Origin of the sequence: Kocuria sp. UCD-OTCP, assembly GCF_000349605.1 — a bacterium.
Classification (GTDB): Bacteria; Actinomycetota; Actinomycetes; order Actinomycetales; family Micrococcaceae; genus Kocuria; species Kocuria rosea.
Genome location: NZ_KB714683.1, coordinates 56,669 through 112,738 on the forward strand (window position 1 = coordinate 56,669; position 56,070 = coordinate 112,738).

Below are 56,070 nucleotides of genomic sequence, written 5' to 3' on the forward strand. Positions count from 1 at the left end.
GCGGGCGTGCCCACGGCCACGATCCGTCCCGCGGCCATCGCCACGAGCCGGTCGGCCACGCGCGCGGCCAGGTTCAGCTCGTGCAGGACGGCGACGACGGTGGCCCGGCCGGCACCCGGCCCGTCCGGGTGCTCCAGCCCCCGGAGCATGTCCAGCAGGTCCACCTGGTGCGCCAGGTCGAGGTAGGAGGTGGGCTCGTCGAGGAGCATCGTGCGGGCGCGCTGGGCCAGGGTCAGGGCGATCCAGACCCGCTGGCGCTGCCCGCCGGAGAGCTCCTCCACGGGGCGCGCGGCCAGGGCCGTGAGCTCGGTGAGCTCCATCGCCCGGGCCACGGCCGCGTCGTCGTCGGGGGAGGGGGCGCCCCACCACCGGCGGTGCGGGTGCCGTCCGCGCTCCACGAGCTCGGCGACGGTCAGGCCCTCCGGGACCACGGGCGACTGCGGCAGGAGGCTGACCGAGCGGGCGTACTGGCGGGCGTGCCACTCGCGCACGCCGCGGCCGTCCGCCTCGAGCGTGCCGGCGAGCGGGCGCAGCTGCCGGGACAGGCCCTTGAGCAGCGTGGTCTTGCCGCAGCCGTTGGCGCCGATGAGCACGGTGGTGGCCCCGTGCGGGATGTCGAGGTCCACCTCCCGCACCACGGTGCGGTCCTGGTAGCCCAGGGACAGGCCGCGCATCCGGAACGCGGGGACGCCGGCCCCGGGGTCCGCCACGGGCTCCTCCACGGGGCGCAGGCCGGGGCGCACGTCGTCGCGCAGCTCGGGGCTCATGCCAGGGCTCCTCTCCGCTGCCGCACGAGCAGCCACAGCATCACGGGGGCGCCCACGGCGCCCGTGACCACACCGGCCGGCAGCTGCACCTGCGCCACCAGGCCCGCGCCGACGGCGTCGGCAACCACCACGACCACGGCGCCCACGAGGGCGCACGCCACGATCGAGGTCCGCCCGCGGGTCAGGGCGGTGGCCACCGGGGTGGACATGAGCGCCACGAAGGCGAGCGGGCCGGTCGCGGCCGTGGCCACGGCGGCCAGCAGCACGCCCAGGCCCAGGGCGAGGGCCCGGCTGCGCGCCGGGCGCGCCCCGAGCCCGGCCGCCAGCTCCGGGCCGAGCTCGGCGGGCTCGAGCGCGCGGTGCACGGCCACGGCCGCGGGCACGGCCAGCAGCAGGCACGCCCCGAGGACCGTGATCCGGTCCCACGTGGCGGCGTTGAGGGAGCCCGCGGTCCAGAGGGCGGCGTCCTGGGCGGAGTTCAGGGACAGCCGTGCCAGCAGGGCCGCGGTGAGGGCCTGGGCGAGCGCGGCCACGCCGATGCCGGCGAGCAGGAAGCGCTCGCCCACGATCCCCCCGGTGCGCAGCCGCACCGAGGCGGTGGCGATGAGGGCCGCGGCGAGCAGCGCCCCGGCCAGGGCGGTCCAGGACACGGCCGTGCCCCGCAGACCCCACAGCGCGGTGCCGGCCACGGCTCCCGCCGCGGCGCCGTAGGTGATGCCCAGGATGTCGGGGCTGGCCAGGGGGTTGCGGAGCACCCGGCGGAACAGGGCGCCGGAGCAGCCGAGGGCGGTCCCGGCGAGCGCGCCCAGCACGGCGCGCGGCAGCTTCTCCTGCAGCACGATGAAGCTCGCCCCGGGGATCTGCTCCCCGGCGAGGATCGCGAAGAAGTCGGGGACCGTCACGGTGTAGCGCCCGAGCAGCACGCGCACGGCCAGGGCCGCGAGCAGCGCCAGGGCCAGCAGGGCGACCGCCCGGCGGGTGCGGCGGGTCCGGTCGCGGCGGACGCCCCGGACGAGCTCGGCGGCGCCGGGATCCGCGGGGGCGGCGGGCGCGGGGGCGAGCACGGTGCCGGTCACAGCGTCACGCTCCGGCCCCGGCGCAGCAGCGCCAGCAGCACGGGCACGCCCAGCACCACGGTGGTGACGCCCACGTGGATCTCCTGGGGCGGGGTCAGCACCCGGCCCAGGACGTCGGCCGAGAGGAGCAGCACGGGGCCCAGGACCACGCTGAACAGGACGATCCAGCGGTAGTCGCCGCCGAGGAGACGGCGCACGGCGTGGGGCACGAGCAGGCCCACGAAGGCGATGGGGCCCGCGAGCGCCGTGGCCGAGCCGGAGAGCAGGACCACGCCCACGAAGACGAGGACGCGCTGCACGCCCAGGTCCACGCCCAGTCCGTGGGCGAGCTCGTCGCCCAGGGCCATGGCGTTGAGCCCCGAGGAGCCGCCGAGCACGAGGAGCACGCCGAGCAGCACGAGCGGCGCCACGGCGGCGAGATCGGTGGTCTCGGCGCGGGCGACCGAGCCGATGCTCCAGAACCGGAAGCGGTCCAGGACCGCGGGCAGCATCAGCACCACGGAGGAGGTCAGCGCGGTGAAGCCGGCGTTCACGGCCGCGCCGGAGAGGACCAGGCCCGCGGGGGTCGGGGCGCCGCCGCCGAGCCGGGAGGAGCCGAAGACGAGCACCGCGGCCACGGCCGAGCCGGCGAGGGCCAGAGCGGTGAGCTGCCACGTGGCCACGAGGCCGAGCCAGCCGATGCCGAGAACCACCGCGCACGCGGCGCCGGCGGTCAGCCCCAGGAGCCCGGGGTCGCCCAGCGGGTTGCGGCTGACCCCCTGCATGCCGGCGCCGGCCACGGCCAGGGCCGCCCCCGCGAGCACCGCGGTCAGGGTGCGGGGGATCCTGCTCTGCACCACGGCGGCGTCGATGCCCAGGCCGGCGGAGACCTGCGCCCAGCCGCCCTCCAGGAGCGCGGCGGGCAGGCCGGTGAGCACGGCGACCACGGTGGCCGGGTCCACCGAGCGGGCCCCCCAGAACAGGGAGGCCGCGGCGGCGAGGGCCAGCAGCAGCACGGCCGCGGACAGGGCGAGACCCCGGCGCCGCTGCGCGGTGCCGGGGACCTGCCGGGTGGCCCGGGCGGGGGAGACCGTGCTCGAGCTGCTCACCGGGACCGCGGTCTCACCGGCCGCCGGCGGACGCGGCGGCCTCGGCGATGTCCGGCAGCACGTTCTCGAGCGCCCACGGGATGCTCAGCGGGGAGGCGGCCGAGACCGAGAGCACCTCCTGCTGGTCGCTCTGGAGCACCAGGGCGTCGTTCTCGACCGCGGGGACGCGGCTGAGCAGGGGGTCGTTCTCGATGGCCTCCCGCACGCTGTCGTCCTCGGCCCAGCTGACGAAGACGTCGGAGGTCAGCTCGTCGGCGCGCTCCGGGGACCAGGTGATGAAGAACTCGTCCTCCTTGCCCTCGGCGGCCTCCGCGACCGCCTCGGACTGGACCATGCCGAGGGACTCGAGGAACTTGGGGCGGTTGTCCACCGCGGTGTAGGCGAAGATCTGGTCGGCCGCGGACGGGTCGAGCGTGCCGTACACGAAGGACGTGCCCTCGAGCTCCGGGTGCTCGGCGGCGGCGTCCTCGATCTGCTGCTCGACGTCCGCCACGACCTCGGCGGCCCGCTCCTCCCGGCCCAGGGCCTGGCCGATGAGCTCGGTGGAGTCCTGCCAGGACGTCCCGTAGGCCACGGCGTCCTCGGGGAAGCCGACCACGGGCGCGATCTCGGAGAGCTTGTCGTAGTCCTCCTGCGTCAGCCCGGAGTAGGCGCCCAGGATGACGTCCGGCTGGAGCGCGGCGATCGCCTCGAAGTTGATGCCGTCCGTCTCGGCGTAGGTCTCCGGGGCCTCGGCGCCGGACTCCTCGAGCGCGGCGTCGAACCAGTCCGTGGAGCCGTTCTCGTTGGCGCCGAAGTCCAGGGCGGGCACCCCGACCGGGACCACGCCGAGGGCGGTGGCGACGTCGTGGTTGACCCAGGACACCGTGGCCACGCGCTCGGGGGCCTCCTCGATCGTGGTCTCGCCGAAGGCGTGCTCCACGGTGCGCGGGAACTCGCCGGTGGCGCCCTCCGCAGAGGCGGACCCGCTCCCGGACTCCCCGCCCGCCGGTCCGGTGGAGCACCCGGTCAGGACCAGGGCCCCCGCGGCCAGCAGGGCGGACGGGGCGAGGACGCGGCGGCGCGCGGCGGACGGGGCGGGGAACAGCGGGCGCGGAGCGCGGGGGAGCAGAGAGGCCACGGCCACCCTTTCGGACGTCGACGGCGGAACCGTCGGTGGGACGCGAGGTGAGGCAAGGGTTGCCTAACCCGGAAGACAGGGATCACCCTAGGGCGTGATCCGGCGAATACGCAACACGAGCATGATGTAATCGCTCCGCCGATGTGGTTAGGTATGCCTTGCCTAACTCCACGAGGGGCCCGAGCGGCCCCGTCCACCCCCTGCGAGGAGCCCATGCACGACTTCCTGCTGACCCACGACACCCCGGCGCAGTACGCCCGCGCCCTGCACGAGACCGTCGACGTGCTCGCCGTCCACCTCGCCGGCGCCCGGAGCCCCCGCTCCGCCGCCACGCCCGAGGAGCTCGAGGAGCTGGTCGCCGCGGTGGACCTCGAGCGGCCCCTCGGGGACCTCGGCGCCGTGGTCGAGGAGACCCGGCGGCTCTACCTCGACCACGCCGTGCACTTCCACGCCCCGGGCTACATGGCCCACCTCAACTGTCCCGTGGCCATCCCGGCGGTGGCCGCCGAGGCGTTCACCGCCGCGGTGAACACGGCGGTCGAGACCTGGGACCAGAGCACCACCGCCACCCTGGTCGAGCAGCGGATCGTGGACTGGACCGCCGCGCGGATCGGCTTCCCCGCCGCGGGCGAGCCGGACGGCGTGTTCACCACCGGCGGCACCCAGTCCAACCTCCAGGCGCTGTTCACGGCCCGGGAGGAGCGCCTGTCCCGGGCGCACCCGGCGTCCCGCGGGGAGCGGCTCGGGCGGCTGCGGATCGTGGCGGGGGAGCACGCCCACTTCAGCATCGCGAAGGCGGCGCACCTGCTGGGCCTGTCCGCGGACGCGGTCGTGCCCGTGCCCGCCGCGCGGGGCGGAGCCCTGGACCCGGTCGCCCTCGAGCGCGTCCTGCACGAGGTCGCCGCGTCCGGCGCGGAGGTCGCCGCGGTCGTGGCCACGGCCGGCACCACGGACCTCGGGGCGATCGACCCCCTGGCCGACGTCGCCCGGGCGTGCTCCGCCCACGGCGTCTGGCTGCACGTCGACGCCGCCTACGGCGGCGGCCTGCTCGTCTCGCCCGCCCACCGCCACCGGCTGGACGGGATCGAACGGGCGGACTCCGTCACCGTGGACTTCCACAAGTCCTGGTTCCAGCCGGTCGCCGCCTCCGCCCTGCTGCTGCGGGAGGGGCGGAGCCTGCGCTTCTCCACGTGGAGCGCCGAGTACCTGAACCCCCGGCACGCGGTGCGGCCCAACCTCGTGGACAAGTCCCTGCAGACCACCCGCCGCTTCGACGCCCTGAAGCTGTGGATGACCCTGCGCACCGTCGGCGCCGAGGGGATCGGCCGCGCCCTCGACCGGGTGCTGGAGCTCGCCCAGGAGGCGGGCCGGATCGTGGACGAGACCCCCGACCTGGAGCTGGTGGCCGAGCCCGTGCTCTCGACCGTCCTGTTCCGGCACCTGTCCCCGGACGCCGACGACGCCGCCGCGGACCGGCTCGTGGAGACCGTGCGGAGCGCGCTGTTCGACTCCGGCCGCGCCGCGGTCGCCTCGACCGTCCTCGACGGCCGCCGGTGCCTGAAGCTCACGCTCCTCAATCCGGCGACGACCACCGAGGACGTCCGGGGCGTGCTGGACCTCGTCCGGGCCGCCGCCCGCGGTGCCGCGCCCCGCCCGCTCGAGGCCGCCGCGGGAGCCCGCTGATGGCCCCCGCGACCGGGCACGTCCACGACCTGCTGGGCATCGGGATCGGGCCCTTCAACCTGGGCCTGGCCTGCCTCGCCGCACCGCTGGAGGACCTCGACGCGGTGTTCCTCGACGCGAAGGACGCCTTCGACTGGCACCCCGGGCTGATGCTCGAGGACGCCACGATCCAGGTCCCGTTCCTCGCCGACCTCGTCACCCTGGCCGACCCCACCTCCCCCTACTCCTTCCTCCACTACCTCAAGCGGACCGGACGGCTGTACCCGTTCTACATCCGGGAGGACTTCAACCCGCTGCGCGCCGAGTACAGCGCCTACTGCCGCTGGGCGAGCGAGCAGCTCGACAGCCTGCGCTGGGGCCGGGAGGTCGTCGGCGTCGAGCGCGACCCCGCCGACGACGCCTACGTGGTCACGGCCCGGACGGCCGCCGGGACGGAGCAGCGGCGGGCCCGCCGGCTGGTCCTCGGCGTCGGCACGGTGCCCGCGGTGCCCGCGGGCGTGGACCCCGCCGCCGGCACCGTCCTGCACACCAGCGACTACCTGCCCCGGCGCGAGGAGCTGCTCGGACGGGGGAGCGTCACCGTGCTCGGCAGCGGCCAGTCCGCCGCCGAGGTCTACCGCGACCTGCTCGAGCGCTCCGGCGCCGACGGCCCGCGGGTGGACTGGATCACCCGCTCCCCGCGGTTCTTCCCCATGGAGTACACGAAGCTCACCCTCGAGCTGACCTCCCCCGAGTACGTGGACCACTTCCACGGCCTCGACGCGGACCGGCGGGACCGGCTCAACCGCGAGCACGCCAGCCTCTACAAGGGGATCAGCGCGGAGCTGGTGAACGACATCCACGAGCTGCTCTACCGCCGCTCGGTGCACGGGCACCCCGCCGGCCTGCTGACCACGAGCACCACTCTCACGGGGGTCGAGCAGGACGGCCGCGACCTGGTCCTCGCCCTGCACGACGACGAGCTCGAGCGCGGCTGGCGGCACCCCACCGGCGCCCTGGTGCTGGCCACCGGATACCGTGCCGAGGTCCCCGCCTTCCTCGCCCCGGTCCTCGACGACATCGCGTGGGACCCCGCCGGCCGCTACGACGTCTCCCGCGACTACGCGGTCGACCACGAGCGCTCCCGGATCTGGGTGCAGAACGCCGAGGTGCACACCCACGGCCTGACCTCCCCCGACCTCGGCATGGGCGCCTACCGCAACAGCGTCATCCTCCGGGCCGTCACGGGCCGGGAGGTCTACCCGGTCGAGCCCGCCATCGCCTTCCAGACCTTCGGCGTCCCCCGCGGCGCCGCCCAGGACATCCCCCAGGAGACCGCATGACCGCCCGCCCCGCGCCCGCCCGTCTCGCCACCCCCGGCGGCGTCCTGACCCTCGAGCCGCTCGTCCCGGACGCGACCACCGTCGAGCTCCTGCACGCCTGGCTCACCCACTCCCGGTCCCGGTTCTGGGACCTGCTCGACGCCGACCCCGAGCGCGTCCGGTGCACCTTCGCAGCCGTCGCCGAGGACCCGCACTGCGACGCGTGGCTGGCCCGCCTCGACGGGGTCCCGCTCGGGCTCGTCGAGACCTACGACCCCGGCGCGGTGCTCCTCCCCGGCCACTACGCGCACCGGCCCGGCGACGTGGGGATGCACCTGCTCCTCGCCCCCGCACGGACCCCCGTGCCGGGCACGAGCGCCGCCCTCATGGCCGCCACGCTGCGCTGGCTCTTCGAGGCGCGCGGGGCCCGGCGCGTCGTCGTCGAGCCCGACGTCCGCAACACCGCCGTCCACCGGCTCAACGCCCGCGCCGGCTTCGAGGTCCACGGCCCGCTCGAGCTGCCCGGCAAGACCGCGCTGCTCAGCACGTGCACCCCCGAGGGGTTCGCGGCCTCCGAGCTGGGCCCCGCGGCCGCCGTGGTCCCCGCCGTGGTCCCCGTCGCGGTCCCCGGGGAGGAGGCCGACGACGGGCCCGCCCACCTCGGCCTGCACCCGATGCGGATCGCCCACCGCCACCTGTGCTGCAAGGCCCTGGCCGAGTTCGCCCACGAACGGCTGATCGCCCCCGAGCCCGTGGGGGAGGGGCTCTACGAGGTCCGCACCGGCGGGGACCGGGTCCGCTACCGGTTCCGCGCCCGGCGCACCGCCCTGGAGCACTGGGTGCTGGACGAGGGCTCGCTGCGCCGCTCCGTGGACGGCGCGGACGCCGAGCCGGACGCCCAGGCGCTGGTCACGGAGCTGGCCCCCGCGCTCTGCATCCCCCCGCACCTGCTGGCGACCTACCTCGAGGAGATCGCCGGGACCCTCGCCTCGGCCGCGTACAAGCTGGTGCACCGGACCCGGCCCTCGACCGCGCTCGCGGAGGCGGGCTTCCAGGACGTCGAGGCCGCGATGACCGAGGGGCACCCGGGCTTCGTGGCCAACAACGGCCGGATCGGGATGGGCGTCACCGAGCACGACCGCTTCGCCCCCGAGGCCGCCCGTCCGGTGCGCCTCGTGTGGCTCGCCGTCCGCCGGGAGCTCAGCCGCCTCGACACCGGGCGCGGCCGCACCGAGGAGCAGCTGTGGGCCGGCGAGCTGGACCCGGCCGTGCGGTCCCGCTTCCGGGCCCGGCTGACCGGTCTGGGCCTGGACCCGGAGGACTACCGTCCCCTGCCGGTGCACCCCCACCAGTGGGAGCACCGGATCGCGGTGACGTTCGCCCCCGACCTCGCCCGCCGGGACCTCGTGCTGCTGGGCACCACCGGGGACGAGCACCGGGCGCAGCAGTCGATCCGCACGTTCTTCAACGTCTCCCGTCCCGATCGGCACTACGTGAAGACCGCCCTGGCCGTGCAGAACATGGGCTTCCTCCGGGGGCTCTCCCCCCGGTACATGCGCGACACCCCCGCGATCAACGACTGGGTCGCCGACGTCGTCGCGGCCGACCCGGTGCTCGCGGAGGCCGGGTTCTCGGTCCTGCGGGAGGTGGCCGCGGTCGGCTACACCGGGGACGCGTACCACCGCGCCGCCGCCTCCGGCCACGGGGAGGAGGGCCCGCACACGAAGATGCTCGCGGCGCTGTGGCGGGAGAGCCCCGTGCCCCGGCTCGCGGACGGGGAGCGGCTCGCGACCCTCGCGTCCCTGCTGCACGTCGACGCCGGCGGCACGCCGCTGGTCTCCGTGCACGTGCGCGCGTCCGGGCTGGACGCCGCGGAGTGGGTGCGGCGGCTGCTCGCCGTGTACCTCGCCCCGGTGGCCCGGTGCCTGCTCGCCCACGACCTCGTGTTCATGCCGCACGGCGAGAACGTCGTCCTCGTCCTGGCCGGGCACGTCCCGCGGCGGGCGGTCATGAAGGACATCGGCGAGGAGGTCGCCGTCGTCACGGACCGGCCCCTCCCGGAGGGCCTCGAGCGGATCCGCCACGTGGTGCCGCCCGCCACGGCGGCGCTGTCCGTGCACACGGACGTGTTCGACGGCGTGCTGCGGCACCTCGCGGGCCTGCTCGAGGCCGACGGGCTGCTGGCCGCGGACGAGTTCTGGGACCTCGCGGCGCGGTGCCTCCAGGACGTCGCCGACGCCGACCCGGCCGGCGCGGACCGCGTGCCGCTCTTCGCGCCCCGGTTCGAGCACTCCTGCCTCAACCGGCTGCAGCTGCTCAACACCCTGCAGATGGTCGACCTGACCGACCAGGCGGCGTCCCTGCAGTACGCCGGGACCCTGGAGAACCCGGTGGCCGGGCGGGTGCCCGTGCACTGATCACGACGCGGCCCCACTCGGGGTCCGGGCGGGCGGGGCCCCGCCCGCCCGGGCCCCGAGTGGCGTTTCCCCGGGACCTGCCCCAGGATTGAGCGGTGCCCGACGACCGTTCCGCCACCGCCGACCCCGCCCCCGGCCACGAGCCCGCCCACGACTCCGTGCCCGAGCTGCTGGTCGGCCTCGTCCTCTCCCCGCAGATCGCGGGCGCCCTGCCCCGGGACCTCGCGGCCTCCCTGCCGGGGCCGCTGCACGCGCGCTATCCCGGGGTGCGCTGGCGGGTGGCGGCGGTGACCGACCGGCTGGTCGTCCCGCCCGCCGACGGCCTGGACCTGCTCGAGGCCGCTCGCGACCGGATGCTGGACGAGGACTGGGACCTCGTCGTGGTCCTCACGGACGTCCCGCTCAAGGACGGCCGCAGCCCGGTGCTCACGCAGCTGAGCCCCGTGCACGGCGTGGGCCTGGTCGCCGTCCCGGCCCTCGGCGCCCTGCACGTGGGGCAGAAGGTGCGGCAGACAACCGTGCGGGTGGTCGGCCACCTGCTCGGTCACGACACGGAGGACGCGGACGACGCCGACGCGCAGGAGGAGCTCGTGCGGCGGGCGCGGCAGCGGTCGGAGGACCTGGAGGACCGCCCCGAGGACAACGCCGTGCAGTTCACGGCCCGCGTCCTCGGCGGCAACGTGCGCCTGCTGCTCGGGATGATCCGCGCCAACCGGCCGTGGACCCTGGTGGTGCGGCTGTCCCGCACGCTCGCCCTGGCCGCGGCGACCGGCGTGCTCACCCTGGTCGCCTCGGACCTGTGGCTGCTCGCCGCCGCCTACGGGCCCTGGCGGCTCGGGCTGCTGGGCCTGCTGTCGATCGCCGCGGTGACCGGCGCCCTCGTCGTCGGCGCCCGGCTGTGGGAGCGCCCGCGCCGGCGGGCCGAGCGCGAGCAGGTGGCCCTGTTCAACCTCGCCACCGCCGCCACCGTGGCCATCGGCGTCTCCGTCTTCTACCTCGCGGTCTTCGCCCTGTCCTGGCTCGGGGCGCTGCTGCTCGTGGACGGCGGAGTCTTCGCGGCGGTGATCGGCGCCCCGGCCGGGGCGGTGGAGTACGTCAAGCTCGCGTGGCTGACCGCCACGCTCGCCACCGTGGGCGGGGCCCTCGGCGCCGGGCTCGAGGACGACGACGCCGTGCGCGCCGCGGCGTACACCCGCTCGGAGCCCTGACCGGACCCGCCGCGGGCCTCGTCCGCGCGGACGCCGACAGTCAGTAGACTTGGTGTTCCCGGGGTGCTCCCGGAGCCGACCCGGGAGGACACCATGGCCGCCGCGCAGCAGAGCCCCGCGAAACCCCGCACGCCCCGCACGCCGCGCCTGCGGCGCAGCAACTGCAGCCGTCCTGGGATCACCCGCCGCGGGTACGGCAAGGGGTTCGCCTACCGGCACGCCGACGGCACGAAGGTCCAGAACGGGGACGAGCTCGACCGGATCCGCGGGCTGGCGATCCCCCCGGCCTGGAAGGACGTGTGGATCAGCCCCCAGCCCAACGGGCACATCCAGGCCACGGGAGTCGACGGCGCCGGACGGCGCCAGTACATCTACCACCCCCGGTGGCGGGAGCTGAAGGACCGCGAGAAGTTCGACCGCGTCCTCGACTTCGGCGACACGCTCCCGCAGGCCCGCCCGGCCGTCACCCGGCTGCTGCGGACGGAGGGCGCCACGGAGGAGAAGGCCTGCGCGGCGGCCTTCCGGCTCATGGACGAGGCCGCCCTGCGCATCGGCAACGAGGAGTACGCCCAGTCGAACGGCTCCTACGGCGTCACCACCCTGCTGGTCCGGCACGTCCGGGTGGACGGCCGGGACGTGCACCTCGACTTCCCCGGCAAGAGCGGGCACCGGTGGACGCTGGACCTCCGGGACGCCGACCTCGCCGCCGCGCTCGCGCCCCTGCTGGAGCGCGGCCCGGACGAGACCGCGCTCGCGTTCCGCGACGAGGACGGGCAGTGGACCGGCATCACCAGCGCCCGCCTCAACGACTTCGTGCGGGACCGGTGCGGCCCCGACTTCACCGCCAAGGACTTCCGCACCTGGCAGGGCACGGTGACCGCCGCGATGGCGCTCGCCGCCCGCGCCGGCACCCGCCCCAGCGAGAGCGCCCGGAAGAAGGCCGTGTCCGCCGCCATGCGGGAGGTCGCCGAGCACCTGGGCAACACCCCCGCCATCGCCCGCAGCTCCTACACGGACCCGCGCGTGATCGACCGGTTCCTGGACGGCGAGACCATCGACGCCGCCACCTACCGGGCCGCGGAGCGGTCCCTGCGCGGATTCCTCACCTGAGCCGCGGGCCCGGGGCGGCCGGGCGGCCGCCCCGGGCCCGTGCTCAGGACAAGCCCACGTAGGTGGCCGAGTAGCCGAAGCCGACGACGTCGTCGCGGCCGTCGCCATCGACGTCCCCGAGCAGGCGCGGATACCGCGCCGGGTCCCAGCCGGCCGCCCAGCCGAAGGAGCCGGACGTCAGCTCGGGCCCGGTCAGGAAGTCGTCGTCCCCGTAGGCCACGAGCACGCCCGCGTTGCCGAAGCCGACCACGTCCAGGATCCCGTCGCCGTTGATGTCCGCGAGGTCCCGGGGGTGCCGGTCGGTGCGCCAGCCCTGCGCGGCGCCGAAGTCGGCGAGCTCGAGCGAGACCGGCTGGTACCTGGGCTCGCCCGGGGCGGAGGGCCGGGAGTAGGCGGCGAGGGCCCCGCGGTGGCCGAAGCCGATCACGTCCGGGGGAAGGTGACCGCTGACGTTGCCGACGACCCGGGGGTGCTGGTCGACGCGCCACCCCTGGGCGTACCCGAAGTCGCGGATCTCCAGGGCGGGCTGGGTGAACGTGTCCCCGAGCGCCGAGAAGTAGGAGACGTACGTCCCGGCGTCGCCGAAGCCCACGATGTCCGCCGTCCCGTTGCCGTCCATGTCGGCGAGCATCCGGGGGTTCTTGTCGATCCGCCACCCGCGGTCCCAGCCGTAGCTGTCGATCCGCTTGCCGGTGCCGTCGAAGGTGCGGTCCGCACGGCCATGGGAGATGGTCACGCCGGAGTACCCGAAGCCGACGATGTCCGCCGTCCCGTTCCCGGAGAGGTCGGCCAGCTCGCGGACGTGCTGGTCGACCCGCCAGCCCTGGTTCCAGCCGAACTCGCGGACCTTGAGCTGCGGCGCGGTGAAGCTGCCGTCGGGCTGCGCGTAGGAGACGATCACGCCGGCGTTGCCGAAGCCGACGAGATCGTCCCGGCCGTCGCCGTCGACGTCGGCGACCGTGCGCGGGTGCCGGTCGGTGCGCCAGCCCTGCGCGGTGCCGAAGTCGCGGACCCTCAGCACCGGCGCGGCGAACGTGCCGTCGGCCTGGCCCTGGGCGACGAAGACGCCGGGGTCGCCGAAGGCGACGACGTCGGCGCGGCCGTCCCCGTTGACGTCGGCGAGCTCGCGCACGTGCTGGCCGACCCGCCAGCCGTCGACGTAGGAGAGGAATCCCTGGGTGGACACGGCGTGGGCCGGTCCGGCGAGAGCGATGCCGGTGGTGGCCAGCGCCGCCGCGGAGAGCCCGGTGAGCAGCCGGGCCGTCGGTGAGCGTTTCATGGTGGAACCTCCAGGTTCCGTGGAGCGGAGAACTCGGTCCGGAGCACCGGACGGCGGATGGGACGCCGGTCGGCCCCCACCGCCCGGCGATCGGCCGTGCGCTCGGCCGGGGTCCCGGGACCGTGGGTCCACCGGTGACCGCGCTCTGCCGAGCGGACGGAACTGCTGGTGGGACCAGTCTAGATCCGTGCGTATGCGATCGCTAAGTGTTCTCCGTGCCGTGCTGAATCGTTATCCCGGATCCGTGACCGGAGGCCCGGGTCCCCGTCCCGGGGCCGCTCAGCGGCGGATGCCGCGGCGGAAGTACAGGACCGGGCCCACGAAGTTGACGGCGATGATCGCGGCCCACTTCCCCTTGCCGCCGTTGACCTCCGCCGCGGGCCGCAGGGCGAGGTCCGCCCAGGCGGTGGCCGCCAGTGAGACCTGCACGGACGCCAGCGTCAGCAGCGCGGTCCGCTGCCCCGGCGTGAGGTCCTTCCACCGGGTGCTCCTCCTGGTGCCGATGCGCGTCATGGTCGTCCTCCCGGTGCTCGGGGACTCGGGGTCCCGGCGGCCGCTCCGCGGGCGGCCCGTGGCACTCATGCTGGTGCGGGCGCCGCCGGCAGTCAACGCCTGACCGGCACGCGGGCCCCGGGCGCCGGTGCACGCGCATGGGGCCATCCTGCTCCACCGCCGGGTCCCGTGTCCGAGTGCGACCGAGGATTCAGGGCGTCGGCGGGCTCCGGCGCCCGCCGCGGGGCCGGCACCGGTCCGGCGGTCTAGCCTGGGAGGCATGACCCGGTCCCGGACCTTGTCGCCGTCCGTTCCCGTCCCCGTCCCCGTTCGGGGGCCGGGCGCCCGCGCGGCCGCCGCCGTGCCGCTCGGGGTCCGGCCGTGACCGGGCGGTTGCCGCGCGGCGCCCGCCGGCACTGGGCGGACCTGGAGCGCCCGGGCCACCCGGTGCCGCCCCCGGTGGACACCGCGGCGTTCGCCGGCCTGCCCGAGCCCGCGCGCCGCTGGCTGGGGCACGCCGTGCCGCCCGGCACCCCGGCGTGGGTCTCGGCGGAGCTGTCGATGCGCGGCGAGATCCGGCTCGGCGGCGCGTGGCGCCCCTTCTCCGCCCGGCAGCTCATCACCCCCGGGATCGGCTTCGTCTGGGCCGCCCGCACCCGGGTCCTCGGTCTGCCGGTCGCGGGCTACGACCGGTACGGGCCCGGCGGGGGCGAGCTGCGGTGGCGGCTGCTGGGCCTCGTGCCCGTGCTGTCCGCCGCGGGACCGGACATCACGCGCAGCGCCGCCGGGCGGCTCGCCGGCGAGGCGGTCGTCGTGCCGTCGGCCTGTCCGGCCGCCGCGTGGTCGGAGGGGCCCGTCCCGGACACCGCCGTCATGACCTGGGTCCTCGACGGGGAGCGCGAGGACGCCCTGATCCGGGTCGACCCGGACGGCCGGCTCCGGGAGCTGAGCATGCAGCGGTGGGGCGACCCCGACGGCACCGGGTACGGCCGCCACCCCTTCGGGGTCGCGTTCTCCGAGGAGGCCGATCTCGCCGGCGTGCGCGTGGCCACCGTCCTGCGCGCCGGCTGGGCCTGGGGCACCGACCGGCAGGCCGAGGGCGAGTTCTTCCGGGCGCGGATCGAGGGCGTCCGGTTCCGCTGAGCGGCCCTCCCGGGACGGGACTCCCCGAACGGGGCGACCTGCCCCGGAGGCCGTCCGGTCAGCGGTTCGGTCCCTGGTCGACCGGTCCGTCCCCGGGCCGGTCCTGCGGCCGGTCGTGCGGCCGGTCGGGCGCCGGGGAGGACCAGGGCACCGGCGCGGCCGCAGGGGACCGGGGCTCGACCGGCCCCTGGTCGAGCCGGAACGGCGGGTACTCGTCCCGCAGGAGCAGCACGTAGGCGAGGACCCGGTTGACCCAGCGGTTGATGCCCATGACCAGCGCGAACAGCTCGGGACGGTATCGGCCCGTGAAGAGCAGGACCACGGCGGCCACCAGCACGAGCAGCCCGAGCAGGGACGGTCCCCAGCTGGTGGTCGTCGTGCCGTCGTCGCCGCTGCGGGTGGTGCTCCACGTGCCTCCGCCCGTGAGCACCCCCACGATCAGCAGGTGCGGGATCGCCAGGAGCCACCACTTCACGAGCACGAGACCGCGGGAGAGCCGCTCCGGGTAGGCGACCTCCAGCTGCGCCGGATGGTCCGCACGGGCCAGGGTGAAGGGCGGGTACCGGTCGGTGCCCAGGGCCGAGTAGGAGTAGAACGCCACCCGCCAGCTCCACCGCAGGACCCCCACGCTGAAGGAGAACCACGAGGGCGGGTACCGGCCCGTGAACAGGATGGCGAACCCGGCGGCGACCGTGGTGACCACCAGGGCGAACCACAGCACGGCCAGCACGATCAGGTGCGGGATCACCAGCAGCCACTTGACCAGCCACAGCCACCGGGACAGCCCCGCGTCGAGGAAGCCGGTCAGGCGCACGGGCGAGACCGGCGGCGGGGTCCGGTCCCGCCCCGGGTCCTCGGCGAGGGCCGCGCCCGGGCCCGTGCCGCGCGGCGGGGTGCGCGGGTCGATGTCCCGGCCGAGTCCGGCGGCGCCGAGCAGCAGCAGCGGGAGACCCACGACCAGCCCGGCCAGCCCGCCGACCAGCTGGCCGCCGGCCAGGGGGCCCAGGAGGTCGGAGCGCGCCCCGAGCTGCAGGTCCGCCCAGACCGGCCGGGTGGCGTCGGCGTTCATCACCACGAGCGTCCAGCTGCCCGAGCGCAGGTCCAGGGTCAGCTCCCGGGTGCCGGGGCCCTGGTCCGAGTCGGCCCAGAAGGTCTGGTTCCCGGGCCGGTCGGGCACCCGCTCGCCGGGCACCCGGGCCCGCGTGTCGTCCCCGGACTCCGTGGCGCGGCCGAGCTCGGCGTGGGCGACGCCGTCGAGGTACCGGTCGACGTCGGCGGTCTCGGCCACGCCCACGAAGATGTCCTGCTGCGGGTCGGCGGCCGTCACGCGCACCTGCACCCTGCCGAGCTGGTCGAGGAAGGGCACGGGGGAGAGCTGGGCGTCGCCGACGTCGAGCACGGCGGGCGGGCCCACCAGGGCGTAGGTGATGGTCTGGTGCCGGTCCGGGGACGCGGTGAGGAAGCGCCCGTCCTGCTGGGCCGCGGCCGCGCCGGCGAGGACCAGACCGCTCACGAGCGCCGCCAGGCCCAGGGCGGTCAGCAGGGTGCCCAGGACCAGCAGCACCCACTGCCCGGGTCTGGTGCGGCGCGGAGCGTCCTGCCGGTCGGCCGGACGGGGTGGGCGGGAGGCGGGATGCTCGTTCACAGGAGCTCCTGAGGAGTCGGACGGTGGCCGGAGCCCGGTGCGGGGCGTCCGCGGGATGTCGGCGGGTGGTCTCTTCGATGTGCTTCCCGGGTCCGCTGCCCTGCGGTGCGGTCCCTGCGGTGCGGTTCGGTCCCGGCCGGGCCCGGGGCCTGTGGGGCCGGGGCTCACCCGCGCAGGACGGCGGCCCCCGTGATCCGGTCCGCGGCCAGGTCGGCGAGGGCCCGGTCCGCGGCGCGCAGGGGGTAGGGGACGGTGGTGGGCCGCAGCCCCAGCCGGGCGGCCAGCCGCAGGAACTCCTCGCCGTCCTGCCGGGTGTTGGCGGTCACGCTGCACAGCTGCCGCTCCTGGAAGAGCTCCGCGGCGTAGTCGAGGGCCGGGACGTCGCTGAGGTGGATCCCGGCGACGGCCAGGGTGCCGCCCCGGTCCAGGGCCCGCAGCGCCGGGGGGACGAGGGTGCCCACGGGGGCGAAGAGGATCGCCGCGTCCAGCGGCACCGGGGGAGGCTCGTCGGCCTCCCCCACGAAGGCGGCGCCCAGGTCGCGGGCCAGCTCGCGCGCCGCCTCCGAGCGGGTCATGACGTGGACCTCCGCGCCCTGGTGCAGGGCCACCTGGGCGGCGAGGTGGGCGGACGCGCCGAAGCCGTAGATGCCCAGCCGGCCCCCGGGCGGCAGCTGGGCCCGCCGCAGCGCCCGGTAGCCGATGATCCCGGCGCACAGCAGGGGGGCCGCGTGCTCGTCGTCGAACTCCTCGGGCAGGCGGTAGGCGAAGGCCTCCGGGGCCAGGGTGAGCTCCGCGTAGCCGCCGTCCTGGTCCCACCCGGTGAAGCGCGGGGCGGTGCAGAGGTTCTCCCGGCCGCGGCGGCAGAACCGGCAGCGGCCGCAGGTGTGCCGCAGCCACGCGACGCCCACGCGCTCGCCCTTCCGGAACCGGGCGCAGCCGGGACCCGCGCCCACCACCTCGCCGACGATCTCGTGGCCCGGGATCACCCCCGCCCGGTGCAGCGGGAGGTCGCCCTCCACGAGGTGCAGGTCGGTGCGGCACACCCCGCAGGCCCGCACCCGGAGGAGCAGCTCCCCGGGCCCCGGCACGGGGTCGGGGCACTGCCCGAAGCGCATCGGCCCGCCGGCCGCGGGACCGGGCTCATCGATCCACCACGCACGCATGCTGTCCTCGTCGATCCCCCGGGGAGGGCTCCGGCCGCGGCCGTGACCCCTGTCCTGGCTCCGAGTCTAGGAACGGATCGGGGGCGCCGTCAGGAAACGAGGAATGTTAATGCACGGCCCCGGAGCCCGGGGCCGGGCGGGCCGCCCCCGCTTCTCGGCGGGAGGTGTTCCCAATCGGGACGTGGGGGACGAGCATGGGGGGACGAAGGCCCGCGCGGGTGCGGCCCGCGTCGCAGGCACCCGGGCGGAACCCGATCCGGCGCGCGACGAGAGGACTCAGGGATGACCGAGCGCATCGACCGATGGCCCACGGGGGCTCCGTGCTGGGCGGACATCATGGTCTCGGACCTGGACCGTTCCATGGACTTCTACGCGAGCGTGCTCGGGTGGCGGTTCACGCCCTCGGACCCGGAGTACGGCGGCTACTGCAACGCCCTGGTGGACGGCCAGCCGGTGGCGGGGATGTCCCCCGCGCTGCCCGAGATGGAGGACGACCCGCACGCGTGGGCGGTCTACCTCGCGTCCGACGACATCGTGGCCACGGGCAGGGCCGCGGTGGCGGCCGGTGCCCGGCAGCTGTTCGAGCCGATGGCGGTGGGCAGCTTCGGCACCATGGGCGTGTGGATCGACCCCACGGGGGCGGCCTTCGGGGTGTGGCAGCCGCAGGAGCACACCGGGTTCAGCATCGTCGGCAAGCACGGGGCCGTGGCCTGGTGCGACCTCCTGACCACCGACCAAGCGGCCGCCGAGCGGTTCTACGCCGAGGTCTTCGGCTACACGTACCAGGACATCGGGACGCGGCACGAGGCGTACGCGGTGTTCACGGTCCCGGGCATGGACCGTTCGGCCGGCGGCATCGGCGTGGCCGCCGAGGACGTCGACCACCTGCAGGAGGCGCCGCCGCTGTGGTGGGTCTGCTTCGAGGTCGACGACGCCGACACCGCCGCCGAGCGCGTCGTCGCCGCGGGGGGCGCGCTGGTCCAGGAGCCGGAGGAGTTCGGCTACGGGGAGCTGGTGTTCGCCGCCGGCCCGGACGGCGAGCGCTTCGCCATGATGGGCCCGTCCTCGGAGGACTGGACGGAGGAGGACGACGAGGACGCCGACCCGGACGACGACGGCGCCGACGGGGACGCCGGCCGGCCGTGAGCGCCGTCCCGGCCCGCCCCCGCCCGGCGGCGGGCCGGGACGGTCGGGTGCCTCAGGTCGGCGGGCTCAGAACATCCCGACGACGGCGCCGACGAACCACAGCACCACGAACAGCGCCACGAGGCCGATGATGACGGCCAGCGCGAGCTTCCCCTTCGAGGAGTCGCCGGGCCGGTCGACGTCGAGCTCGGGGTTGGTGGGGCCCACGCCCGAGCCGGCGTCGGGAGGGGTGTCGCCCTCGATGCTCAGGCCTGACTCCTCGTTCAGGGCGTCACCGGCCTTCTTCGGGTCGTTGCGTGCCTGCTCGGGATTGATCTCGGCCACGGGGTCCTGCTCTCTTCCGGTGGGACGTGCTGGGACGGGTGCTCCCAGCAGAATAGCAAGCTTGCTGGTGAAACGGTGGGGGCGCCGGGGTGCGCCGGGAACGGATGAACCGGTGTGCGCGATCGGAAACATGCCCGCCACGCGGGCATGAGATGACTTGAGTGCAACTCGTGGTATCACTTGTACCGTGTGGTACCCGTCACACGTCTGCCGGCAGTCCGGGGACCCGCGTCCCCGCACCGCCACCCGGAGCCGGTCCTGCCGCTCGCCCCTCGAGGAGTCCGTTCATGTCCACGCCATTCCGTCCGGGGCGCGCCCGCCGCCCCCTCGCCGTCACCTCCCTGGCCGCCGTGGCCGCCCTCGTCCTCACCGGCTGCCTCTCCTCGGATCGCGAGGAGGGGGGAGCCGGCGCCACCCAGGCCGCCGGCGGCGGCGACGTCGACGGCACGTTCGTCTTCGCGGCGTCGTCCGACCCCAAGACCCTCGACCCGGCGTTCGCGCAGGACGGGGAGTCCTTCCGCGTCTCCCGCCAGATCTTCGAGGGTCTCGTGGGCGTGCAGGAGGGCTCGGCGGACCCCGAGCCCCTGCTCGCCGAGTCGTGGGAGCAGTCCGAGGACGGCCGGACCTACACGTTCCAGCTCCGGGAGGGCGTCACCTTCCACGACGGCACGGCGTTCGACGCCGAGGCCGTCTGCGCGAACTTCGAGCGCTGGTACAACTTCGAGGGCCTCCTGCAGTCCGAGAACATGGCCTACTACTACGGCTCGCTGTTCAAGGGCTTCGCGGACGCCCCCGAGGACGCCATCTACTCCGGCTGCGAGGCCACGGGGGAGGGGGAGGCCGAGGTGACCCTGAACAAGCCGTTCGCCGGTTTCATCGCCGCCCTGTCCCTGCCGGCGTTCGCCATGCAGTCCCCCACGGCCCTCGAGGAGTACGGCGCGGACACCGCCGGCGGCACGGAGGAGTCCCCGGAGCTCTCCGAGTACGCCCAGGGCCACCCGGTGGGCACCGGGCCGTTCCGGTTCGACTCCTGGGACGTGGGCAACCAGGTGGTCCTGGCCGCCCACGACGACTACTGGGGCGAGCAGGGCCAGGTCACCGACGTGATCTTCCGGATCATCGACGACCCCCAGGCCCGCCGCCAGGCGCTCGAGTCCGGCAGCGTGGACGGCTACGACCTGGTGGCCCCGGCCGACACCCAGGCCCTGACGGACGCCGGCTACAACGTGGTCACCCGCGACCCGTTCACGATCCTGTACCTCGGCTTCAACCAGGCGCAGGAGGAGCTCGCGGACGTCGACGTCCGCCGCGCCATCGCGCACGCCATCGACAAGGAGGCCCTGGTCTCCCAGACGCTGCCCGAGGGCACCACGGTGGCCACCCAGTTCATCCCGGAGTCCGTCAACGGCTACAACGAGGACGTCACCGAGTACGAGTACGACCCCGAGCGGGCCCGCGAGCTGCTCGCGGAGGCCGGCTACGCCGACGGCCTGGAGCTGGACTTCAGCTACCCGACCGGCGTCTCCCGCCCCTACATGCCGAACCCCGAGCAGACGTTCACCACGCTCACCGCGCAGCTGGAGGAGGTGGGCATCACCGTGAACCCGCAGCCGGACAAGTGGTCCCCGGACTACCTCGACCGCATCAACGGCACCCCGGACCACGACCTGCACCTGCTCGGCTGGACCGGCGACTACAACGACACCGACAACTTCGTGGGCGTGTTCTTCGGCCGGGAGAAGCCCGAGTTCGGCTTCGCGGAGCCCGAGCTGTTCCGGGCGCTGGCCGAGGCCCGCGAGCTGACCAGCGTCGAGGAGCAGACGCCGGTCTACGAGGACATCAACGAGCAGATCATGCAGCTGCTGCCGGCGGTGCCCCTGGCCAACCCGGCGCCGTCGCTGGCCTTCGATCCCCGGGTGGAGTCCTACCCGGTGAGCCCGGTCAACGACGAGGTCTTCAACAGGATCGAGCTCAGCGAGTGAGCCCGGGTCCGGGGCGGCGCAGCGCGCCGCCCCGGGCTTTTCGAAGGGCTTTTGGCAGGCGCCGNCTCAACTACCTGGCCCTGCTGGGCTGGTCCCTGTCCGCGGACGAGGACGTCTTCACCGTGGAGCAGCTCGTGGAGCACTTCGACGTCCAAAAAGTCCTTCGAAAACCCCGCCGTCCTCCCGGCGGTCCTCCCCTCTGCCCCTCTCCGTCCGGAAGGACCGGAATGCTCCGCGTCATAGGCAAGCGGCTCGCCCTGCTCGTCCCCACCCTCCTCGGCCTGTCGGTCCTGCTCTTCGCGTGGGTCCGCGCCCTGCCCGGCGGGCCGGCCACCGCCCTGCTGGGGGACAAGGCCACCCCCGAGGCCGTGGCCCGCATCAACGAGGTCTACGGCTTCGACCGCCCCCTGCTCGAGCAGTACGTCGTCTACACGGGCCAGCTCCTCCGGGGGGACTTCGGCGCCTCCATCGTGACCGGCCGGCCCGTGGTCGAGGAGTTCCTCACCCGCTTCCCCGCCACCCTGGAGCTCTCGCTCGTGGCGCTGGTCTTCGCCGTGGGCATCGGGGTCCCGCTCGGCTACGTGGCCGCCCGCCACCGCGGCAGGCTCCTGGACCACTCCTCGGTGGTGCTGTCCCTGCTGGGCGTCACCGTCCCCGTGTTCTTCCTGGCGTTCATCCTCAAGTGGCTGCTCGCGATCCAGGTCCCGCTCTTCCCGGCGGACGGACGGCAGGACCCGCGCATCGACGCGACGCACCACACCAACTTCTTCGTCCTCGACGGCCTCCTCACCGGCGAGTGGGACGCGGCGTGGGACGCGCTCCTGCACCTGGTCCTGCCGGGTGTGGCCCTGGGCACCATCCCGCTGGCGATCATCGTGCGCATCACCCGGGCCTCGGTGCTGGAGGTCCAGAGCGCGGACTACGTGCGCACCGCCCGCGCCAAGGGCCTGACGCGCGGTCTGATCCGCGGCCGCTACATCCTGCGCAACGCCATGCTCCCCGTGGTCACCACCATCGGCCTGCAGACCGGCCTGCTGATCTCCGGGGCCGTGCTCACCGAGACCGTCTTCGCGTTCAACGGCATCGGCCGATTCCTGCGGGACGCGATCTTCACCCTCGACTACCCCGTGCTGCAGGGCTTCATCATCTTCATCGCCCTGGCCTACTCCCTGATCAACCTGCTGGTGGACATCTCCTACAGCCTCATCGACCCCCGGGTGCGTGTCCAGTGAGCGCCACACTTCCTCCTGCTCCCTCCGGCCCCTCGCACACCGAGGGCCCCGAGGCCGTCACGACCACCCCGGGCACCACCGCGGCGGTCGGCACGAGCCTGTGGAAGGACGCCTTCCGCCGGCTGCGCCGCAATCCCGCGGCCATCGCCGGGGCCGTGATCGTCGGCGTCTTCCTGCTCGTGGCCCTCCTGGCCCCGTGGCTCGCCCCGTTCGGCGGCGAGGAGCTGCCCGGGCGCACCGAGATCACCCCCACCACCATCCCCGGCCCCGGCGAGGTCGAGGGCTATCCGCTGGGCCTGGACCGCTTCGGCGGGGACCTGCTGTCCAAGCTGATCTGGGGGGCCCGCGCCTCCCTGGTGATCGGGGTGGTCTCCACCGCCCTGGGCCTGGTCGGCGGAATGGTCCTCGGCCTGCTGGCCGGCGGCCTCGGCGGCTGGGTGGACAGCGTGATCATGCGCTTCGTGGACATCCTGCTCTCCGTGCCCAACCTGCTGCTGGCCGTGTCCATCGCCGCGATCATGGGGCAGAGCCAGTGGGCCGTGATGATCGCGATCGGCGCCTCCCAGGTGCCCATCTTCGCCCGCCTGCTGCGCTCCTCGATGCTGTCCCAGCGGGGCGCCGACTACATCCTCGCCGCCCAGACCCTGGGCCTGTCCCGCCGCACCATCACCATGAGCCACCTGCTGCCCAACAGCACCGGGCCGGTCATCGTCCAGGGCACCCTGACGCTGGCCACCGCGGTGATCGACGCCGCCGCCCTGTCCTTCCTGGGCCTGGGCGGCGGCGTGCCGCAGACGGCGGAGTGGGGCCGCATGCTCACCTACGCCCAGGCCGAGCTGTCGATCGCCCCGCAGCTGGCGTTCCTGCCCGGCCTGTGCATCGCCGTCACCGCCCTGGGCTTCACCCTGCTGGGGGAGTCCCTGCGCGAGTCCCTCGACCCCAAGTCACGAACCGCGTGAGGTGCACCGACCGATGAGACCGGAGAACCACGCCCCGGGGGCGGACGCCGCCCCGCTGCTCGAGGTCGAGAACCTCGCCGTGGCCTTCAGCACGATGAACGGACCGATCCAGGCCGTCCACGAGGCGTCCCTGATCCTGCGCGAGGGCCGGACCCTCGCCATCGTGGGGGAGTCCGGCTCGGGCAAGTCCACCACCGCCATGTCCGTGATCGGGCTGCTGCCCGGCAACGGCCGGGTGACCGGCGGCTCCGTCCGCTTCGCGGGCCAGGAGCTCGTGGGCCTGGACGAGGCGCGGATGCGGCGGATCCGCGGCCGGCAGATCGGTCTCGTCCCGCAGGACCCCATGTCCAACCTCAACCCCGTGACCACGGTCGGCCGCCAGGTGGCCGAGACCCTGCTCGTGCACGGACTGGCCACCCGCCGGGACGTGGACGAGAAGGTCGTGGCGGCGCTCGCGGCCGCGGGGCTGCCCGAGCCCGAGCGGCGCGCCCGGCAGTACCCGCACGAGTTCTCCGGGGGCATGCGCCAGCGCGCGCTCATCGCGATCGGGCTCGCCTGCCGGCCGCGGCTGCTCATCGCCGACGAGCCGACGTCCGCCCTTGACGTCACCGTGCAGCGCACCATCCTGGACCAGATCGAGCGGATGACCGAGGAGATCGGCACGTCCGTGCTGCTCATCACCCACGACCTGGGCCTGGCCGCGGAGCGCGCCCAGGACATCGTGGTGATGCACCGCGGGCGGATCGTCGAGGCCGGCCCGTCCGCCCGGGTGCTCGAGGACCCGCAGGACGAGTACACCCGCCGCCTCGTGCAGGCGGCGCCCTCGGTGGCCGCGGCCCGGGTGGGTCGGCAGAACGCCCCGTCGCCGGGCCGGACGGGAGCGGGGACGACGGCGGCTCCGGCGGCGGCCGGTCCGTCGACCTCGGGCCCGACGGCGGGAGGCGTCCCGGCCCCCGCCGCCCAGGAGGCGGCCGGGGCCGCCGCCCGGGGGCCGCTGGTGGTGATCGAGAACCTCACCAAGGTCTTCAAGGGGCGGCTGGGCCAGGCGGACTTCACCGCGGTCCAGGACGTCTCCCTCACGGTGCCCCGCGGCAGGACCGTGGCGATCGTGGGCGAGTCCGGGTCGGGGAAGACGACGACGGCGCGGATGCTGCTGAAGCTCTACGAGCCCACCTCCGGGTCGATCCGCTTCGACGGCCAGGACGTGACAGGACTCCGGGGCAGGCAGCTGGCCGCGTTCCGGCAGCGGGTCCAGCCGATCTTCCAGGACCCGTACTCGTCCCTCAACCCGATGTTCACGATCGGGCGGATCGTCGAGGAGCCGCTGTCCACCTACGGCCGCGGCACCCGGGCGGAGCGCCAGGACCGGGTGAAGTGGCTGCTCGAGGAGGTCGCCCTGCCGCCCTCGACGGTCAGCCGCTACCCCAACGAGCTCTCCGGCGGCCAGCGCCAGCGCGTGGCGATCGCCCGGGCGCTCGCCCTGCAGCCGGAGCTGATCGTGTGCGACGAGCCGGTGTCCGCGCTCGACGTGCTCGTGCAGAAGCAGATCCTGGACCTGCTGGGGCGGCTCCAGGACGAGTTCGGGCTGTCCTACCTGTTCATCTCGCACGACCTCGCGGTGGTCCGGCTGATCTCGGACGAGGTGTGCGTGATGAAGGACGGCCGGCTGGTGGAGGCCGGCGCGAGCGAGGAGATCTTCACCGACCCGCAGCACCCGTACACCCGGCAGCTGCTGGCCTCGATCCCCGGCAACGAGCTGCGCGTGGGGGCCTGAGACCGGCCGGGCGGCCGGTGCGGCGGCTCAGCGCAGCGGTGCGGCCGCGGCCAGCCCCGCGAGCACCGCGAGCACGGTCAGCGCGCCGGTGCCCGCGGCGTTGAGCACCGCCCGGAGCGTCCTGCCGTCCCGGACCAGCCGCACGGTGTCGGCCATCGCGGTGGAGAAGGTGGTGTATCCGCCGCAGAAGCCGATCACGGCGACCGACGCCGCGGGCCCGCCCAGCACCCCGGCCAGTGCGGCCCCGGACAGGAGGCCGGCCAGGAACGAGCCGCTCACGTTGACGACCACGGTGCCGGCGGGGAAGGACGTCCCCCACCGCTGCCGCACGGTCCCGTCCACCGCGAACCGGGCCATCGCGCCCAGTCCGCCGAGGAGGCAGATCAGAAGGGCGGTCACGCGCGCCGCCCGCGGGCCGCGAGGACGGTGCCGGCGAGGCACGCCAGGAACCCGCAGACCAGCGAGATCCCCACGTAGGCCAGTGCCTGTCCCGCGGCCCCGCCGGTCAGCAGCCGCTCGGTCTCGAGGGCGAGCGAGGAGAACGTCGTGAAGCCGCCCAGCGCCCCGGTGCCCGCGCCGAGGCGCAGCAGCATCCCGCGGGGGGTCTCCTCGCCGCGCCGCAGGAGGGCCTCCAGGAGCACCCCCAGCAGGAACGCCCCGAGCAGGTTCGCCGTCAGGGTGGCCAGGGGCCAGCCGGCCACCGTCGGCACCAGCGCGGCGAGTCCGTGGCGGGCGCCGGTGCCCAGCGCCCCGCCGGCTCCCACGGCGAGGACCAGCAGCAGGCGCCGGTGCGGCGGTCGGCTCATGGGGGTGCTCCTCGGGGCGGGCTCCCCGGGGGGAGCGGTCGGCGGGCTCGATCCTACCGGCCGGTCCGTAGGATGTCCGGGTGCAGACGATACGCGGCGCCCGGATCCTCCTGGCCCTCAAGACCTCGCTCGCCGTGGCCCTGTCCTGGGTCGTGGCCCAGCGGATGCCCGGGGTGATCGACGACTACCCGTACTACGCCCCGCTGGGCGCGATCTCCGCGATGTACCCGACCGTGCTGGGCTCGATGCGCGCGGGGCTGCAGACGGTGGCGGGCATCGCCCTGGGCATCATGCTGGCCGCAGGAGTCCTGCTGGTCGGTGAGCCCAATCTCGTGACGGTCTCGGTGGCGGTCGGCCTGGGCGTCCTGCTGGCGGGCATCCGCCGGCTCGGGGCCGGGGCGGAGTACGTCCCGGTCGGCGCCCTGTTCGTCCTCATCGTCGGGGGCCAGGACGCCGAGGGCTTCTCGGCGGGCTTCCTCGTCCAGATGTCGGTGGGCGTGGCGATCGGGCTGCTCGTCAACGTGACGGTCCTCCCGCCCCTGGACTTCCGCACGGCCCGCCTGCAGCTGGATCGGCTGCAGAACGTCGTCGTCGACTACCTCGAGGACGTCGCCGGGGAGCTCGCCGAGCCCGGCACCACCGGGGGACGGGACTGGCGCCGGCGCAACCACTCCCTGGTGCGGATCACCGGCGAGGTGCGCGAGGCGGTCGACGAGTCGGCGCGCAGCGCCCGCGGCAACCCCCGGATGGTGCTCCGGCGGCGGCGGCGACCCGCCGCGGACCCGGGGGACCCCGGCTACGGCTCCCTGCTGAAGCTCGAGAACGTCATCTTCCACCTCCGGGGCTTCACGGACGCGGTGCGCGAGCTCTACGACCACCAGGCGCACGACTGGCTGGTGCCCGCGGCCCTGACCGCCCGGCTCGGCGAGGCGGTGCAGTCCGCCGCCGACGCGGTGCGGGCGTGGGCCGCGGATGAGGATCCGGAGGAGGCCGCCGAGCGGGTCCGCTCCCTGGTGGGCCGGCTCCACTCCGATCTCACCGACCCCTCCCGGGCGGAGGACCGGCTCGTCATGGCCGCGGCCCAGGACCTCGCCCGGCTCGTGGCGGTCCTGGACCCGCCGACCGCCCCGACGGCCGGCAGCAGCGCCGTGACCCGGGGCTAGAGGCCTCCTCCGTCCCGAGGCCTTCGGATCCCAGGGCGGTCTCGGGCCCCGGGGCGGCGTCGGCGCGGCCCCGGGGTCGCGCCGTCCCGGGGCCAGTGGGGCCACCGGGACGGCGGGCGGCTCAGGACCGGCTGCGCCGCCGCAGGCGCAGCGCGCCCGCCGCGCTCGCGGCGATCCCCGCGGCGAGCAGGCCCGCGGCCAGGCCGGCGCCGGGACGCTGCTCCGGCTCCGCGACGGCGGTCTGCATGTTGAGGCCCGGGTTGACCTCCACCGGCGCGGTCTCGGCGGGCACCTCGACGGGTGCTGCCACGACGGGTGCTGCCTCGACCGGCGCCGCCACGACGGGTGCCGGGGCCTGCTCCACCGGGGCCGGGAGCACCGGCGCCACGGGGGCCGGGGCCGCGGGCGCCTCGCAGGCCAGGACGGCCTGCTCGAGGAGCACGAGGAACTGGTCGACCGCGCTCTCGTCGAGGGCCAGCTCGGCCAGCAGCGCCTCGAACGCCACGGCGGCCTCGGCGACGGCCTGCTCCGCGACGGCGGGGTCGAGCGTGCCGAGCGCAACGGTGAGCTGCTGGTCGAGCTCCACCAGGCGGGCCTCGGCCAGGGCGACGGCCTCCGCGTCGCCCGACTCCTGGGCCGTCATCAGCGCGGCAGCGGCCGCCTCCAGCTCCTCCAGGCTCGGCCCGCCGGCGCCCTCGACGAGCGCGGCGTACTGGGCCTCGGCGGCGGCCACGGCCTCGGCCGAGAGGTCGAGCGCCCCGAGCGACTCGGGGGTGAGCCCGGCCCCGGCCAGCGCCGCGTCCAGCTGTGCCGTGGCCTGCAGGCAGGCGGGGTCCCCCGGGGCCGCGACGGCCGCCGGGGCCCCGAGGAGGAGGCCTCCGGCCAGCATCGCGGCGGTGGCGCCCGTGGCCGCCCATGTCTTTCCAGCAGTCATGTCCTGTGTCTCCTGTGCTCGGTCGTCGCCCCGGGGTCGCCCCGCGGCCGGCAGCGCGCGGCAGGACCTCCCCCCGCGCCGCCGGTCCGCGCGGCGGCGGGGGCGACAGGAAATGTCGTGCTGCTGGTCGTGCGGCGTGCACCGCGGAGCTCGCGGAGATCCGGAGCGCGTCCGACGGACTGCTGTGCCGTCAAACTACTTGCCGGTAGTCCGTGTTGACAATAGTGAACGGGTCGGGCGCGTGCGGGCCCCGGCCGCTGGGCTCCGGCGGCGTCCTGCGCGCCCTGGGTGTCCCCGGTTGCCGTCCTGCGCGCACAGGACGGGAGCCGGGTACGCAGGACGCCGCGTCCCCCCGGTGCGGTGGCACCGGGAGGACGCGGCGTCAGGGGCGGGGCTGCCGTCCGAGCGGAGCGGGGCTCAGCCGGCGGGGGTGGCCTCCAGGGCCTCCTGCCCGGCGGACCAGGCGGCGTAGGAGCCCTCGAGCTCCACCACGTCGTAGCCGGCGTGGCGCAGGGTCGAGGCCACGACCGAGCTGCGCAGCCCGCTCTGGCAGTAGGTCACGATCGTGCCCTGCTCCGGGAGCCGGTCCAGGTTCCACAGGACCCGGCCGCCGTGCAGCTGGGTGGAGCCGGGGATGTGGCCGGCGGTGTGCTCGCTCACGGCGCGCACGTCCAGCAGGACGGCCTTGTCGAAGGTCTCGACCTCCTCGGGGGAGACCAGCCGCGGGGTGGTCTGCGGCAGGCCCTCGATCCCGGTGACGTAGCCGGCCACGGCGTCGATGCCCACGCGCACCAGGTGGTCCCAGAACTCCTGGGCGGCCTCCTGGTCGGGTGCCAGCAGCACCAGCGGCCGGTCGTCGGCCTCGGGGTTCACGGCCCAGGCGCCGAAGGTCGCGATGGACTTCCCCGCCGGGATGTTCAGCGCCCCGGACACGGTCCCGGTGTGCACCTCGTCCGCGGAGCGGGTGTCCACGAAGGTCACCTCGCCGGCCGCCAGCTGCTGTGCGACCTGCTGCGGGTCGAGCTCGGGCAGGGGTGCCCGCTCGCCCATGACGGCCGGGCCCCGGCGGTTCTGGTTCTTCATCCGGCCGAAGTAGAACGGTGCGTCGGGCTGGCCGTCGAGCAGCTCGGCGACGAAGCCGGCCTCGTCGTCGGCCGCCAGGTAGGGGCCCCACCAGGCGTAGAGGCGCTCGTAGCCCACCGTGGTGGAGGGGATCGCACCCAGGGCCTTGCCGCAGGCCGAGCCCGCACCGTGGCCGGGGAAGACCTGGACGTGGTCGGGCAGGGTCAGGAACTTCTCCTTGAGGCTGGCGAACATCTGCTTCGCGCCGAGGAAGCGGGTGTCCACGCCGCCGGCGGCCTCGTCGAGGAGGTCCGGGCGGCCCAGGTCGCCGGAGAACACGAAGTCGCCGGTGAGCAGGTAGCCCGGGGCGTCGGCGAAGGCGCCGTCGGTGACCAGGAAGGACAGGTGCTCGGGGGTGTGGCCCGGGGTGTGCACCGCGGCCACCACGATGTTGCCGATGCGGATCTCGTCGCCGTCGTGCAGGCGGGCGGCCTCGAACTCGTACTGCCAGTCCTCCCCGCCCTCGCCGGAGACGTGGATGTCCGCGCCGGTGGCCGCAGCCAGCTCGCGGGTGCCGGAGAGGTAGTCGGCGTGGATGTGGGTCTCGGTGACGGCGGTGATCTCCATGCCGTTCTTCGCGGCCATGTCCCGGTAGACGTCGATGTCGCGGCGGGCGTCGACCACCAGCGCCTGGCCGGTGCGCTGGCACCCGATGAAGTAGCTGGCCTGGGCGAGGTCCTCGTCGTAGATGCGCTCGATCAGCATGGGGTTCTCCTTCGTTCGATGGCTGGTGACGCGTGTCCGGAGGGGGTTCCCGCGTCGTCCTGAGCACAACGATAATACCCCTGGGGGTATCGTGCAAGTACCCCCTGGGGTATCTAGCCGTGGGGGTGCCGGGGCGGCGGCCGGCGGCTCCGGTGCCGGCGGACCGCCTCCTCGTAGGAGGCCACGAGGAACTCCGTCGCGGCCCGCCAGCCCAGGCCCTCGGCCTCCGCCAGGCCGGCGGCGCCCATCCGCGCGCGCAGGGCCGCGTCGTCGAGCAGCCGGGCCAGGCCCGCGGTGAGCGCGTCCGCGTCGCCGGGCGGCACGAGCAGCCCCGTCCGCCCGTGGGCCACCGCGAACGGGATGCCGCCGGCCCGGGCGCCGACCACCGGCACCCCGCTCGCCAGGGACTCCAGGGCCACGAGACCCAGCGTCTCGGTGGTGGACGGGAAGGCGAGCACGTCCGCCGAGGCGTAGGCGGCCGCCAGCTCCTCCCCGGCGAGCCGGCCCGGGAAGACCGTGGGGGTGCCCGCGAAGCGCCGTTCGAGCTCGGGCCGGTGCGGGCCGTCGCCCACCACGGCGAGCCGGGTGCCCGGCAGCCGCCGGATCGGCTCGAGCAGCGCCGCCACGTTCTTCTCCCTCGACAGCCGCCCCACGGAGAGCACCAGCCGCTCCCCGGGGTGCCCGCCGGTGAGCCGGGACCGCATCGCGGCGGAGGCCCTGGCGGGGTGGAACAGGGCGGTGTCCACGCCCTTGGGCCACAGCGCCACGCGGCGCACGCCCAGGGCCGCAGCCCGGTCCACCATGGGCCCCGACGTGCACAGGTTGACCTCGGCGAGGTTGTGGGTCGTGCGGATCCACCGCTCCACGGGCCGGCGCAGGGCGCCGAGCCCGTGCCCGAACACGCTCATGTACTGCGGCACGTCGGTGTGGAAGGACGCCAGCAGCGGCAGGTCCCGCGTCCGCGCGGAGAGCGCGCCCCACGCGCCGAACCACACCGGGTTCACGGCGTGCACCACGTCGGGGCGGAACGCCGACACGGCCCGCTCCGTGCGCGGGGACGGCAGGCCTCCCCGGACGTCCCGGTACCAGGGGAACGTCACGGACGGGGCCCTGACCGCCCGGTGCGGACCCCAGCGCCCGGGCGGATCCCCCGGCGTGAGCACGAGCACCTCGTGGCCGAGGTCCCCGAGCTCGTCCAGGGTGCGCGTCAGGCGCGTCACCACCCCGTCGACGTTCGGGGCGAAGACGTCCGTCCAGAGCGCGATCCGCATCCGCCGGCTCAGGCGCCCGCGGACATGGGCGCGGGCGCGGCCGGGACCGCGGAGCGGACCGGCCGCGCCGGGATCCCCGGGCGCCGGCGGGAGTTCCACACGGACGTCGCCGGGATGCGGGAGCGGTCCACGCGGTGGGCCCAGCGCACGGCGGTCCGCTCGACCTCGAGCAGCAGCCCCTCCGAGAGGGTGGTGGGCCGCAGGCCGAGGTCCAGGAACGCGTCGTTGTCCACGTGCAGGTCGTTCTCCGCGGACTCCTGGCGGGGATTGGGGACCATCTCCACCTCGGCGCCGGTGAGCCCGGCCACGAGCTCCGCGAGGTCGCGGACCCGGTGGGTCTCCGTCATCTGGTTGAAGATCTTCACGCGGTCGCCGGCCGCCGGGGGGTGGAGCAGTGCCAGCTCCACGCACCGGACCATGTCCTGGAGGTGGATGAACGCCCGGGTCTGCCCGCCGGTGCCGTGCACGGTCAGCGGGTGGCCGACCGCCGCCTGGACGAGGAAGCGGTTGAGCACCGTGCCGTAGTCGCCGTCGTAGTCGAAGCGGGTGACGAGCCGCTCGTCGAGCGCCGTCTCCGCGGTGCCGGTGCCCCAGACGATGCCCTGGTGCAGGTCGGTGATCCGCAGGCGGTCGTTCCTGGCGTAGAACGCGAACATGGTCTGGTCCAGGACCTTGGTCATGTGGTACAGCGAGCCGGGGTGGGAGGGGTAGAGGATCTGCTGGGGGACCGTGCCGTGCGGTCCGGGGACCTCCACGTCCAGGTAGCCCTCCGGGATGCGCATCCCGGCGGTGCCGTACCCGTAGACCCCCATGGTGCCCAGGTGCACCACGTGGACGTCCAGCCCGGACTCCACGACCGCGCACAGCACGTTGTGCGTGGCGCCGACGTTGTTGTCCACCGTGTAGCGCTTCGTGGCCGGGGTGCGCATGGAGTACGGCGCCGCCCGCTGCTCCGCGAAGTGCACCACGGCGTCCGGGCGCTCGACGACCAGGAGGTCGAGGAACGCCTCGTAGTCGGCGGCGAGGTCGATCTCGGCCCCGCCGATCCGCCGGCCCGTCAGCTCCTGCCAGGCCGCGCGGCGCTCGTCGAGGCCGCGGATGGGCGTCAGCGACTCCGTCCCGAGCCGGACGTCGATGGCGCGGCGGGAGAAGTTGTCCACCACCACCACGTCGTGGCCGCGCGCGGACAGGTGCAGGGCCGCGGGCCAGCCGCAGAAGCCGTCGCCGCCGAGGATCGCGATCTTCACTGGTGCTCCGTTCCCGGGCCGCTGCCGGGCCCGTCCTGTCGGTCTCGCGCTCAGCGTGGGGCACGCGCGTGAACCGGGAGTGAACGGTCCAGGACCAGCTGCTGGTGCCCGAACGAACCGGGGAGCACCTCCCAGCCCGGACCGGTCAGCTCGCGCAGCTCGTGGGGCAGGTAGGCGCGGCGCAGGGACCGCAGCCCGTCGGTGCGCAGGAAGGAGCCCGGGGCCAGGGGCAGCACGCCCACCGAGTACAGCCGGTAGGCCGCCGGGCTGCGCACGAGGTCGTTGTGCAGCACGAGCCGGCCGGCCAGGTGCTCCGAGTCCGCCGCGAGGTCCCGCACCGGCCCCGGGTCCAAGTGGTGGAGCAGGTGGTTGGAGACCACCACGTCGAACGTCACGCCGGCCGCGACCAGTTCCCGGCTGGTGACCCGCCGGAAGACCGGGGGCACTGCCCGCGAGTGCCGGGTCGACCAGCGGCGGGTCCGCGCCGAGGCCCACTCGTGGGCGCGGGCGTCCGGGTCGATGCCGGTGACCCGCAGGTCGATCCCGTCCCGCTGCGCCCACCGGGCCAGGGCGCGTGCCACGTCCCCGCCGCCGGCGCCGACGTCCAGGAGGGTCAGCGGCCGGCCGGGCACGGCCAGGGGCCGAATCCGGCGCCGGTAGGTCGCGGCCCACCCGGCGACCAGGGAGTTGACCACGTCGAAGCGTGCGTAGGTGCGCCGCAGTGCGACGAGATCGCAGCAGGGGTCGTCCATGAGCTCGCGCAGCTCGGCGTCCCGCCGGGAGAGGTCGGGCCGGGAGCGCGGCTGGACGGAGGGCATCTGCCCATTCTCCGCGGGCCGACACGATCCGCCAAGGAGCACGGCGGGCCGGGGGCGGCGCGGGGTGCCGTCACTAGACTGGGGCTCCCGGCCGGTGCCGGGCAGGACCGGACGGCAGGAGGGGACCGCGTGGGACACACCGTGCACGCCGTGGGCTCGCGACCCGGCCCGTGGATCGGCCTCGCGAGCGCGTGCTGGGCCGCCAACGCGGCCCTGGGGGCGTCCGTCGGCGCCGGGATCGTGCGCACGGGCCGGTTCCGCTGGATCCACCACGCCCTCTACGTCACCACCACCACGACGACGGCGCTGGCCGCGGTCCTCGCCGCCGGCTCCTCCTCCGCCTCCGGGCGCGCGGCGGGCCGGGCCCTGGCGCCGGCGCTGCTGCCCCTGGCCGCCCTGCCGCACCTCGGCACGCCCGCCCAGGGGCACCCGCGCCGCCACGCGCTCGCCGCGCTGTCCGCGGCGCCGTTCTACGCCACCGCCCTGTTCCGAGCCCGCGCCGCCCGCGCCGGCTGAGCCGCCCGACCTGACCGGAGAGCACATGGAGTTCCTCGACGTCGTCTTCAACCGCCGCACCACCAACGGCCCGTTCCTGCCGGACCGGGTGTCCCCGGAGCATCAGAAGCTGCTGCTGCGCACGGCCGCGGCCGCACCCTCCCAGTTCAACAGCCAGCCGTGGCGCTTCGTGCTGATCGAGGACCGGGGGACCATCGACCGGATCGCCCGGATCAGCGCCGACTCGATGACGCAGGTGATGGCCGAGGGGAGCTTCTTCGACCGGTACAAGCGCTACTTCCGCTTCAGCAGGCAGGAGATGGAGGAGCAGCGCTTCGGGATGCTCTTCGACAAGCTGCCCGCGGTGCTGCGCCCCTTCACCAAGAAGGCGTTCACCCCGGGCGGGCAGGCGATGATGAACCGGCTGCGGGTGCCCCAGACCCTGGGCGCGGAGAACCACAAGCTCGTGGCGGGCTCCCCCCTGCTGATCGGTGTGATGCTCGACCGCCGCGAGTACCGGCCCGGGGAGCTCTCCGGGTTCTACTCGCTGTTCTCGATGGGCGCGGCCATGGAGAACCTCTGGCTGACCACCGTGGAGCTCGGCATGGGCATCCAGTTCATCTCCTTCCCCATGGAGGCGCCCGCCCGGTGGGCCGAGGTCGTGAACCTGCTGGACGTGCCCGAGGACCTCGAGCTCATGGCCGTCTACCGCCTGGGCTACGTCCCCGAGGAGCACCGCCGCCCGGCCATCGACTGGTCCAGCCGGGAGCGGCGCCGGATCTCCCAGTACGTCTTCCGGGAGTCCTGCGCCACGCCGCAGGAGGGCTGGGACGACTGAGCGCCGCCCGCCGGCGACGAGAGCCGCGGCGTGGGGCGGGCGGCTCTTCCATTAGTGTGTGACACACACTATCGTGTGGTCATGGCAGCTGAACCGAGCGACCCGATCGTGGCCTCCCACTTCCAGGAGCTGCGCCGCGGCACGGTGGTCCTGGCCTGCCTGCTCGTCCTGGACGAGCCCCGCTACGGCTACGCCCTGCTCCGGACCCTCGGTGACGCGGGGCTCGACGTCGAGGCCAACACGCTCTACCCGCTGCTGCGCCGGCTCGAGGCGCAGGGCCTGCTCGAGAGCGACTGGAACACCGACGAGTCCCGGCCCCGCAAGTTCTACCGGATCACCGGTCCGGGGGCCCGCGTCCGGGACGCCCTCGAGGCCGAGCGGCTCCGGCTGCACGCCGCCCTGTCCACCCTCGCCCGCCCCACTCGTCCCGAGGACTGATCGCCATGTCCGCCAGCACCCTCACCCCGCGCACCGAGAGCTATCTCCACGAGGTCGCCCGGCGCCTGCCGCCCCGAGCCCGCGAGGACGTGTCCCGGGAGCTGCGGGGCACCGTCGCCGACATGGTCGACGATGGCGTGGCGCACGGCCTCCCGCCGGCCGAGGCGGAGCGCCGCGCCCTCGAGGAGCTCGGCGACCCCGCCCTGCTGGCCGAGGACTACGGCCCCGGCCCGCGGCACCTGATCGGGCCCGAGCACTACCACGACTTCCTCGAGCTGCTGAAGGTCCTGGTGCCCGTCCTGGCCGGCCTCTTCGGCGGGCTCACCCTGATCGGCCGGCTCTTCGGGGAGGCGGGGCGCGAGGACCTGGTCACCTACCTCGTGCTCTCGCTCGCCCCCGCGGTCGGTGCCGCGATCCAGGGGGCGCTCATGGGGGCGGGCATCGCCGTCGTCGTCTTCGCCGTGGTGGAGCGCACGGAGGTCGCGGAGGCGGTGGAGCGCGGCTTCCGGGGGGAGACCGGGGCGGCGGCGGAGGCGCCCCCGCGCTGGACGGTCGAGCAGCTGCCGCCGCCGCGCCCGGAGCGGGACTCGACCGTGGGGGAGCTGGTCTGGGCCACCATCGCCCTGGGCCTGGCCTTCGCCGCGCCGTTCCTGCTCTCGCGGCCGCTGCTCCGTGAGGGCCCGCTCGCCGGCGAGCCCCTGCTCGACCCCGCCGTGTGGACGCCCTGGGTGCCGCTCTACCTGGGGATCGTGCTGCTGGCCTGGGGGTGGGAGCTGCTGCGCTTCTTCCGCCGCCGCTGGTCCTGGGCGCTGTTCGGGGTCAGCGCCGTCCTGGATCTCGCCATGGCCGCGCTGCTCATCACCGTGCTGCGCACCGAGTCCGTGGTGAACCCGGTCTTCCGCGAGCGCGGCTGGGTGGGTGAGGAGTTCGCGCAGATCGGGGTCGCGCTCGTGGTGGTCGTCACCGTCTGGGACCTCGTGGCGAGCTTCCTCGCCTGCCGCCGGTCGACGGGCCGGCGGCGCTGAGCGGCGGCGCCCACCGGCGAAGGCGCCCGCCGCTCCTGTCCGCGGGAGCACTGAGCCGGTGGCAGCACTCGGCCCGCGGGAGCTCCGAGGAGCTCNCCGCCGCTCCTGTCCGCGGGAGCACTGAGCCGGTGGCAGCACTCGGCCCGCGGGAGCTCCGAGGAGCTCCCGCGGGCCGGAAGGGGGCCTCTGCCGCCGCGGGGTGCCGGGCAGCGCGGGACGCGGGACGCCTCGTGGGCGACCGGCGCCGGCCGGGATGCACCGAACCGGGTCAGGTGGCGCATCGTGTGACCATCATTCGACACCCTGGTCGGCACTGTGCGCAAACGTCTACTCTGGAACCGGTCAGATCGATCAGATCGAGGCGGGGAAGTGGGGCTGCGGTGGTCAGCATGACGAACGGCGGGGCGGCAGCGGGTCCGCTGGACGCGACGGACCGGAGGATCCTGGCGGCGCTGGACGAGGACCCGCGGATGACGGTGCTGGCCCTGGCCCAGCGCACCGGTCTGGCGCGCGGGACGATCCACGCCCGGCTCGAGCGCTACCGCGCGAGCCCCGCGCTGCGCCCGCACAGCACCCGGGTGACGCCCGCGGCGCTCGGCTACGGCCTGGCCGCGAGCGTGGCCGTGGAGCTCGACCAGCACCAGCTCGACGAGGCGATCGCGGGACTGCAGGCGATCCCGCAGGTCATCGAGGTGTTCGCCCCCGCGGGGCAGACGGACCTGCTGTGCCGGGTGGTGGCGAAGGATCCCGAGGACCTCTACCGGGTCTCCGAGGAGATCCGGCTGTGCCCCGGCATCCTGCGGACCTCCACGAGCATGTTCCTGCGCACGGTCATCCCGTACCGGGTGGCGCCGCTGCTCGCGGGGGACGAGGTCCTGGGGAGGGGCGGGGTCAGTTCCGGGCGGCCGCGCCCATGACCTCGGCGCGCAGCCGGTCCAGGTCCACGGCGTCCCCCTCGTGCAGGCCGTGGGTGCGGACCCACGCGCGGGCGCTGAGCATGATGTCGTCGTAGTGCTGGTGCGTCTCGCAGTGGGCGGCGCCGATCCGGGCCTGGGCGCGGTGCTCCCGGTCGTCCTCCGTGAAGGAGATGACGGCCACCGGGCTGAGGGCGAGTCCCACCACGCCGCGAACGGCCGTGATGGTGCGCCCGTGGAAGGTGTCGCCGGGAGCGAGGTCCCAGGCCCTGGCGGCGGGGTGCTGATGGGTGAGGTCCATGATCGGCTCTTGTGGTGTCGGGAGCCCGTCCCCCGCGCGCAGTGCCGGGGGACGGCCTCGGGGGCGTCGGGAGGAGGAGCGGTCCGGGGGTCGTCCGGTGTCCGGCCGGCCCCCGGTGCCGTCCGGTCAGTGGCCGAGACCGGTCCAGTGGCTGGTCTCCTGGTACCAGGGGGACCAGTGCTTGCCGTCGTAGTAGCGGTACTTGACCACGTGGTAGACCTTCTTGGCGTCGTGGTGGTCCAGGTGCTTCCAGTGCTCGCCGCCCCAGGAGCCGCCCCAGTAGTAGTCGTGGTGGCCGCCGGTGTAGTAGTGGTGGTCGTGCTTGTCCACCGCGTAGTAGTACTGCTTGACCTCCACCTTGTATCCCTTGTGGCACTTCACGTGGAAGGGGTACTTGACGTACTTCTTCCCGTGGTGCCACGTCCAGGACGGCTTGTGGGCGTCGACCGAGCAGTGCTTCTGGTGGGGCTTGTGCGACGCCGTCTCGAGCACCGAGGACTGCGTCGAGGCGGCCTGGGCCGGTGCGGCCTGGGCCGGGGCGCCCAGCAGCGGCAGGGCGCCTGCGGCCAGGGTCAGGGAGGCCAGGGACAGCACCGCCTTGCGGGCGTGGCGGCGGGCGCCGGCCGGCTGCGGGGCTGCGGTCGTGCTGGTTTCGATGGACATTTCGGGTCTCCTGCGGGACAGAGATTTCGTGGGTGCCGGCGGTTCCTGCCCGGGGTCCGGAGGGGAACTTCTCGAACCGACAGGACCAGGGTCGCAGTGGGGGGCACCTCCCGGCGTCCACCCGGGAGGTGAACTCCGGCGTACAACCGGGGTGGTACGCGCGGGACCGGGGGCAGGGCTCAGAAGCGGTCGGTGGGCTTGACGAGCCCGCTCTTGAACGCCGCCGTGACCGCCTGGGCGCGCTCGCTGACGCCCAGCTTCAGGAAGATCCGGTGGACGTGGGTCTTCACGGTCGCCTCGCTGAGGAACAGGCGCCGGGCGATCTCCGAGTTCGTCAGGCCGTGGGCGACGGCGACCAGGACCTCGCGCTCCCGCCGGGTCAGCTGCTGCAGCCGCTCCGGCGGAGGGGCGGAGGGGTCGGGCCCGCGGCCGAACTCGGTCAGGAGCCTGCGGGTCACGTCCGGGTCCAGCCAGCCCCCGCCGCGGGCCAGCGAGCGGACGGCGTCCGCCAGGACCTTCGGCGCGGAGCTCTTGAGGATGAAGCCGGAGGCGCCCGCCCGCAGGGCGGCGTGGACGGCGGCGTCCTCGTCGAAGGTCGTCAGCACCAGGACGGCGGGGACGTTCGGCACCCGGTCCAGGAACGCGTCGGAGGTGAGCACCCGGGTGGCGGCCACCCCGTCCGTGCCGGGCATGCGCACGTCCATGACCACCACGTCCGGCTGCAGCCGCGCGGTCTCCTCGACGGCCTCCGCGCCGTCGGCGGCCTCCCCGACGACGATCAGGTCCGGCTCGGCCGTGAGGAGCATGGCCAGCCCGGAGCGCACCATCGCCTCGTCGTCCACCAGGAGCACCCGGACGGGTGCGGGTTCCGCGCCCCGTGTCATCCGGTGCCCTCCCCGCGGCCGGTGGCCGCCGTGGTCGCCGCGGCGTCCTGCGCCGCGGCGTCGCCGGGGCCGGGCGGCCGGACGGGCAGCCGCGCGGACACCAGGTACCCCCCGTTCGGATCGGGCCCGGCCGTCGCCTCGCCGCCCACCGCCCGGGCCCGCTCCGCCATCCCCCGCACCCCGTGCCCGGTCGACAGCCGCGCGGAGAGCCGGCCCCGGGCCCCGGCGCCGTCCGTGCGGACGGAGAGCTCGACGTCCCGGGGGCCCCAGTCGAGGGCGACCCGGACCGGGCGGTCCGGGGCGGCGTGCTTGACCGCGTTGGTCAGCGCCTCCTGCGCGATCCGGTACGCGGCCTCGTCCACCGCCGGCTCCAGGGCCCCGGGCTCGCCCGCCACGCAGAGCTCCACCTCACGGCCCGCCGTGCGCAGGTGGTCGAGCAGGCTGTCCAATCGCTGCAGGCCCACTGGCTCCGGCGCGATCTGTGCCGCCGCGGACGGCGCCGGGGAGAGCAGGCCCAGCATGCGCCGCAGCTCCGTGACGGCCTGCTCCCCGAGCTCGTCGACCTGCCGCAGCGCCGCCCGCGCCCGCTCCGGGTCCCGGTCCATCACGCGCTCGGCCCCTCCGGCCTGCAGCACCATGAGGCTCACCGCGTGGGCCACGACGTCGTGCAGCTCGCGGGCGATGCGCTGGCGCTCCTCGGCCTCGGCCCGGGCGGCGGCCAGCCGGGCCACGAGCGCCCGCTGGGCCACGCTCCAGCGGACCCACCGGCCCACGCCGAAGACGACCACGTGGGCCACGGTGAGGAACAGCGCGGCGACGACGAACGTGGCCACCCGCATCGACGGGTCGGGAGTGTCCCGGACGGTGGCCTGCACGCTCGTGGCGACCGGCAGGAACGCGAGCGCCAGGCCGAGGAGGGCGTTCCGGTCGGAGCAGTGCGCGGCCGCCGCGAAGAGGGCCAGCCAGACGCAGAAGACGGGGTGGAACGCGAAGCCGAGCAGGGGGACGGCCACGGCGCCCAGCGACACCAGGGCCAGCACCGTCAGGGGCCGGCGCCGGCGCCAGAACAGGGGCAGGTACAGCAGCGCCGCCGTGAGGACGACCACCCAGGTGGCGGTCGCGTCCGGCTCCGCCGTGCGGTCCCACGTGATCTGGAGCTCGATGCCCCACAGCACCGGTACCGCGACGAGGTCCACGGCCAGGCGCGAGGGGTGCCTCCGGGATCTCATCGGGTCCCGCTCAGCTGCACACGGACCTGCCGAAGACGGTGCAGATCCACATCCGCTCGACGGGAGGAGCGGGCAGCCGGCAGTCCTCCACGATCGAGTGGCGCCGGATCTCCTCCCACGCCACCACGGGTCGCAGGGCCTCCTCGGTGCTGTCCGGGGCCTCCTCGGCCGGGGCCGGGCCCAGCACCGTGTCCACGGCCGAGCACAGTTCGGCGCCCGTGGCGAGCCGGCGCTCGGAGCCCGCGCCGTCCGGTGGGCCCTGGGCCGGGCACCCGGACGGGTGGTCGAGCCGGATGCCCGTCATCTCGGACGCGGGGTCGTGCAGGACGCCGTGCAGCTGGATCCGGGCGATCCTGATCCGCTCGACCTCGTCCGTCCGCCCCGACGCGACCCGGGCGATCAGCACCTCGGGGTCGACGTCCCGTCCCAGCCAGTCCGGCGGCCCGTGCACCAGCACGTAGTCGCTGTCCACCAGGCGTCCCCACGCCAGGTGTCCCTCGACGGCATCAGCTGCCCGCGCGTCCTGGACGGACACCAGTGTCCGGAATTCTGTCTCGAGATTCGCCATGTCGAGCCCCCCGCAGGTCGTGCGGCAATTCTCCCCGTCCGCCCACGTCAAGTCCATAGTCCTCCGTGGGGCGCCCCGGGCCGGTGTCGGCCGGCCCGGTGCCGGCCGGGCCGCCGACCCCTGGTCACACCGCGCGCCCAGCGGTATCGTAAGCACACTGGCGAATCGGCGACGCTTCGCCGCCCCTGATCGTCGAGACGGATCGAAGGAGATGCCATGAGCACCAAGGTCGAGAAGAATGTCGTGGTCGACGTGCCGCTGAGCACCGTGTACAACCAGTGGACCCAGTTCGAGGACTTCCCCCACTTCATGAACGGCGTGCAGAGCGTGACCCAGCTCGGCGCCGACCGCCTCCAGTGGGTCGCCGAGCTCGGCGGCGTCCGCCGGCAGTGGGAGGCGAAGATCGTGGAGCAGGTCCCCGACAGCCGGGTCTCCTGGGCCGCCACCGAGGGCGCCACCAACGCCGGCACCGTGACGTTCCGCGACGCCGGCAACGGGCGGACCGAGGTGCACCTGGTCCTCGAGTACGAGCCCGAGGGCCTCGTGGAGAAGGTCGGCGACAAGCTCAACGTGGTCGAGAACCAGGCCGAGGGCGACCTCGAGCGGTTCAAGAAGTTCATCGAGGCCGAGGGCTATGCGACCGGCGCCTGGCGGGGCTCCGTCAACGAGGGCGCCCCGGTCGGCACGCCCGGCGTGGAGCACGCCGCGGCCTCCCGCGGTGACGACGGCAAGGCCGGGGTCTCGGGCAAGGCGGTCGCCGCGGGCGTCGCCGCGGCCGGGGTGGCCGCCGCCGGGGTCGCGGCCGCGGCGAAGAAGAAGGACTCCGGCCCGGACACGGAGCCGGTGACCTTCGAGTCGACCGCGCCCCCGGCGGCGCCGGCCGCACCGGTGGCACCGGTGGCGCCGGGGGCTCCCGGGGAGACCGTGACCGGGGAGGTACCGCCGATCCCGCCCGTGGACGAGACGCTCGCCGACGGCACCGTCGACGCGGACCCGGGCGTGGACCCCGCCACCCGGCGCATCGACGACCGCCCCGCGGGCGGCCCGCTCTGATTCGTCCCCGTGCACGCACCGGGCCCCGACCGCACACGGTCGGGGCCCGGTGCGTGCACGGGGCGTCCCGTTCGGCGGGGCGGCGGAACCGGCCGGTCAGCCGGTCACGGCGCCCAGCGAGGCCGAGCGCACCAGCTTGACGTACTTGCCCAGCACGCCGCCCTCGTACTGCGGGCGCAGGGGAGCCCAGCCGCTGCGCCGCCGCGCCAGCTCCTCGGCGTCCACCAGCAGGTCCAGGGAGCGGGCCGCCAGGTCCACCCGGATCCGGTCGCCGTCGCGCAGGAACGCGACCGGTCCGGCGTCGACGGCCTCCGGCGCGATGTGGCCGATGCACAGACCCGTGGTGCCGCCCGAGAACCGGCCGTCCGTGAGCAGCAGGACGTCCTTGCCCAGGCCCGCGCCCTTGATCGCCCCGGTGATGGCCAGCATCTCGCGCATGCCGGGGCCGCCCTTGGGGCCCTCGTAGCGGATCACGAGCACGTCCCCGGCCGTGATCTCCCCGGCCTCCAGGGCGTCCATCGCGGCCTGCTCGCGCTCGAAGACGCGGGCCGGGCCCTCGAAGACCTCGGCGTCGAAGCCCGCGGACTTCACCACCGCGCCCTCCGGCGCCAGGGAGCCGTGCAGGACGGTGATCCCGCCCGTGCGGTGGATCGGGTTGTCGAGCGTGCGGATCACGTCGCCGTCCAGGGGCCCGGGGTCCAGGGCGGCCAGGTTCTCGGCCACCGTGCGGCCGGTCACGGTGAGGGCGTCCCCGTGCAGCAGCCCGGCGTCGAGCAGGGCCTTCATGACCACCGGGATGCCGCCGTGCCGGTCGACGTCGTTCATGACGTACCGGCCGAACGGCTTGAGGTCCGCGAGGTGCGGGACGCGGTCCCCGATCCGGTTGAAGTCCTCGAGGGTGAGATCCACCTCCGCCTCGTGGGCGATGGCCAGCAGGTGCAGGACGGCGTTGGTGGACCCGCCGAGGGCCATGAGCACGGTGACGGCGTTCTCGAAGGCCTCCTTCGTCAGGACGTCCCGGGCCGTGATGCCCTGCCGGAGCATCTCGACGACGGCCTCCCCGGAGCGGTGGGCGAACTGGTCGCGCCGCCGGTCCGCCGAGGGCGGGGCCGCGGAGCCGGGCAGGCTCATGCCCAGGGCCTCGGCCACGGAGGCCATCGTGTTGGCCGTGTACATCCCGCCGCAGGCGCCCTCGCCCGGGCAGATGGCCCGCTCGATGCGGTCGAGGTCCGTCCTGCCCATCAGGCCCGCCTTGCACGCGCCCACGGCCTCGAACGCGTCGATGAGGGTGACGTCCTTCTCGGTCCCGTCGGTGAGCTTGACCCACCCCGGGGCGATGGTCCCCGCGTAGAGGAACACCGAGGCCAGGTCCAGGCGCGCGGCGGCCATGAGCATGCCCGGCAGGGACTTGTCGCACCCGGCCAGGAGGACGGACCCGTCGAGGCGCTCCGCCTGCATCACCGTTTCCACGGAGTCCGCGATGACCTCGCGCGAGACCAGCGAGAAGTGCATCCCCACGTGACCCATCGAGATCCCGTCCGAGACCGAGATCGTGCCGAACTGGAGGGGGTAGCCGCCGCCGGCGTGGACGCCCTCCTTGCAGCCCTGGGCGAGCCGGTCCAGGGAGAGGTTGCAGGGGGTGATCTCGTTCCAGGAGCTCGCGATGCCGATCTGGGGCTTCTCCCAGTCGGCGTCGCCCATGCCCACGGCGCGGAGCATGCCGCGGCTGGCGGTCGCGTCGATGCCGTCGGTCACCTGACGGCTGCGGGGCTTCATGTCGGGGCTCATGCGGTCTCTCCCGGGTCGTCGGTGCGCGGTGGGGTGCGTGCCGCGAACCTATCAACGGAACTCGAGGAGCGTCGAGGGGTGTCCACGGCCGGCGCGGAAGATTGTGCCCCCGGGGGAAGACAAGGGGGCGCCCGTCCTCCTAGGGTGGGAGAAGCAAACGATAAGCAACCTGATCGAAGGAGCCCGACATGCCCGAGGCACCCGTCTCCCAGCACGCCCGCGCGATGGCCGACGACGAGGGCGGGATGCCCGAGCAGCAGCAGACGCCCCCGGGGCTGACCGCCGCCATGGACCCCGTCCCCGACCACGGCGAGGCGTCCTGGGAGGGCAGGGGCCGGCTCGAGGGGCTCAAGGCCCTCATCACCGGCGGGGACTCCGGGATCGGCCGCGCCGTGGCCATCGCGTTCGCGCGGGAGGGGGCCGACGTCGCGATCAACTACCTGCCCGAGGAGCAGGAGGACGCCCAGGACGTGGTGGGGTGGATCGAGAAGGCCGGCCGCACCGCCGTCCTGGTCCCCGGCGACGTGCGCGAGGAGCAGAGCTGCCGGGACATCGTGGACCGGGCGGTCGAGGGCCTCGGCGGGCTCAACGTGGTCGTCAACAACGCGGGCTTCCACTGGGCCCGCGGGGAGGCGGGGCTCAAGGGCCTCGCCACGGAGGACCTCGAGCGCGCCGTGCGCACCAACCTCTACGGCACCCTCTGGATCAGCCGGGCGGCGCTGCCGCACCTCGGCCGCGGGGACAGCATCATCAACACCACGTCCGTGCAGGCCTACGACCCGTCCGTGTCGATGATCGACTACGCGGCCACGAAGGCCGCGCTGAACAACGTCACCGCCAACCTCGCCGCCGAGCTGGGGCCCGAGGGCATCCGCGTCAACGCGGTCGCCCCCGGACCGGTGTGGACCCCGCTGGGGCCCGCCACGAAGGAGCCCGGAGCGGTCGCGAACATGGGCAAGGAGACGCCCCTGGGCCGGATCGGCCAGCCCGCCGAGCTGGCCGGCGCCTACGTCTTCCTCGCGAGCCCGGCCGAGGCCAGCTACGTCAGCGGCACCGTCCTCGGCGTCACCGGCGGCATGCCCGTCTTCTGAGCCGCGCCCCCACACCCCTACGGAAGGAGCACCTCGTGCCCAAGACCGGCAAGGACGACCACGCCAAGAAGAGCGAACTGCCCTCCACCCTGCAGCGCTCGGGGCAGAAGGCGCAGGACACGTTCGCCAAGACCTACGACTCCGCGCTCGAGGAGTACGGCGACGAGGAGCGCGCGGCGCGCACGGCCTACAGCGCGCTCAAGCACACCCACGAGAAGGTCGGCGACCACTGGGAGGGCAAGGAAGAGTACGGGCCCTCCGACGAGCACGCCGCGGGCGGCCGCGACTCCCGCGCGGAGACCGCCGGCGGGGTCGACGCGAACTCCTCGAAGGAGCACCTCTACGAGGTGGCGAAGCGGCTCGACGTGGAGGGGCGCTCCTACATGACCAAGAAGGAGCTCGTCGACGCGATCCGGAAGGCCAACGACGCCGCGACGCGCCGGGCCCGCGAGGACTGAGGGGCGGCCGGGCTCAGAGCACGCCCAGCAGCCCGCGCACCAGCGTGATCGCCCCGCCCAGCCCCGCGAGGACCAGAGCGACCGTGCGCGCCGTGCTCAGGGACACGCGGCGGGCGACGACCCCGCCGATCCGCACGCCCAGCACCACCGTGAGGACCACGCCGGGGGCCACCCACCACGGCGGCATCCCGCCGGTCCCCGCCGCGCCCAGCAGGGTCTTGGTGAGCACCGACAGGGCGCCCATCGTCATGAACACCGGCTGCAGGGTCGCGGCGAAGGAGCGCTGCTCCCAGCGGGCCAGCCGGGAGTGGATCACCATGACCGGTCCGGCCACCCCCGCCGTGGTGTTGAAGAACCCCCCGATCGCCCCGGCGAGCACCGTGGGCAGCCGCCCCGGCCACTCGGGCAGGCGGGGGAGCCCGAACATGGTGGTGAGGGCCAGCAGCACCACGCCGCCCACCAGCACCTGCAGCCAGGCGGCGGGCAGCTCGCGGACCACGAGCGCCGCCGGCACGGCGCCCACCGCCGCGGCCGGGGCGATGAGGGCGAACCGCCGCCAGTCCACGTGGCGCCACACCGAGAGCATGATGAGGAAGCCGGAGACGGTCGTCGTCGCGTTGGTCACGAGCACGCCCGTGGCGGGGCCCAGCAGCAGGGCGAGGGTCGGGGCCACGACCAGGCCGACCCCCGTGCCCGAGACGCGCTGCAGGACCGAGCCCACCAGGATCGCGAGGGCGGCGATGACGATGATTTCCACGGGTCCCATTCTGCGCCTCCGGCAGCCCGGCCCCGGACCGCACACGGGCCCGCCGTGGTGATTCCCGGATCCGGTGCCTACCCTGGCCGTGAGGAGAGACGGCCGCAGGGTGCGGCAGCGGACGGGAGCGGCACCATGGGCACCAGCCGGGACCTGGTCGACGACGACGAGGGCGGGCACGGGCCCGCGACCGTCCTCGCCCGGATCCCCCGCTGAGCCGGTGGGTGCCGCCACGGGCGCGGGCGGGCGCGCCGCACCGGTCACCGCGGAACGGCTCCGGGAGGTCGCCGCGTCCGGCTTCGGCATCACGGAGTTCCGCGAGGGCCAGCTCGAGGCGATGGCGGCGGCGGCGGCCGGCCGCGACGTCCTGGCGGTGATGCCCACCGGCCACGGCAAGTCCGCGATCTACCAGGTCCCGGGCGCCGCCCTGCCCGGGACCGCCGTGGTGGTGTCCCCGCTGATCGCCCTCCAGCACGACCAGGTCGAGGCGATCAACGAGGACCTCGGGGCGGAGGCCGCCTTCGCGGTGAACTCCGCGGTGGGGGCGCGGCGCGAGCGCGCCGCCTGGGACGCCGTGGCGCGCGGGGACGCGAAGTTCCTCTTCCTCGCCCCCGAGCAGCTCGCCCGGGAGGAGATCACCGAGCGGCTCGCCGCGCACCCGCCGTCCCTGTTCGTGGTGGACGAGGCGCACTGCATCTCCTCGTGGGGCCACGACTTCCGCCCCGACTACCTGGTGCTCCAGGAGGCCGTCGAGCGGATGGGGCGCCCGGCCGTCGTGGCCCTGACTGCCACCGCCTCCCCGCACACCCGGGCAGAGATAGTCGACCGGCTGGGCCTGCGCGACCCCCTGGTCCTGGTGCACAGCTTCGACCGGCCCAACATCGAGCTGCGGGTGGTGCGCCACCACCAGGCCTCCGACAAGCGCCGGGCGGTGCTCGACGAGGTCGCCGGGCTCGCCGGCCCGGGGCTGGTCTACGTCGCCACCCGCCGGGAGACGGAGGACTACGCCGCCGAGCTGGTCCGGCGCGGCGTGCGCGCCGAGGCCTACCACGCGGGACGCCGGAGGTCCGAGCGGGACGAGGTGCACGCCCGGTTCCACGGCGACGAGCTGGACGTGGTCGTGGCCACCACCGCCTTCGGGATGGGCATCGACAAGCCGGACGTGCGCTTCGTGGTGCACGCGGACATCCCCGACTCCCTGGACAGCTACTACCAGGAGATCGGCCGGGCCGGCCGGGACGGGAGACCCGCCCTCGCCGTGCTGCACTACCGCTCCGAGGACCTGGGGCTCCAGCAGTACTTCGCCGGCGCCGCCCCCGAGCCGGCGGACCTCGAGCAGGTCTTCCGCGCCGTCCTCGGGCACGGGCCGGTCCGGGCCCGCGAGCTGCGCGAGCACACCGGCCTGGGCCCCCGGGCCCAGGCCCGGGCCCTGCACCTGCTCGAGCACAGCGGCGGCGTGCTGGCCCGGCCCGAGGGCTACCGGGCCGTGGACGGGGTCGCGCCGGAGGACGCCGTCGCCGCCGCGCTCGCGGAGGCCGAGGCCCAGCACCGGATCGACCGCTCGCGGATCGACATGATGCGGGGCTACGCCGAGACGGACGGGTGCCGGCGGGACTGGCTGCTCCACTACTTCGGCGAGGAGACCGACGGCTGGTGCGGCAACTGCGACACCTGCTCGGAGACCGGCTCCGCCGCCGAGGCCGCGGAGCGGTCCGCCGCCACCCCGCACGGCTGGGAGATCCAGAGTCCGGTCACCCACCGCGAGTGGGGCCACGGGATCGTGATGGGCGCGGAGCCGGACCGGATCACCGTGCTGTTCGACGCGGTCGGGTACAAGGAGCTCTCCCTGCGCCTGATCGAGGAGCACGACGGGCTGCTGGTGCGCGGCTCCGGGGAACGGCCGGATGAGGGACCGTGAGCCCCGACGGGCGGCCGCCGGTCAGCGGACGACGTCGTAGACGGACTTGAGGACGCCGTTGGCGTAGGCCTCGTGCTCCACCAGCTCCAGGGTGCGGAACGTGTCGGTGCTGTCGTCGAAGAGACGGCGGCCCGCGCCGAGCAGCACGGGGAACACCAGCAGGTGGTACCGGTCCACGAGATCCGCGGCGGCGAGGCCCTTGGCCAGGGTGGCGCTGCCGTGCACGAGGATCGTGCCGTCGACCGTGGCCTTCAGCCGCGCGACCTCGTCGAGGGAGCGCAGCACGGAGGTGTTGTGCCAGCGCGGGTCCTCCAGGGTGGAGGAGACCACGTACTTGGGCATGGCGTTGTACTCGGCGAACTCCTCCATCGACGGCCAGACGGGGGCGAACTCGTCGTAGCTGACCCGGCCCATCAGCATCGCCGCCGCCTCCTTCTGCTCCCGGTCCTTGAGCTCGTAGGCCGCCTCGTCATAGGTCACGTGCCGGAAGCTCCAGCCCGCGTGCGGGTGCGGGCCGCCGCCGGGGGAGTCGACGACGCCGTCGAGGGTGATGAACTCGGTGACGATCAGCGTGCCCATGGGGATCTCCTGTCGGTGGGGTCGGCGTCCGGCGCTGCGGTTCCCACTCTCGCGCTCCCGGTCGGCCGGGGGAAGGGGGCGGCGCGGGATGACGCGTCCGGCCGGGACGCCGGCCGGGCCGCCTCTTGCGCGACCGCCACCCCGGTGGGATCGTCGGCAGGGACAGCGGACGAGCGAGGGCCCGGGAGGCACCCGTGGCGGCGGAGCGGACGACGGAGCAGGTGCGGACCACGTGCTGCGTGGTGGGCGGCGGCCCGGCCGGGCTGATGGCCGGGGTGCTGCTCGCGCGGCAGGGCGTGGACGTGGTGGTCCTGGAGAAGCACGGGGACTTCCTGCGCGACTTCCGCGGCGACACCCTGCACCCCTCCACCCTCGAGCTGATGGCCGAGCTCGGCTGGCTCGAGGACGTCCTGGCGCTGCCGCACACCCGCGTGGAGCGCGCCACCGTCTCCCTCGGCGGCGAGACGGTGGTGGTCGGCCGGTTCGACCGCCTGCCCGTGCGCTGCCCGTTCATCGCATTCCTGCCGCAGTGGGACTTCCTGGACCTGCTCGCCGAGAAGGGCGAGGCGATGCCCGGCTTCCGGCTGCTGCGCTCCACGGCCGCCGACGGCCTGCTCGTCGAGGACGGCCGGTGCACCGGCGTCACGGCGCACGACGACGACGGGGCGCCGGTGCGGATCCGGGCCGAGCTGGTGCTGGCCGCCGACGGCCGCGACTCCGTGCTGCGGGCCGCGGCCGGCCTGGTGCCCAGGGCCTCGCCGTCGCGGATGGACGTGCTGTGGTTCCGCGTGCCCCGCCGCGAGGGGCAGGAGCAGCCGCTGTTCAACGCCGGGGACGGCGCGGTGGTGGCCCTGCCGCGCACCGGCTACTGGCAGGCCGCCATGATCGTGCGGGCCGGCGAGCACGACGCCCTGCGCGCCCAGGGGCTGGACGCCTTCCGGGAGAGGGTGCGCGCGCTCGCCCCCGGGCTGGGGGAGGGGGTCACCACGATCGAGGACTGGGACCAGGTGAAGCTGCTGCGCGTGCGCGTGGACCGACTGCGCCGCTGGTGGCGGCCCGGGATCCTGTTCCTCGGCGACGCCGCGCACGCGATGTCCCCGGCCGGGGGCGTGGGCATCAACCTCGCGATCCAGGACGCGGTCGCGGCGGCGAACCTGCTCGGGCCGCGGCTGCTGCGCGGCGGGGTGCGGGCGCGGGATCTCGCGCGGGTGCAGCGCCGGCGGGCGTGGCCGGCGCGCGCCACCCAGCTGTTCCAGCTCGTGCTGGCCCGCCGGCTCGTGCCGGCCCGGACCGGGGCGCGGCCGCGGCCCCCGGTGCCGCTGGGCCTCGTCCGGGCGCTGCCGTTCCTGCCCCACCTCACCGGGCGGGCGATCGGCATCGGTCTGCGGCCCGAGCACGTGCGCCCGCTGTCCCGCGCCTGACAGGAGCCCTCCCGCCCGGCCGGCGCGGTGCGCTCAGGGGCGTGGGCTGAGCCGGTCCACCGCGGCCAGGAGGTGCTCCAGGATGGTGTGCCGCCGGGCGCTGCCGTCGGGCAGCAAGCCGATCGACGCGTTGTGGTAGAGCCCGTCGCCCATCTGCTGGACCGCGGTCGCCACCACCGGGTCGCCCACGTCCGCGAGGATCAGCTCGTACCATGCCACCTCGAGCCGCTTCAGGGCGGCCCGGGCGTTCTCGTCCCCGGCCTGGACCAGCCGGGAGGCCACGATCAGGGCCCGGTCCAGCCGGCTGTCCTCGAACAGGGACGTGACCAGGAAGTAGCGCGCGGCCCCGTCCGGCGCCGCCGCCATGGCCTCGAGGTCCAGCTGCATGAGCTCCTCGAGGCGCTGCAGCGTCGCGTCCACGAGGGCCTGGCGGTGCGGGAAGTGGTAGAGCAGACCCCCCTTGGACACTCCGGCGGCGGCGGCGACGGCGTCGAGGGTCGCGGCGCGCTCGCCGTCGTCGAGGACGATCTGCTCGAAGGCGGCCAGGAGCTTGTCCCGGGCCACGGGTGGGCGGGGCATGTGAGGAAGACCTCCCTGGGTCGGACGTGGTGCCCATTGTGTCAGCTCGCCCATAACTGTACCGTCTAGACGGTACAGTTACTGAGGCTGTCCGCTCCCGATCCGTTCCCCGGAGGTGAACCATGACCACTCTGCTGACGCCCCGCCCCACGGCCGGTGCGCGCGAATGGGCCGCGCTCGCGGTCCTGATGATGCCCGTCCTGCTCGTGTCGGTCGACAACACGGCCCTGAGCTTCGCGCTGCCCACCATCTCCCAGGCGCTGCACCCCACCGGGGCGCAGCTGCTGTGGATCGTGGACGTCTACCCCCTCGTGCTCGCCGGCCTGCTCATCCCCATGGGCTCCCTGGGGGACCGGATCGGCCGCCGGCGGCTGCTGCTGATCGGCGGCACGGGCTTCGCCGCCGTCTCCGCGGCGTCGGCCTTCGCGCCCACCGCCGAGCTGCTCGTGGCGGGGCGGGCCGCCATGGGGCTCTTCGGCGCGATGCTGATGCCTGCGACCCTGTCCCTGCTGCGCAACATCTTCCTGGACCCGGGGCAGCGCCGGATCGCGATCGCGGTGTGGGCCGGCGGCTTCAGCGGCGGCGCCGCACTGGGCCCCATCGTCGGGGGCTTCCTGCTCAACCACTTCTGGTGGGGCTCGGTGTTCCTGATGTCCGTGCCGGTGCTGCTGCCCCTGCTGGTGCTCGGCCCCCTGCTGGTGCCGGAGTCGCGCGACCCCCGGCCCGGGCCGGTGGACGTCCCGTCCGTGCTGCTCGCCATGCTCGCCATGACCCCCGTGGTCTACGGCATCAAGGCGGCGACGGCCTCCGGGGAGCTCTTCCAGGGCCTGCTCAGCGCGGCCTTCGGCGTGCTGGCCGGTGTGCTGTTCGTCCGGCGCCAGGCGGTCCTGGCGCACCCGATGCTGGACCTCGGCCTGTTCCGGCACCCGGGCTTCCGCGGCGGCGTCACCGTCAACGTGCTCGGCAACGTGGGGCTCTACGGGTTCCTGTTCATGCTGACCCAGTACCTGCAGCTCGTGGTCGGTCTGGACCCGATGACCGCGGGCCTGACCATGGTCCCGGGCCTCGTCCTCACGGTCCTCGCCGGCTTCGTGGCCGTGCGCGCCGTGCGGTGGCTGAGCCCCCGGACCGTGATCACGGCGGGGATCCTCCTGTCCTCGACCGGCTTCCTCGTGGTCACCCTCGCGGACCTCTCCGCGACCGCCGGCGCTGTGGTGGTCCTCGTGGCCTTCTGCCTGGTGGGCACCGGCATCGGGCTCGCCGAGACGCTGTCCAACGACCTCGTCCTCACGGCGGCCCCGCCGCACAAGGCCGGCGCGGCCTCGGCGATCTCGGAGACCGGCTACGAGGTCGGTGCGGTGCTGGGCACGGCCGTGCTCGGCGGACTGATGACCGCCTTCTACCAGCGCCACCTCGACCTGCCCACGGCCCTGGACGCCGGCTCCTCGGCCGCGGCGCACGAGACCCTCGGCGGAGCCGTCGAGGTCGCGGAGGGCGCCGGGGCGCTCGGTCCGGCGGTGCAGGAGGCGGCGGTCGCTGCGTTCACGGCGGGCATGCACTGGACGGCGCTGGTCATGACGGCCGTGGTGGTCCTGGCGGCGTTCACGGTCGCCCGCATGCTGCGGCCGGCCGTGCGCTGACCCGCCCGCACCCGGGCCGTCACTTCATCGGGACCCGGCGCCACGGCCCCTGGGGGACGTAGGCTCGGCGGCAGGGGCCGGCCCGGCCCCGGCGAGGAAGGAGTGGTCGCGATGACGCCGCAAGAACTGTTCGAGGACGCCGCCCGCCGCCCGTCCGAGGTGGCGGAGCACGTGCTCGAGGGCATCTCGGCGGAGGTGCTGCACACCATGCCGGGCGGGACCGCGAACTCCGTGGTCTGGCTGGTGTGGCACGCGTCCCGCCAGCAGGACGCACAGGTGGCCCAGCTCGCCGGCACGGAGGAGGTGTGGACCGCCGAGGGATGGAGCGGGCGGTTCGGCCTCGACGTCCCGGACTCCTCCATGGGCTTCGGAGACGGGCCGGAGGACGTCGCGCGGATCCGGGTGGCGTCCCCCGACCTGCTGCGCGGCTACCTCGACGCGGTGGTCGAGCGCACCGTGACGTACGTGCACGGACTCACGGAGGCTCAGCTGGACGACGTGGTGGACCGGTCGTGGACCCCGCCCGTCACCCGGGGCGCCCGCCTGGTGAGCACGGTCGACGACGCCGCGCAGCACCTCGGCCAGGCCGCCTACGTCCGCGGTCTGCTCGAGGACGGGTGGTCGGGGCCCTACTGACCGTCCGACCCGAGGCGTTTGCGTTTGCATCAAGTCGTCGCATGACAAGGCGCTGATGTGGGGACGGGAGTTTCCTCGGTGGTCAGACTCCGTTCGCTTAAGCTGATCACGCTGGGTCCCAGCACCTCGAACTCCTGCACGATCTTCACGTCGCTCGTCGCGACATCCTGGGGGAAACACCGTCATGCCCCGCGACTCCTCTCGCCGTTCCGCCCGCCCCGGTCTGCGCCAGCGCGCGTCCTCGCCGGTGACCGCGCTCACCGCGTTCTCGGCGCTGGTGGCCGTCAGCGTGGCGGTCAGCTCCGGCATCAGCCCGGACACCGGGCAGGGCCGGGGCTCGGCCTTCGGCGCCCCGGCGGCCTCCGCGGAGCGGACGGAGCAGCGGGACAGCGGATGGAGCCTGCTCGCGGCCGGGCAGGAGCGGCCCGCTCCGCCGGCCGGGCCGCTGCGGGACGACCGCACGACCTCGCCCGTGCGGGACGGCGGCGCGGGCCAGGGCTCCTGGCGGGCCGGGACGGGCCGCGGTGACGGGGGGCGCGAGTCGGCCTCGACCGTGCGCCCGGGCCGGCAGGCGCCGAAGCTGTACCAGGGCGAGCTGCCAGTCAACACGATCATCGCGCCGGCCCGTCCCGGCGCCGTCCTGCCCGGCGGCCAGTTCGGCTGGCGGATCGCCCCGGACCGCGGCGGGCGCGAGTTCCACAACGGCACCGACGTCTCCGCCGCGGCGGGCCTGCCCGTCGTCGCCGCCCTCGACGGCGTGGTGACGGCCGTGTTCTGGGACGTCTGGGGCGGCAACCGGGTGGAGGTCACCCACGCGGACGGGATCAGGACCACCTACAACCACCTCGAGGACGTCCGGGTCCGGACCGGGGACCGGCTCGCCGCCTCCGAGCAGCTCGGCACGGTGGGGGCCACCGGCGTTCGGGTCACGGGCCCGCACCTGCACTTCGAGACCTGGGTGGACGGGCAGGCCGTCGACCCGCAGTCCTTCGACTGGGTCGACGGCATGCGCGTCATCCCCGCCTCCCGCAGCAAGTACTCCCTCGAGGTCCCCGTCCCGGACACGGTCGAGGACCCGGCCGCGCAGAAGGCGGAGGCCGCCAAGAAGGCCGAGGCGGCGAAGAAGGCCGAGGCCGCGAAGAAGGCCGAGGCGATGAAGAAGGCGGCGGCCGCCAAGAAGACCGAGGCGGCGAAGAAGGCAGGGGCCGCGAAGAAGACCGAGGCTGCGAAGAAAGCCGATGCGGTGAAGAAGGCGGAGGTCGCCAAGAAGGCCGAGGCCGCGAAGCGAGCAGAGGCCGAGAAGGCCGGAAACGCCAAGCCGCCCGTGCAGCAGGCGGAGGCCGCCCCGGCTCCGGTTGCCCCACCCGTGCCGGCCACCCCTGCCATCCCGGCCGTGCCGGCTGCCCCATCCGTGCCGGCTGCTCCTCCGGTCGATCCTGACGTGCCCGATCCCGTTCCGGCCCCGCCAGTACTCGAGGAGCCAGACCTGCCTCCGGTGGCACCCGAGCCCGTGGTAAAGCCCGAGCCTCAGCCCGTGGTGAAGCCCGCGCCTCAGCCCGACGTGGAGCCCGAGCTCGAACCGGGAGTCGCCCCGCGGATTCCGGACGCGCAGCGGGACACCGACAAGGACGGGATCCCGGACGTCGACGACGACAACCTGGACGGCGACCTCCTCGACGGCGCCCCCCTGCTGAACCACGAGGACCCCGATCTCGACGGGGACGGCTTCCCCAACGACGAGGACCCGGACCTGGACGGCGACGGCCTGCGCAACGAGGACGACCCGGACCGCGACGGCGACGGGATCCCGAACGACCAGGACGCGGAGCCGGACAGCCCGGCGCCGAAGGCCGCGGCCGAGCCGGCCACCGGCCGGACCGGGACCACCGACCCGGCCGGCCCCGCAGAGGGCGCCGGTGCCGCCGGGGCGGAGCCGGACGCCGAGCCCGGGCCGGCCGCCGGAGCGGACGGGACCGCCCGTCCCTGACGTCGCGCGCGGAGTTATGCAGGCGTGACGAGGTCATCTGCCGAGTCGGGAACGCGGACGACTAGAATTTGCCCCCGGGCCGACGAATTATTTTCGCGCAGGAGCGGGAACCATGAGCACCACCGACCACGGTGCGCCGGACCACGGGACGGCCAGGGCGCTCCAGGAACTCCGGGACCGTCTCGCCGGGGCGCTGGTGGAGCCGGGGGACGCCGACTACGACAGGGCCCGCCGCGTCTGGAACGGCCTGATCGACGCCCGTCCCCGGGCTCTCGTGCGGGCCGGGGACCTCGCCGACATCGACCTGGCGCTGGCCGCGGCGCAGCGCACGCGCCTGCCGCTGGCGGTGCGGGGCGGCGGGCACGGCGTGGCGGGCCACGGCACGGTCGAGGGCGGCCTGGTGCTGGACCTCGGGCGGCTGCGGGGCGTCGTCGTCGATCCCGCGAACCAGCTCGTGAGCGTGGAGCCCGGCACCACCTTCGCCGTTCTCGACCGCGCCACGGCCCGGCACGGCCTCGCCGTTCCCGGCGGCCTCACCGGCGCGGTGGGCGTGGCGGGGCTGACCCTGTGCGGGGGCATGGGGTGGCTGACCCGCAGCAACGGGCTGAGCCTCGACAACCTGGACTCCGCCGACGTCGTGACCGCAGCCGGCGACCACCTGCACGTCAGCGAGGAGGAGAACGCCGGGCTGTTCTGGGGGCTCCGCGGCGGCGGGGGCAACCTCGGGGTGGTCTCCTCCTTCACCTTCCGGGCCCGCCGGCTGCCGTCCGCCGTGCTCGCGGGGAACCTCCACTACCGCAGGCCGCGCTGGGAGGGTGCCCTGTCCGCCTTCGCGGCGTGGTCGCGCGGTCTGCCGGACGAGATGAACCCGGTCCTCACCTTCGCGATCCCGCCCCCGGCGGCCGGGATGGGCGAGGAGCCGGTGCTGACCGTGGGGTTCAGCTGGGTCTCGGAGGATCACGCCGTCGGCCTGGACGTCGTCGACGGACTGCGGGAGGACGCTCCGCCCGACGCCGAGGAGATGGGCCCGACGCCCTGGCTCGCGTGGCAGGGGGCACGGGACGGCTTCTTCCCCCGGGGCTCGCACGGCCACTGGCGCAACCTTCCCTTCTCCCGGCTGGACGACGAGGTCGTCGACGTCCTCGTCGGGCTGGCCTCCGGGATCACCTGCCGGGGCACCGGCATCGACGTCCACCACCTCGAGGGCGCCTTCGGCAGGGTGCCCGAGGAGGCCACCGCCTTCCCCAACCGGTCCGCGCGGTACTGGCTGACGGTGCACGGCGTCCGGCACGACCCGGCCGACGACGAGCACCTCGCAGCCTTCGTGCGGACCGTGCGGGGCACGATGCAGCCGTTCGCCGAGCACGGCGAGTACGTCGGCCTCATGGGGCCCGACGCCGAGCTCGGGGGCGACCCGGCGGAGGCGGCCCGCCTGGCCTACGGGCGGGAGAAGCACCAGCGGCTGGCCGCCCTCAAGGACCGCTACGATCCCGGGAACCTCTTCCGGCACAACCTGAACGTGCCGCCCGGCCGGCCCTGAGCGCACGTCCGGCAGGGCCTCCTGGTGCGAGCTCGCGCCCCGAGGAACCTGCGGCCCCGCCCCGTCATGTCCGGGCGATGTCGATGGCAGCCCTTCCCCGGCCACGGACCCCGCACTAGGGTCGTCAGTCCAGAGACCCAGCGTTCACGGGAGGCGCCCCGCATGCCGATCTACGAGTACCGGTGCCGGGAGTGCGGCGACTTCGAGGTCCTCCTGGCCATGGGTGCGGCCACGCGCGAGAGCGACTGCCCCGGCTGCGGCTCCGCGGCGCGGCGGCTGATGAGCGCGCCCGG

General features: G+C 74.7%; 52 protein-coding genes (2 of these 52 only partly in view). 27 read left to right on the forward strand and 25 right to left on the reverse strand.

What is annotated here, in order from left to right:
• The 4 genes in view from H488_RS33915 to H488_RS33930 are tightly spaced (at most 13 nt apart) and all read right to left on the reverse strand, a layout consistent with a single transcriptional unit that may run on beyond the window.
• Positions 1-767: the 5' portion of an ABC transporter ATP-binding protein gene (locus tag H488_RS33915; RefSeq protein ID WP_017834696.1), read on the reverse strand. The gene continues 199 nt to the left of window position 1, outside the view; only the first 767 of its 966 coding nucleotides appear in the window; its start codon is at positions 765-767; its stop codon lies off the left edge, out of view.
• Complete coding sequence (locus H488_RS33920) at positions 764-1,843, reverse strand: FecCD family ABC transporter permease (protein WP_017834697.1); 1,080 nt, start codon at positions 1,841-1,843, stop codon at positions 764-766. Before H488_RS33920 ends, H488_RS33915 begins: the two co-directional genes overlap by 4 nt.
• Positions 1,840-2,931, reverse strand: a complete 1,092-nt coding sequence (locus H488_RS33925; RefSeq protein ID WP_017834698.1) for a FecCD family ABC transporter permease — start codon at positions 2,929-2,931, stop codon at positions 1,840-1,842. Before H488_RS33925 ends, H488_RS33920 begins: the two co-directional genes overlap by 4 nt.
• A 13-nt stretch (positions 2,932-2,944) precedes the next feature.
• Entirely contained in the window at positions 2,945-4,051 is a 1,107-nt protein-coding gene (locus H488_RS33930) for an iron-siderophore ABC transporter substrate-binding protein (protein ID WP_373419185.1), read from the reverse strand.
• 213 nt (positions 4,052-4,264) lie between these two features.
• Between H488_RS33930 and H488_RS33935 the strand changes: the two genes are divergently transcribed.
• From H488_RS33935 to H488_RS33955, 5 genes are all read left to right on the forward strand, one after another.
• Complete coding sequence (locus tag H488_RS33935; RefSeq protein WP_017834700.1) at positions 4,265-5,734, forward strand: pyridoxal phosphate-dependent decarboxylase family protein; 1,470 nt, start codon at positions 4,265-4,267, stop codon at positions 5,732-5,734.
• A complete protein-coding gene (locus tag H488_RS33940; protein WP_017834701.1) occupies positions 5,734-7,056 on the forward strand; it encodes a lysine N(6)-hydroxylase/L-ornithine N(5)-oxygenase family protein in 1,323 nt (440 codons plus the stop codon). The genes H488_RS33935 and H488_RS33940 overlap by 1 nt, the downstream gene beginning before the upstream one ends.
• Complete coding sequence (locus H488_RS33945) at positions 7,053-9,452, forward strand: GNAT family N-acetyltransferase (protein ID WP_017834702.1); 2,400 nt, start codon at positions 7,053-7,055, stop codon at positions 9,450-9,452. The genes H488_RS33940 and H488_RS33945 overlap by 4 nt, the downstream gene beginning before the upstream one ends.
• A 95-nt stretch (positions 9,453-9,547) precedes the next feature.
• Positions 9,548-10,660, forward strand: coding sequence for a hypothetical protein (locus H488_RS33950; protein WP_017834703.1), 1,113 nt, complete (start codon positions 9,548-9,550; stop codon positions 10,658-10,660).
• Between the two features lie 93 nt (positions 10,661-10,753).
• Entirely contained in the window at positions 10,754-11,770 is a 1,017-nt protein-coding gene (locus H488_RS33955; RefSeq protein WP_051063834.1) for a DNA topoisomerase IB, read from the forward strand.
• A gap of 43 nt (positions 11,771-11,813) precedes the next feature.
• On the opposite strand, the gene H488_RS33960 is transcribed toward H488_RS33955, so the two are convergent.
• Positions 11,814-13,049 carry an FG-GAP repeat domain-containing protein gene (locus H488_RS33960; protein WP_017834705.1) on the reverse strand — a complete coding sequence of 412 codons (1,236 nt, stop codon included), beginning with the start codon at positions 13,047-13,049 and terminating at the stop codon, positions 11,814-11,816.
• 279 nt (positions 13,050-13,328) lie between these two features.
• Positions 13,329-13,562, reverse strand: coding sequence for a hypothetical protein (locus H488_RS33965; RefSeq protein ID WP_017834706.1), 234 nt, complete (start codon positions 13,560-13,562; stop codon positions 13,329-13,331).
• A gap of 360 nt (positions 13,563-13,922) precedes the next feature.
• Between H488_RS33965 and H488_RS33970 the strand changes: the two genes are divergently transcribed.
• The gene (locus H488_RS33970) at positions 13,923-14,684 is read left to right on the forward strand and encodes a DUF6544 family protein (protein WP_146200228.1); all 762 of its coding nucleotides are present in this window, start codon (positions 13,923-13,925) and stop codon (positions 14,682-14,684) included.
• Between the two features lie 58 nt (positions 14,685-14,742).
• Here H488_RS33970 and H488_RS33975 read toward each other — a convergent pair whose 3' ends face one another.
• Together H488_RS33975 and H488_RS33980 are read right to left on the reverse strand one after the other, a co-directional pair.
• Positions 14,743-16,329: a DUF4389 domain-containing protein gene (locus tag H488_RS33975; RefSeq protein WP_017834709.1), complete on the reverse strand. Its 1,587-nt coding sequence runs from the start codon at positions 16,327-16,329 to the stop codon at positions 14,743-14,745.
• A gap of 164 nt (positions 16,330-16,493) precedes the next feature.
• On the reverse strand, positions 16,494-17,492 hold the full coding sequence (locus H488_RS33980) for a zinc-dependent alcohol dehydrogenase family protein (RefSeq protein ID WP_017834710.1): 999 nt from the start codon (positions 17,490-17,492) through the stop codon (positions 16,494-16,496).
• Positions 17,493-17,774: 282 nt separating this feature from the next.
• On the opposite strand from H488_RS33980, the gene H488_RS33985 reads away from it, so the two are divergent.
• Positions 17,775-18,638: a VOC family protein gene (locus H488_RS33985; RefSeq protein WP_017834711.1), complete on the forward strand. Its 864-nt coding sequence runs from the start codon at positions 17,775-17,777 to the stop codon at positions 18,636-18,638.
• A gap of 66 nt (positions 18,639-18,704) precedes the next feature.
• On the opposite strand, the gene H488_RS33990 is transcribed toward H488_RS33985, so the two are convergent.
• Positions 18,705-18,962 (reverse strand): DUF6480 family protein, encoded by a 258-nt coding sequence (locus tag H488_RS33990; RefSeq protein ID WP_017834712.1) that lies wholly within the window; start codon positions 18,960-18,962, stop codon positions 18,705-18,707.
• Between the two features lie 287 nt (positions 18,963-19,249).
• On the opposite strand from H488_RS33990, the gene H488_RS33995 reads away from it, so the two are divergent.
• From H488_RS33995 to H488_RS34010, 4 genes are all read left to right on the forward strand, one after another.
• The gene (locus H488_RS33995; RefSeq protein WP_017834713.1) at positions 19,250-20,944 is read left to right on the forward strand and encodes an ABC transporter substrate-binding protein; all 1,695 of its coding nucleotides are present in this window, start codon (positions 19,250-19,252) and stop codon (positions 20,942-20,944) included.
• A 227-nt stretch (positions 20,945-21,171) separates the two neighbouring features.
• On the forward strand, positions 21,172-22,176 hold the full coding sequence (locus H488_RS34000) for an ABC transporter permease (RefSeq protein ID WP_017834714.1): 1,005 nt from the start codon (positions 21,172-21,174) through the stop codon (positions 22,174-22,176).
• A complete protein-coding gene (locus tag H488_RS34005; protein WP_017834715.1) occupies positions 22,173-23,135 on the forward strand; it encodes an ABC transporter permease in 963 nt (320 codons plus the stop codon). The genes H488_RS34000 and H488_RS34005 overlap by 4 nt, the downstream gene beginning before the upstream one ends.
• 13 nt (positions 23,136-23,148) lie before the next feature.
• On the forward strand, positions 23,149-24,909 hold the full coding sequence (locus H488_RS34010) for an ABC transporter ATP-binding protein (protein ID WP_017834716.1): 1,761 nt from the start codon (positions 23,149-23,151) through the stop codon (positions 24,907-24,909).
• Between the two features lie 27 nt (positions 24,910-24,936).
• Here the strand turns inward: H488_RS34010 and H488_RS34015 are convergent, their stop codons facing one another.
• Positions 24,937-25,308, reverse strand: coding sequence for a fluoride efflux transporter FluC (locus tag H488_RS34015; protein WP_031283686.1), 372 nt, complete (start codon positions 25,306-25,308; stop codon positions 24,937-24,939).
• Complete coding sequence (locus tag H488_RS34020) at positions 25,305-25,715, reverse strand: camphor resistance protein CrcB (RefSeq protein WP_017834718.1); 411 nt, start codon at positions 25,713-25,715, stop codon at positions 25,305-25,307. Before H488_RS34020 ends, H488_RS34015 begins: the two co-directional genes overlap by 4 nt.
• 80 nt (positions 25,716-25,795) lie before the next feature.
• Between H488_RS34020 and H488_RS0119120 the strand changes: the two genes are divergently transcribed.
• On the forward strand, positions 25,796-26,878 hold the full coding sequence (locus H488_RS0119120) for an FUSC family protein (protein WP_017834719.1): 1,083 nt from the start codon (positions 25,796-25,798) through the stop codon (positions 26,876-26,878).
• 121 nt (positions 26,879-26,999) lie between these two features.
• On the opposite strand, the gene H488_RS34025 is transcribed toward H488_RS0119120, so the two are convergent.
• The 5 genes from H488_RS34025 to H488_RS34045 form a co-directional block, all read right to left on the reverse strand.
• On the reverse strand, positions 27,000-27,812 hold the full coding sequence (locus H488_RS34025; protein WP_150110402.1) for a hypothetical protein: 813 nt from the start codon (positions 27,810-27,812) through the stop codon (positions 27,000-27,002).
• Between the two features lie 417 nt (positions 27,813-28,229).
• Positions 28,230-29,639 (reverse strand): MBL fold metallo-hydrolase, encoded by a 1,410-nt coding sequence (locus tag H488_RS34030; protein WP_017834720.1) that lies wholly within the window; start codon positions 29,637-29,639, stop codon positions 28,230-28,232.
• A gap of 113 nt (positions 29,640-29,752) precedes the next feature.
• A complete protein-coding gene (locus tag H488_RS34035) occupies positions 29,753-30,910 on the reverse strand; it encodes a glycosyltransferase family 4 protein (protein ID WP_031283693.1) in 1,158 nt (385 codons plus the stop codon).
• An 8-nt stretch (positions 30,911-30,918) separates the two neighbouring features.
• Complete coding sequence (locus H488_RS34040) at positions 30,919-32,157, reverse strand: NAD-dependent epimerase/dehydratase family protein (RefSeq protein WP_017834722.1); 1,239 nt, start codon at positions 32,155-32,157, stop codon at positions 30,919-30,921.
• A gap of 50 nt (positions 32,158-32,207) precedes the next feature.
• Positions 32,208-32,975, reverse strand: coding sequence for a methyltransferase domain-containing protein (locus H488_RS34045; protein WP_017834723.1), 768 nt, complete (start codon positions 32,973-32,975; stop codon positions 32,208-32,210).
• A 129-nt stretch (positions 32,976-33,104) separates the two neighbouring features.
• Here H488_RS34045 and H488_RS34050 point away from each other — a divergent pair, with 129 nt between their 5' ends.
• From H488_RS34050 to H488_RS34070, 5 genes are all read left to right on the forward strand, one after another.
• Complete coding sequence (locus tag H488_RS34050; RefSeq protein WP_017834724.1) at positions 33,105-33,491, forward strand: hypothetical protein; 387 nt, start codon at positions 33,105-33,107, stop codon at positions 33,489-33,491.
• 25 nt (positions 33,492-33,516) lie between these two features.
• Positions 33,517-34,308 carry a nitroreductase family protein gene (locus H488_RS34055; protein ID WP_017834725.1) on the forward strand — a complete coding sequence of 264 codons (792 nt, stop codon included), beginning with the start codon at positions 33,517-33,519 and terminating at the stop codon, positions 34,306-34,308.
• Positions 34,309-34,389: 81 nt separating this feature from the next.
• On the forward strand, positions 34,390-34,746 hold the full coding sequence (locus tag H488_RS34060) for a PadR family transcriptional regulator (protein ID WP_031283698.1): 357 nt from the start codon (positions 34,390-34,392) through the stop codon (positions 34,744-34,746).
• Between the two features lie 5 nt (positions 34,747-34,751).
• Complete coding sequence (locus tag H488_RS34065) at positions 34,752-35,771, forward strand: permease prefix domain 1-containing protein (RefSeq protein WP_017834727.1); 1,020 nt, start codon at positions 34,752-34,754, stop codon at positions 35,769-35,771.
• A gap of 389 nt (positions 35,772-36,160) precedes the next feature.
• Entirely contained in the window at positions 36,161-36,688 is a 528-nt protein-coding gene (locus H488_RS34070) for an Lrp/AsnC family transcriptional regulator (RefSeq protein WP_043739643.1), read from the forward strand.
• Here the strand turns inward: H488_RS34070 and H488_RS34075 are convergent.
• The 5 genes from H488_RS34075 to H488_RS34095 form a co-directional block, all read right to left on the reverse strand.
• Positions 36,663-36,986, reverse strand: a complete 324-nt coding sequence (locus tag H488_RS34075; protein ID WP_017834729.1) for a hypothetical protein — start codon at positions 36,984-36,986, stop codon at positions 36,663-36,665. The two genes, H488_RS34070 and H488_RS34075, sit on opposite strands and share 26 nt — an antisense overlap.
• A 126-nt stretch (positions 36,987-37,112) precedes the next feature.
• Complete coding sequence (locus tag H488_RS34080; protein ID WP_017834730.1) at positions 37,113-37,649, reverse strand: hypothetical protein; 537 nt, start codon at positions 37,647-37,649, stop codon at positions 37,113-37,115.
• A gap of 179 nt (positions 37,650-37,828) precedes the next feature.
• Positions 37,829-38,533 (reverse strand): response regulator, encoded by a 705-nt coding sequence (locus H488_RS34085; protein WP_017834731.1) that lies wholly within the window; start codon positions 38,531-38,533, stop codon positions 37,829-37,831.
• Positions 38,530-39,762 carry a sensor histidine kinase gene (locus tag H488_RS34090; RefSeq protein WP_150110403.1) on the reverse strand — a complete coding sequence of 411 codons (1,233 nt, stop codon included), beginning with the start codon at positions 39,760-39,762 and terminating at the stop codon, positions 38,530-38,532. The genes H488_RS34085 and H488_RS34090 overlap by 4 nt, the downstream gene beginning before the upstream one ends.
• Before the next feature lie 10 nt (positions 39,763-39,772).
• A complete protein-coding gene (locus H488_RS34095; RefSeq protein ID WP_126349766.1) occupies positions 39,773-40,330 on the reverse strand; it encodes a hypothetical protein in 558 nt (185 codons plus the stop codon).
• A 216-nt stretch (positions 40,331-40,546) separates the two neighbouring features.
• Here H488_RS34095 and H488_RS34100 point away from each other — a divergent pair, with 216 nt between their 5' ends.
• Positions 40,547-41,383, forward strand: a complete 837-nt coding sequence (locus tag H488_RS34100) for an SRPBCC family protein (protein WP_017834734.1) — start codon at positions 40,547-40,549, stop codon at positions 41,381-41,383.
• Positions 41,384-41,479: 96 nt separating this feature from the next.
• Here the strand turns inward: H488_RS34100 and ilvD are convergent, their stop codons facing one another.
• On the reverse strand, positions 41,480-43,171 hold the full coding sequence (ilvD, locus tag H488_RS34105; protein ID WP_031283704.1) for a dihydroxy-acid dehydratase: 1,692 nt from the start codon (positions 43,169-43,171) through the stop codon (positions 41,480-41,482).
• A 188-nt stretch (positions 43,172-43,359) separates the two neighbouring features.
• On the opposite strand from ilvD, the gene H488_RS34110 reads away from it, so the two are divergent.
• Complete coding sequence (locus H488_RS34110) at positions 43,360-44,262, forward strand: SDR family oxidoreductase (protein WP_017834736.1); 903 nt, start codon at positions 43,360-43,362, stop codon at positions 44,260-44,262.
• A gap of 35 nt (positions 44,263-44,297) precedes the next feature.
• Entirely contained in the window at positions 44,298-44,720 is a 423-nt protein-coding gene (locus H488_RS34115) for a ChaB family protein (RefSeq protein ID WP_017834737.1), read from the forward strand.
• Positions 44,721-44,733: 13 nt separating this feature from the next.
• Here H488_RS34115 and H488_RS34120 read toward each other — a convergent pair whose 3' ends face one another.
• The gene (locus H488_RS34120; protein WP_017834738.1) at positions 44,734-45,486 is read right to left on the reverse strand and encodes a sulfite exporter TauE/SafE family protein; all 753 of its coding nucleotides are present in this window, start codon (positions 45,484-45,486) and stop codon (positions 44,734-44,736) included.
• Positions 45,487-45,697: 211 nt separating this feature from the next.
• On the opposite strand from H488_RS34120, the gene H488_RS34125 reads away from it, so the two are divergent.
• Positions 45,698-47,395: a RecQ family ATP-dependent DNA helicase gene (locus H488_RS34125; protein WP_017834739.1), complete on the forward strand. Its 1,698-nt coding sequence runs from the start codon at positions 45,698-45,700 to the stop codon at positions 47,393-47,395.
• Positions 47,396-47,416: 21 nt separating this feature from the next.
• Here the strand turns inward: H488_RS34125 and H488_RS34130 are convergent, their stop codons facing one another.
• Positions 47,417-47,974, reverse strand: coding sequence for a dihydrofolate reductase family protein (locus H488_RS34130; RefSeq protein WP_017834740.1), 558 nt, complete (start codon positions 47,972-47,974; stop codon positions 47,417-47,419).
• Positions 47,975-48,168: 194 nt separating this feature from the next.
• Here H488_RS34130 and H488_RS34135 point away from each other — a divergent pair, with 194 nt between their 5' ends.
• A complete protein-coding gene (locus tag H488_RS34135) occupies positions 48,169-49,395 on the forward strand; it encodes an FAD-dependent oxidoreductase (protein ID WP_017834741.1) in 1,227 nt (408 codons plus the stop codon).
• Positions 49,396-49,428: 33 nt separating this feature from the next.
• Here H488_RS34135 and H488_RS34140 read toward each other — a convergent pair whose 3' ends face one another.
• The gene (locus tag H488_RS34140) at positions 49,429-49,974 is read right to left on the reverse strand and encodes a TetR family transcriptional regulator (protein WP_031283706.1); all 546 of its coding nucleotides are present in this window, start codon (positions 49,972-49,974) and stop codon (positions 49,429-49,431) included.
• A 122-nt stretch (positions 49,975-50,096) separates the two neighbouring features.
• On the opposite strand from H488_RS34140, the gene H488_RS34145 reads away from it, so the two are divergent.
• The 5 genes from H488_RS34145 to H488_RS34165 form a co-directional block, all read left to right on the forward strand.
• Positions 50,097-51,614 (forward strand): MFS transporter, encoded by a 1,518-nt coding sequence (locus tag H488_RS34145; protein WP_017834743.1) that lies wholly within the window; start codon positions 50,097-50,099, stop codon positions 51,612-51,614.
• 111 nt (positions 51,615-51,725) lie between these two features.
• A complete protein-coding gene (locus tag H488_RS34150) occupies positions 51,726-52,250 on the forward strand; it encodes a mycothiol transferase (RefSeq protein WP_017834744.1) in 525 nt (174 codons plus the stop codon).
• 184 nt (positions 52,251-52,434) lie between these two features.
• Positions 52,435-54,237 (forward strand): M23 family metallopeptidase, encoded by a 1,803-nt coding sequence (locus H488_RS36250; RefSeq protein ID WP_017834745.1) that lies wholly within the window; start codon positions 52,435-52,437, stop codon positions 54,235-54,237.
• A gap of 112 nt (positions 54,238-54,349) precedes the next feature.
• Positions 54,350-55,777 (forward strand): FAD-binding oxidoreductase, encoded by a 1,428-nt coding sequence (locus tag H488_RS34160; RefSeq protein WP_017834746.1) that lies wholly within the window; start codon positions 54,350-54,352, stop codon positions 55,775-55,777.
• 162 nt (positions 55,778-55,939) lie between these two features.
• On the forward strand, positions 55,940-56,070 hold the 5' portion of the coding sequence (locus H488_RS34165) for an FmdB family zinc ribbon protein (protein WP_017834747.1). It continues 154 nt past the right edge of the window; the window shows 131 of its 285 coding nt (coding positions 1-131); its start codon is at positions 55,940-55,942; its stop codon lies beyond the right edge, outside the window.

What these genes read in the sequence shown, in the direction of transcription:
- H488_RS33935 (WP_017834700.1), top strand. Translation starts at nt 4,265, where the DNA reads ATGCACGACTTCCTGCTGACCCACGACACCCCGGCGCAGTACGCCCGC.
- H488_RS33940 (WP_017834701.1), top strand. Translation starts at nt 5,734, where the DNA reads ATGGCCCCCGCGACCGGGCACGTCCACGACCTGCTGGGCATCGGGATC.
- H488_RS33945 (WP_017834702.1), top strand. Translation starts at nt 7,053, where the DNA reads ATGACCGCCCGCCCCGCGCCCGCCCGTCTCGCCACCCCCGGCGGCGTC.
- H488_RS33955 (WP_051063834.1), top strand. Translation starts at nt 10,754, where the DNA reads ATGGCCGCCGCGCAGCAGAGCCCCGCGAAACCCCGCACGCCCCGCACG.
- H488_RS33960 (WP_017834705.1), bottom strand. Translation starts at nt 13,049, where the DNA reads ATGAAACGCTCACCGACGGCCCGGCTGCTCACCGGGCTCTCCGCGGCG.
- H488_RS33965 (WP_017834706.1), bottom strand. Translation starts at nt 13,562, where the DNA reads ATGACGCGCATCGGCACCAGGAGGAGCACCCGGTGGAAGGACCTCACG.
- H488_RS33980 (WP_017834710.1), bottom strand. Translation starts at nt 17,492, where the DNA reads ATGCGTGCGTGGTGGATCGATGAGCCCGGTCCCGCGGCCGGCGGGCCG.
- H488_RS33985 (WP_017834711.1), top strand. Translation starts at nt 17,775, where the DNA reads ATGACCGAGCGCATCGACCGATGGCCCACGGGGGCTCCGTGCTGGGCG.
- H488_RS33995 (WP_017834713.1), top strand. Translation starts at nt 19,250, where the DNA reads ATGTCCACGCCATTCCGTCCGGGGCGCGCCCGCCGCCCCCTCGCCGTC.
- H488_RS34000 (WP_017834714.1), top strand. Translation starts at nt 21,172, where the DNA reads ATGCTCCGCGTCATAGGCAAGCGGCTCGCCCTGCTCGTCCCCACCCTC.
- H488_RS34010 (WP_017834716.1), top strand. Translation starts at nt 23,149, where the DNA reads ATGAGACCGGAGAACCACGCCCCGGGGGCGGACGCCGCCCCGCTGCTC.
- H488_RS34020 (WP_017834718.1), bottom strand. Translation starts at nt 25,715, where the DNA reads ATGAGCCGACCGCCGCACCGGCGCCTGCTGCTGGTCCTCGCCGTGGGA.
- H488_RS34025 (WP_150110402.1), bottom strand. Translation starts at nt 27,812, where the DNA reads ATGACTGCTGGAAAGACATGGGCGGCCACGGGCGCCACCGCCGCGATG.
- H488_RS34030 (WP_017834720.1), bottom strand. Translation starts at nt 29,639, where the DNA reads ATGCTGATCGAGCGCATCTACGACGAGGACCTCGCCCAGGCCAGCTAC.
- H488_RS34035 (WP_031283693.1), bottom strand. Translation starts at nt 30,910, where the DNA reads ATGCGGATCGCGCTCTGGACGGACGTCTTCGCCCCGAACGTCGACGGG.
- H488_RS34045 (WP_017834723.1), bottom strand. Translation starts at nt 32,975, where the DNA reads ATGCCCTCCGTCCAGCCGCGCTCCCGGCCCGACCTCTCCCGGCGGGAC.
- H488_RS34055 (WP_017834725.1), top strand. Translation starts at nt 33,517, where the DNA reads ATGGAGTTCCTCGACGTCGTCTTCAACCGCCGCACCACCAACGGCCCG.
- H488_RS34060 (WP_031283698.1), top strand. Translation starts at nt 34,390, where the DNA reads ATGGCAGCTGAACCGAGCGACCCGATCGTGGCCTCCCACTTCCAGGAG.
- H488_RS34065 (WP_017834727.1), top strand. Translation starts at nt 34,752, where the DNA reads ATGTCCGCCAGCACCCTCACCCCGCGCACCGAGAGCTATCTCCACGAG.
- H488_RS34070 (WP_043739643.1), top strand. Translation starts at nt 36,161, where the DNA reads ATGACGAACGGCGGGGCGGCAGCGGGTCCGCTGGACGCGACGGACCGG.
- H488_RS34075 (WP_017834729.1), bottom strand. Translation starts at nt 36,986, where the DNA reads ATGGACCTCACCCATCAGCACCCCGCCGCCAGGGCCTGGGACCTCGCT.
- H488_RS34080 (WP_017834730.1), bottom strand. Translation starts at nt 37,649, where the DNA reads ATGTCCATCGAAACCAGCACGACCGCAGCCCCGCAGCCGGCCGGCGCC.
- H488_RS34085 (WP_017834731.1), bottom strand. Translation starts at nt 38,533, where the DNA reads ATGACACGGGGCGCGGAACCCGCACCCGTCCGGGTGCTCCTGGTGGAC.
- H488_RS34090 (WP_150110403.1), bottom strand. Translation starts at nt 39,762, where the DNA reads ATGAGATCCCGGAGGCACCCCTCGCGCCTGGCCGTGGACCTCGTCGCG.
- H488_RS34095 (WP_126349766.1), bottom strand. Translation starts at nt 40,330, where the DNA reads ATGGCGAATCTCGAGACAGAATTCCGGACACTGGTGTCCGTCCAGGAC.
- H488_RS34100 (WP_017834734.1), top strand. Translation starts at nt 40,547, where the DNA reads ATGAGCACCAAGGTCGAGAAGAATGTCGTGGTCGACGTGCCGCTGAGC.
- ilvD (WP_031283704.1), bottom strand. Translation starts at nt 43,171, where the DNA reads ATGAGCCCCGACATGAAGCCCCGCAGCCGTCAGGTGACCGACGGCATC.
- H488_RS34110 (WP_017834736.1), top strand. Translation starts at nt 43,360, where the DNA reads ATGCCCGAGGCACCCGTCTCCCAGCACGCCCGCGCGATGGCCGACGAC.
- H488_RS34120 (WP_017834738.1), bottom strand. Translation starts at nt 45,486, where the DNA reads ATGGGACCCGTGGAAATCATCGTCATCGCCGCCCTCGCGATCCTGGTG.
- H488_RS34130 (WP_017834740.1), bottom strand. Translation starts at nt 47,974, where the DNA reads ATGGGCACGCTGATCGTCACCGAGTTCATCACCCTCGACGGCGTCGTC.
- H488_RS34140 (WP_031283706.1), bottom strand. Translation starts at nt 49,974, where the DNA reads ATGCCCCGCCCACCCGTGGCCCGGGACAAGCTCCTGGCCGCCTTCGAG.
- H488_RS34145 (WP_017834743.1), top strand. Translation starts at nt 50,097, where the DNA reads ATGACCACTCTGCTGACGCCCCGCCCCACGGCCGGTGCGCGCGAATGG.
- H488_RS34150 (WP_017834744.1), top strand. Translation starts at nt 51,726, where the DNA reads ATGACGCCGCAAGAACTGTTCGAGGACGCCGCCCGCCGCCCGTCCGAG.
- H488_RS36250 (WP_017834745.1), top strand. Translation starts at nt 52,435, where the DNA reads ATGCCCCGCGACTCCTCTCGCCGTTCCGCCCGCCCCGGTCTGCGCCAG.
- H488_RS34160 (WP_017834746.1), top strand. Translation starts at nt 54,350, where the DNA reads ATGAGCACCACCGACCACGGTGCGCCGGACCACGGGACGGCCAGGGCG.